The organism is Enterococcus sp. C53, from assembly GCF_040887425.1.
Classification (GTDB): domain Bacteria; phylum Bacillota; class Bacilli; order Lactobacillales; family Enterococcaceae; genus Enterococcus_B; species Enterococcus_B hirae.
This window is the reverse complement of the sequence record NZ_JBFOFT010000002.1, coordinates 344241-401911: the sequence shown is the minus strand read 5'-3', so window position 1 is coordinate 401911 and position 57671 is coordinate 344241. Positions and strand designations below refer to the sequence as shown.

The 57671-nt window shown below is 35.1% G+C and carries 49 protein-coding genes and 6 pseudogenes; 12 read left to right on the top strand and 43 right to left on the bottom strand.

Annotation, left to right across the window (positions count from 1 at the left end; genetic code table 11):
- Positions 1-306: 306 nt before the first annotated feature.
- From AB3I42_RS04710 to AB3I42_RS04645, 14 genes are all read right to left on the bottom strand, one after another.
- Positions 307-3939: an RNA-binding domain-containing protein gene (locus AB3I42_RS04710; RefSeq protein WP_368022341.1), complete on the bottom strand. Its 3633-nt coding sequence runs from the start codon at positions 3937-3939 to the stop codon at positions 307-309.
- Positions 3891-5354: a hypothetical protein gene (locus tag AB3I42_RS04705; protein ID WP_368022340.1), complete on the bottom strand. Its 1464-nt coding sequence runs from the start codon at positions 5352-5354 to the stop codon at positions 3891-3893. Before AB3I42_RS04705 ends, AB3I42_RS04710 begins: the two co-directional genes overlap by 49 nt.
- Before the next feature lie 254 nt (positions 5355-5608).
- Positions 5609-6664, bottom strand: a complete 1056-nt coding sequence (locus AB3I42_RS04700) for a DUF4238 domain-containing protein (RefSeq protein ID WP_154066614.1) — start codon at positions 6662-6664, stop codon at positions 5609-5611.
- Between the two features lie 285 nt (positions 6665-6949).
- Positions 6950-8866 carry a UvrD-helicase domain-containing protein gene (locus AB3I42_RS04695; protein WP_154066615.1) on the bottom strand — a complete coding sequence of 639 codons (1917 nt, stop codon included), beginning with the start codon at positions 8864-8866 and terminating at the stop codon, positions 6950-6952.
- Positions 8863-10794 carry an ATP-dependent endonuclease gene (locus AB3I42_RS04690; protein ID WP_368022339.1) on the bottom strand — a complete coding sequence of 644 codons (1932 nt, stop codon included), beginning with the start codon at positions 10792-10794 and terminating at the stop codon, positions 8863-8865. Before AB3I42_RS04690 ends, AB3I42_RS04695 begins: the two co-directional genes overlap by 4 nt.
- Before the next feature lie 747 nt (positions 10795-11541).
- On the bottom strand, positions 11542-12627 hold the full coding sequence (locus tag AB3I42_RS04685) for an IS30 family transposase (RefSeq protein WP_227326716.1): 1086 nt from the start codon (positions 12625-12627) through the stop codon (positions 11542-11544).
- Positions 12628-13193: 566 nt separating this feature from the next.
- Entirely contained in the window at positions 13194-13385 is a 192-nt protein-coding gene (locus AB3I42_RS04680) for a helix-turn-helix domain-containing protein (RefSeq protein WP_002390835.1), read from the bottom strand.
- A gap of 81 nt (positions 13386-13466) precedes the next feature.
- Entirely contained in the window at positions 13467-13874 is a 408-nt protein-coding gene (locus AB3I42_RS04675; RefSeq protein WP_154066637.1) for a sigma-70 family RNA polymerase sigma factor, read from the bottom strand.
- Between the two features lie 52 nt (positions 13875-13926).
- Complete coding sequence (locus tag AB3I42_RS04670; RefSeq protein WP_002390837.1) at positions 13927-14388, bottom strand: hypothetical protein; 462 nt, start codon at positions 14386-14388, stop codon at positions 13927-13929.
- A 54-nt stretch (positions 14389-14442) separates the two neighbouring features.
- Positions 14443-15207 (bottom strand): AP2 domain-containing protein, encoded by a 765-nt coding sequence (locus AB3I42_RS04665; RefSeq protein ID WP_154066618.1) that lies wholly within the window; start codon positions 15205-15207, stop codon positions 14443-14445.
- A gap of 69 nt (positions 15208-15276) precedes the next feature.
- Positions 15277-17403, bottom strand: coding sequence for a hypothetical protein (locus AB3I42_RS04660; protein ID WP_227326718.1), 2127 nt, complete (start codon positions 17401-17403; stop codon positions 15277-15279).
- On the bottom strand, positions 17390-17698 hold the full coding sequence (locus AB3I42_RS04655; RefSeq protein ID WP_227326719.1) for a hypothetical protein: 309 nt from the start codon (positions 17696-17698) through the stop codon (positions 17390-17392). The genes AB3I42_RS04660 and AB3I42_RS04655 overlap by 14 nt, the downstream gene beginning before the upstream one ends.
- Positions 17699-17706: 8 nt before the next feature.
- Positions 17707-18357 carry a hypothetical protein gene (locus AB3I42_RS04650; protein WP_002390843.1) on the bottom strand — a complete coding sequence of 217 codons (651 nt, stop codon included), beginning with the start codon at positions 18355-18357 and terminating at the stop codon, positions 17707-17709.
- A gap of 41 nt (positions 18358-18398) precedes the next feature.
- On the bottom strand, positions 18399-18917 hold the full coding sequence (locus tag AB3I42_RS04645) for a hypothetical protein (protein WP_159723529.1): 519 nt from the start codon (positions 18915-18917) through the stop codon (positions 18399-18401).
- A 161-nt stretch (positions 18918-19078) separates the two neighbouring features.
- Between AB3I42_RS04645 and AB3I42_RS04640 the strand changes: the two genes are divergently transcribed.
- Entirely contained in the window at positions 19079-20605 is a 1527-nt protein-coding gene (locus AB3I42_RS04640; protein ID WP_368022336.1) for a helix-turn-helix domain-containing protein, read from the top strand.
- A gap of 351 nt (positions 20606-20956) precedes the next feature.
- Here the strand turns inward: AB3I42_RS04640 and AB3I42_RS04635 are convergent, their stop codons facing one another.
- The 8 genes and pseudogenes from AB3I42_RS04635 to AB3I42_RS04600 all read right to left on the bottom strand — a co-directional run bounded on the left by AB3I42_RS04635 (position 20957) and on the right by AB3I42_RS04600 (position 28227).
- Complete coding sequence (locus tag AB3I42_RS04635) at positions 20957-21259, bottom strand: hypothetical protein (protein ID WP_368022334.1); 303 nt, start codon at positions 21257-21259, stop codon at positions 20957-20959.
- Between the two features lie 14 nt (positions 21260-21273).
- Positions 21274-21750 (bottom strand): hypothetical protein, encoded by a 477-nt coding sequence (locus AB3I42_RS04630; RefSeq protein ID WP_095803583.1) that lies wholly within the window; start codon positions 21748-21750, stop codon positions 21274-21276.
- A 589-nt stretch (positions 21751-22339) separates the two neighbouring features.
- A pseudogene (locus tag AB3I42_RS04625) lies at positions 22340-23248 on the bottom strand (conjugal transfer protein).
- An 18-nt stretch (positions 23249-23266) separates the two neighbouring features.
- Positions 23267-24271, bottom strand: coding sequence for a lysozyme family protein (locus AB3I42_RS04620; protein WP_368022333.1), 1005 nt, complete (start codon positions 24269-24271; stop codon positions 23267-23269).
- On the bottom strand, positions 24268-26391 hold the full coding sequence (locus AB3I42_RS04615) for a CD3337/EF1877 family mobilome membrane protein (RefSeq protein WP_368022332.1): 2124 nt from the start codon (positions 26389-26391) through the stop codon (positions 24268-24270). The genes AB3I42_RS04620 and AB3I42_RS04615 overlap by 4 nt, the downstream gene beginning before the upstream one ends.
- Before the next feature lie 4 nt (positions 26392-26395).
- Positions 26396-26596 (bottom strand): annotated as a pseudogene (locus AB3I42_RS04610) (ATP-binding protein); the annotation flags it as partial.
- The gene (locus tag AB3I42_RS04605) at positions 26563-26955 is read right to left on the bottom strand and encodes a hypothetical protein (RefSeq protein WP_368022331.1); all 393 of its coding nucleotides are present in this window, start codon (positions 26953-26955) and stop codon (positions 26563-26565) included. The pseudogene AB3I42_RS04610 and the gene AB3I42_RS04605, both read right to left, overlap by 34 nt.
- Entirely contained in the window at positions 26956-28227 is a 1272-nt protein-coding gene (locus AB3I42_RS04600; protein WP_368022329.1) for a murein hydrolase activator EnvC, read from the bottom strand.
- A gap of 250 nt (positions 28228-28477) precedes the next feature.
- On the opposite strand from AB3I42_RS04600, the gene AB3I42_RS04595 reads away from it, so the two are divergent.
- Positions 28478-28888: a NusG domain II-containing protein gene (locus AB3I42_RS04595; RefSeq protein ID WP_010776392.1), complete on the top strand. Its 411-nt coding sequence runs from the start codon at positions 28478-28480 to the stop codon at positions 28886-28888.
- 977 nt (positions 28889-29865) lie between these two features.
- Here AB3I42_RS04595 and AB3I42_RS04590 read toward each other — a convergent pair.
- From AB3I42_RS04590 to lgt, 4 genes and pseudogenes are all read right to left on the bottom strand, one after another.
- Positions 29866-31959, bottom strand: a complete 2094-nt coding sequence (locus tag AB3I42_RS04590) for a heavy metal translocating P-type ATPase (protein ID WP_368022327.1) — start codon at positions 31957-31959, stop codon at positions 29866-29868.
- 154 nt (positions 31960-32113) lie between these two features.
- Complete coding sequence (locus AB3I42_RS04585; protein WP_002363628.1) at positions 32114-32293, bottom strand: DUF2933 domain-containing protein; 180 nt, start codon at positions 32291-32293, stop codon at positions 32114-32116.
- Positions 32293-32520, bottom strand: coding sequence for a DUF2933 domain-containing protein (locus AB3I42_RS04580; protein ID WP_010776394.1), 228 nt, complete (start codon positions 32518-32520; stop codon positions 32293-32295). The genes AB3I42_RS04585 and AB3I42_RS04580 overlap by 1 nt, the downstream gene beginning before the upstream one ends.
- Positions 32504-33307: pseudogene (gene lgt, locus AB3I42_RS04575) on the bottom strand (prolipoprotein diacylglyceryl transferase). Before lgt ends, AB3I42_RS04580 begins: the two are co-directional and overlap by 17 nt.
- Before the next feature lie 45 nt (positions 33308-33352).
- Here lgt and AB3I42_RS04570 point away from each other — a divergent pair.
- The 8 genes and pseudogenes from AB3I42_RS04570 (at position 33353) to AB3I42_RS04535 (ending at position 41713) form a co-directional block, all read left to right on the top strand.
- Positions 33353-34078 (top strand): TIGR01906 family membrane protein, encoded by a 726-nt coding sequence (locus AB3I42_RS04570; protein ID WP_016171825.1) that lies wholly within the window; start codon positions 33353-33355, stop codon positions 34076-34078.
- Positions 34079-34123: 45 nt separating this feature from the next.
- Positions 34124-34483 (top strand): BlaI/MecI/CopY family transcriptional regulator, encoded by a 360-nt coding sequence (locus AB3I42_RS04565; RefSeq protein WP_075492184.1) that lies wholly within the window; start codon positions 34124-34126, stop codon positions 34481-34483.
- The gene (locus tag AB3I42_RS04560) at positions 34467-36926 is read left to right on the top strand and encodes a heavy metal translocating P-type ATPase (RefSeq protein ID WP_010776397.1); all 2460 of its coding nucleotides are present in this window, start codon (positions 34467-34469) and stop codon (positions 36924-36926) included. The genes AB3I42_RS04565 and AB3I42_RS04560 overlap by 17 nt, the downstream gene beginning before the upstream one ends.
- Positions 36923-37144 (top strand): heavy metal-associated domain-containing protein, encoded by a 222-nt coding sequence (locus AB3I42_RS04555; protein ID WP_016171823.1) that lies wholly within the window; start codon positions 36923-36925, stop codon positions 37142-37144. The genes AB3I42_RS04560 and AB3I42_RS04555 overlap by 4 nt, the downstream gene beginning before the upstream one ends.
- A 70-nt stretch (positions 37145-37214) precedes the next feature.
- Positions 37215-38755 (top strand): annotated as a pseudogene (locus AB3I42_RS04550) (multicopper oxidase family protein).
- 23 nt (positions 38756-38778) lie between these two features.
- Complete coding sequence (locus tag AB3I42_RS04545) at positions 38779-39456, top strand: response regulator (protein ID WP_368022324.1); 678 nt, start codon at positions 38779-38781, stop codon at positions 39454-39456.
- Positions 39457-39458: 2 nt separating this feature from the next.
- Positions 39459-40850: a cell wall metabolism sensor histidine kinase WalK gene (locus AB3I42_RS04540; RefSeq protein WP_016171820.1), complete on the top strand. Its 1392-nt coding sequence runs from the start codon at positions 39459-39461 to the stop codon at positions 40848-40850.
- A 275-nt stretch (positions 40851-41125) separates the two neighbouring features.
- A complete protein-coding gene (locus AB3I42_RS04535; RefSeq protein ID WP_368022322.1) occupies positions 41126-41713 on the top strand; it encodes a YdhK family protein in 588 nt (195 codons plus the stop codon).
- Between the two features lie 519 nt (positions 41714-42232).
- On the opposite strand, the gene AB3I42_RS04530 is transcribed toward AB3I42_RS04535, so the two are convergent.
- From AB3I42_RS04530 to AB3I42_RS04510, 5 genes and pseudogenes are all read right to left on the bottom strand, one after another.
- Complete coding sequence (locus tag AB3I42_RS04530) at positions 42233-43147, bottom strand: conjugal transfer protein (protein WP_075492190.1); 915 nt, start codon at positions 43145-43147, stop codon at positions 42233-42235.
- Positions 43148-43165: 18 nt separating this feature from the next.
- Complete coding sequence (locus AB3I42_RS04525) at positions 43166-44170, bottom strand: lysozyme family protein (protein ID WP_010776405.1); 1005 nt, start codon at positions 44168-44170, stop codon at positions 43166-43168.
- The gene (locus tag AB3I42_RS04520) at positions 44167-46290 is read right to left on the bottom strand and encodes a CD3337/EF1877 family mobilome membrane protein (protein WP_368022321.1); all 2124 of its coding nucleotides are present in this window, start codon (positions 46288-46290) and stop codon (positions 44167-44169) included. The genes AB3I42_RS04525 and AB3I42_RS04520 overlap by 4 nt, the downstream gene beginning before the upstream one ends.
- A 4-nt stretch (positions 46291-46294) precedes the next feature.
- A pseudogene (locus tag AB3I42_RS04515) lies at positions 46295-48742 on the bottom strand (ATP-binding protein).
- On the bottom strand, positions 48729-49118 hold the full coding sequence (locus AB3I42_RS04510) for a conjugal transfer protein (protein WP_010776408.1): 390 nt from the start codon (positions 49116-49118) through the stop codon (positions 48729-48731). The pseudogene AB3I42_RS04515 and the gene AB3I42_RS04510 overlap by 14 nt, the downstream one beginning before the upstream one ends.
- 76 nt (positions 49119-49194) lie before the next feature.
- On the opposite strand from AB3I42_RS04510, the gene AB3I42_RS04505 reads away from it, so the two are divergent.
- Together AB3I42_RS04505 and AB3I42_RS04500 are read left to right on the top strand one after the other, a co-directional pair.
- Entirely contained in the window at positions 49195-49809 is a 615-nt protein-coding gene (locus AB3I42_RS04505) for a hypothetical protein (protein ID WP_010776409.1), read from the top strand.
- Between the two features lie 15 nt (positions 49810-49824).
- On the top strand, positions 49825-50397 hold the full coding sequence (locus AB3I42_RS04500; protein WP_016171813.1) for a hypothetical protein: 573 nt from the start codon (positions 49825-49827) through the stop codon (positions 50395-50397).
- A 34-nt stretch (positions 50398-50431) separates the two neighbouring features.
- Here the strand turns inward: AB3I42_RS04500 and AB3I42_RS04495 are convergent, their stop codons facing one another.
- The 12 genes and pseudogenes from AB3I42_RS04495 to AB3I42_RS04440 all read right to left on the bottom strand — a co-directional run bounded on the left by AB3I42_RS04495 (position 50432) and on the right by AB3I42_RS04440 (position 57635).
- A complete protein-coding gene (locus AB3I42_RS04495) occupies positions 50432-50935 on the bottom strand; it encodes an antirestriction protein ArdA (RefSeq protein ID WP_368022320.1) in 504 nt (167 codons plus the stop codon).
- An 11-nt stretch (positions 50936-50946) separates the two neighbouring features.
- The gene (locus AB3I42_RS04490) at positions 50947-51168 is read right to left on the bottom strand and encodes a hypothetical protein (protein WP_002298822.1); all 222 of its coding nucleotides are present in this window, start codon (positions 51166-51168) and stop codon (positions 50947-50949) included.
- Positions 51169-51172: 4 nt separating this feature from the next.
- Complete coding sequence (locus AB3I42_RS04485) at positions 51173-51310, bottom strand: DUF3789 domain-containing protein (protein WP_368022319.1); 138 nt, start codon at positions 51308-51310, stop codon at positions 51173-51175.
- Entirely contained in the window at positions 51307-52491 is a 1185-nt protein-coding gene (mobT, locus tag AB3I42_RS04480) for a MobT family relaxase (protein WP_016171811.1), read from the bottom strand. Before mobT ends, AB3I42_RS04485 begins: the two co-directional genes overlap by 4 nt.
- A gap of 255 nt (positions 52492-52746) precedes the next feature.
- The gene (locus AB3I42_RS04475; RefSeq protein ID WP_002390861.1) at positions 52747-53037 is read right to left on the bottom strand and encodes a hypothetical protein; all 291 of its coding nucleotides are present in this window, start codon (positions 53035-53037) and stop codon (positions 52747-52749) included.
- Positions 53027-54169, bottom strand: coding sequence for a DNA (cytosine-5-)-methyltransferase (gene dcm, locus AB3I42_RS04470; protein ID WP_231452879.1), 1143 nt, complete (start codon positions 54167-54169; stop codon positions 53027-53029). Before dcm ends, AB3I42_RS04475 begins: the two co-directional genes overlap by 11 nt.
- An 81-nt stretch (positions 54170-54250) precedes the next feature.
- Complete coding sequence (locus tag AB3I42_RS04465; RefSeq protein WP_368022318.1) at positions 54251-54415, bottom strand: hypothetical protein; 165 nt, start codon at positions 54413-54415, stop codon at positions 54251-54253.
- Positions 54408-55082: pseudogene (locus AB3I42_RS04460) on the bottom strand (zeta toxin family protein). The gene AB3I42_RS04465 and the pseudogene AB3I42_RS04460 overlap by 8 nt, the downstream one beginning before the upstream one ends.
- Before the next feature lie 85 nt (positions 55083-55167).
- A complete protein-coding gene (locus AB3I42_RS04455; RefSeq protein WP_368022317.1) occupies positions 55168-56511 on the bottom strand; it encodes an FtsK/SpoIIIE domain-containing protein in 1344 nt (447 codons plus the stop codon).
- A gap of 68 nt (positions 56512-56579) precedes the next feature.
- Positions 56580-56924, bottom strand: coding sequence for a damage-inducible protein J (locus tag AB3I42_RS04450; RefSeq protein WP_368022316.1), 345 nt, complete (start codon positions 56922-56924; stop codon positions 56580-56582).
- 9 nt (positions 56925-56933) lie between these two features.
- Entirely contained in the window at positions 56934-57308 is a 375-nt protein-coding gene (locus AB3I42_RS04445) for a YdcP family protein (RefSeq protein ID WP_002335604.1), read from the bottom strand.
- 12 nt (positions 57309-57320) lie between these two features.
- A complete protein-coding gene (locus AB3I42_RS04440; protein ID WP_010708789.1) occupies positions 57321-57635 on the bottom strand; it encodes a YdcP family protein in 315 nt (104 codons plus the stop codon).
- Positions 57636-57671 lie beyond the last annotated feature (36 nt).

The following is a 57671-nucleotide window of genomic DNA, read 5'->3' as shown; positions in this document are numbered from 1 at the left end:
ACTAATAAAGACAATTGAGAATACAAAAAAGCAACTCTCTTTGAAAGAAAGTTGCTTTTTTGAAATGATCATTATAATTAAAGTACATCAACAGTGTAGGCTTTCCTTAATTGGTTTAATCCAATAATTCTGATTGCTCCAATAAAAGTCTAATGATTCGACGACTCATTTTTTCAGCAAGATAAACTTGAACAGCATTCCCAATTCTTTATAGTACTCATTCAATTTATAGTTTCTTGAAATAATCTTTGACATCATTTTATAAAGTCTGATACCAAGGTACCTACAAAATACTAGCAAGAAGAGTCACTCCAACTCTTTGATATCAATAGTTGAATTAGTGTCCTTTCGTTCAAAAGTCTCTTTATCAAAATTAGTAATGATATTTTCTCGTGTAGAGTCTAAAATTGTTTTAGGGTTCTGCCTTTTCCCCAGCTCTTTCCAAGTGTAATCTGGCACAGTATCAGAAAGAAAATGGAGGAGCATAGTATCAGTTAAATATTTTCCATCTCGTAGTATCTCCCTATGTTTACCACTCAATGCACCCACTAAATGATAGGTCCAAATTCCATGACCTAACAAATCACTTGCATAAGATGTTTCTCCAACCTGACACGATAAGAATACACCATAGTACGGGAATGAAGTTGTCAGTACTTTGAATTCATCATCTTGTAAATCAGAAATTACCGATCTTTCGATATCCGAATTTAGTTTTTGAGCACACGCATCTATAAATAGCAAAGCATTTTTACATTCAGATCTCTTCAATGGAGTTAACAACACTTGATCCAAAGAAACAGATGTTTCAAATATATTGGTGGGGTAAGTATCATACGTTGATAAATAATTTGTTAACCCATCATGGAATCCATGACCAGCATAATAAAAGATTAATCTATCCTTTTCTTTTAACATTTTGACGAACGAACTAATTTCATTCTCTAGTACATTTTGAAATGCTTCCTCATTTACGAACATCAGAATGTCCTCGTCTTTTACATCCATCGTATTCTGAAGCATATTTTTGAAAGAAAAAGCATCTGCTTTCGCATATCTTACATTGGGCATTCTATTTCTTGGACCTGGATAATATTCCTCAATTGCTATAATGATAGCCTTTGTTCGATCAAAATCAGCATGTAACAGCTTTTGCTGACGTATTATTGTACCACTTTCCAATAATGTTTGAGTTCCAACTCGAATATATTTTAAACCATTATATAGTATTTCATCATCAGATTTATCTACTTCAATTACTAATAATCTCTTTTCTTGAAGGCAAATCCAGTCATATTTGAACTCAGGGATAATATTAAAAGAAGATGCTACTTTCTCCATTATTCGTTGAATCTGATAATCAGAACTTAATCCGATAATATCATTTTTTTCAATATGATTTTCTTTAAGACCAAATACGATCTTACCGCCAGCTAAATTGGCAAAAGATGAAATTATTTGTGCAAGCTTTTGAGGTGCAAATGGCACTGGAGAACATTCAAATGTCTCTGAATTTTTTTGCCTAGCTAGTTCAACAACTTCTTCATCAGTAATTTCTATACTATGGATAGGTATCCGATTTACACCAGTTTTTTCAAGCAATTGGCCCATAGACATTTTTTTTGGTACATTTATTCCATCTTCATACCACAGTTCTGCCTCAACATACTTGAGTACATCAAACTCTGATGTATAAAATAAAATCACTTGATTATTGTCAGATGGTCGGGCCACAATCGCTAAATCATTACCATTCTTAGTAATACCTCCAATAATACTTGGAGCAATTTGAAACTGACCAGAACAGTCATATTCAGGCAATAATTCAAGATAGTCTAAAACATTTTTGACAGATCTATCTATCATCTTTTGTACGTATAATAGCTTTTTGTAATCCGGATCTGAGATGTGATAATTCTGAGGTGATGTAACCCCCTTTTTTACTCTTCCCTCAACTTCCGCAAAAGACTTTGGACTTGTCTCGGTTTTGGAATTTTTCATTTTACTTATTATTTGATCTGAAAGAGGAACACCCTCTTGATTAAAGTGTTCAACTATTTCTTCATAAGTAGAACGAAGGAGAAAATCAACTTTTTTATTTTGACCAAATAATCCAAAGTATCTTGCAAGCAAATCACTGAGGTAAAGTAACACGCTATTACTATACCAAGGCTTAGTTACATATAGTATTTTCCCATCAAAATGTGTATTCACATTCTTTATAAAATCAATACCCTCATAGGTTATTTCTAATTTATCGGCTTCAAAAATAGTTAGTTCTTCTATGGATCTGATCAATTCATTTGTATCTAAAATTTTAAAATTTTGACTTTCTTCAAAAGATATCCACTCAGTCAGAGCAGGTACCACTGTAATTAGTTTGTTCTCTAATCCACTACAATATTCTTCATTGACCGCCTCTACTATAAATTGACTTTGTTCTAAAATTCTAACATCAAAGTACCTAAGTAATGTTCTCAAGTATGGATGGTGCTTATTTTCAGAATTCAGTTCAAGAAATTGGAATTGCTCCTGAAAAATGGACTCATTTCCATCGATAAAGAATTTTATTTCCCCACATTCTTCAAAATTACCAGTTGTGGTTAGAAGCGAACTATTCAAACTCCATTCTTTAACTTCTAGAATCTCGTCACTACTTAAATTAGCTGTTAAATCAAGAATTTTTGAGTATACTATCTGTATTCTTTCAATATTTTCTTTTTTTACTTTTCCATCATCGGTGTCCTGAGAAATTTTTGTTAAAATCTCTAAATAATCCGATAAGGAAAAAGATGTCTTAAAGGAAAAAAATGATTTCCAATCTGGCGTTAAATCTTCACCTTCAAATATTGGCAAATAAGGACCAGAAATTTTTAGAATTTCTTCAGAGTTTAAAAATACACTATTTGCTGTCGAACACGTTTTCAGCGTAGTAGGAACACAAGAAATATTCTTTATGAACCACGGAAGATAGTTACTTACTTGGTTTCCTGATATTCGCCCAGGATACCCAGTTCTTCCCCAATATCCCGTTGCCGGCATAGTTAGCTTATCTATATCGATATTATGAACAACGTCCTCCCAGAACACTTTTGCAAAAGTAAAGTTGTTCTCTGTATCCTCTAAGAAGCTAAGACTGGTTAGCCCTTTATACTTATCTATTAGGAAACTTGAAAGAAATGGACTAAAGTACTTATCTTCTGCTTCCAGAAAATCTTTTCTAAGATCTATAAACAAAGGATCATGAACTATTTCAATTCCACATTTTACACCTAGCTTACTAAAAAAGACCTTCCAGTTATCCTTATCTCCCTTACTTCCTGTAAAGTAGGAATCGTTGACAAAAATATCTTTCTCTATAATGTTTTCGATAATCAATCTAGGACCATAATAATCTGAAAGGTAACAATCTCTAGCGGGAACAAGCGCCCCTGTGGTAGTTAATAATCTAATAGGGCTTAGTTTAGTGAATAATTCATCAGAAAGTTCCCCTTTTAGGTAGAGATTAAATATATCAGAGATAACCGATACCGCATTTTCAATGGTTACGTAAGTATCAATGAACGGAATCAAATTTTGAATAATGTACGTAATATCAGTTTTTTCAGTAACACCGAGCGATTCAAGCCAATGCCTAGTGGCAACATCAAATCGAAGTCGTTCCAACAAAACAGAATTAATGAAGGAAAGTTCACTCTGAATTTCATCCCATCTCTGATCTGATATTTCTGGGAAACAAACTTTTTCGGGTGGTAACATGTTATTTTTATGTGATAGTACAAAGGATAGCTTTCTTAGATATTGATTGGTAACTTCCTGAATTTTTGGATCATCAAAACACTTTTTAAAAAAAATGATCAATTGTATATTATCTTCAGGAGAATGAGTATTCATAAAGTCATTCGATGAGAAGAGAGAATCCAAATCGTTCCAAGACAAACTAGCTGCTCCCATTTTTTTAATTCACGATTGAATTGAGAAAATAAAGAGAACGACCTCTTTCCCGTAATCCTCGTATCAACATTTTGTTCAACATACCTTTTAATACAGGATCCATCAATAAAGGCTTCTTTGGAAATGTTAGTAAAGTCAACTATTGTTTCGTCAATTTTTTTCACAGTTCTTTCTTCGGTAAGAACAAAAGGTATATTCTTAAGCGCTTCATCATACCCTCTATTAAAACTGGAACCCAAGCTATTTCCATTAATATGTTTAGGTAATAAAAAGTATGCCTGTGCTCCGTATTCACCTTGAACTAGCTCGGATATCCACTCAAAAATAGCCTTCGCAACTTCACTGAATATCCATTGATTCCATTTTGAATCAACGTGTAAGCTTTCCCTGTTAGCAGATGTTAGAAAATTAGTATTTACGAGAACAGGAATATCATATTTTCTTTCTTCTGTTGGAAGATATGCAAAAATTCGTTGATCCGTATCTTTCAACTTTGAAAGTCCATCGTCACCAATCTTTGCTCCGAGAGAAATTGTAATCTCCGTAGTTTGTAGCAACTTGTCTGGTATATTTTTTTCATCAGTTAAGAGAGTCCGGACACTCTCCGGAACTGATCTTTGTCTTTCAGTTACTAGCCATTTATGAGGCTTGTGTGAGTTTTTTTGAATAGTAATGATATCTCTGTCACGACTTACTGAAATGACATCTTTTTTATCTAATTCGAATGTTATTTCACAAACATTTTTTAAAAAAAGAAAAATATTTGCATTATTTGCAATTAAGTCCAATGCTTCTGACGTCTCAACTACATTTGACAGTTCAATTATTGTAGCAACGTTAGCACGAATATTTTTAATATAAAGACTGATGTCTGATTCAACGCTATTATTCTCTGTCCATATTGGGATAATCTGCCATGGCATTACAAATTGTCGGTCATTAAACAACTCCCAGTTTTGTCGGTTGCTTTCCCATCTCCAAGGGTGATTGTATGCTGCATCAAAAGAAAAATACTCTCCATCGCTATAAATGATAACTTTCTGAGAATGTCCGAAAACAGCTTTGAATCCTATTCCTTTATAACCTGTCTTCGACATGTCACTCCTCTTTGTTCCGTTATTAATATTGCAGATTCCTCGTAAATCTTTATCTGAAAATACTGATCCACTATGAGCGACTACTAGTTTATTCTCGAATAGTTTTATCCATACCCTTATTGGTTCTCCATTTTTATAGGAATCATCCGCGTTTTGAAGAAGTTCATAAATAAACCGATTTGAATCAGTATATAAATCACTCGACAATGTTTCAAGAGAACTCGCTAGGTTCACCGCCTGACCCGGTTCGTTATAATTTGAATTTTGATCAAACAATTCCTGTATTTGTGGCTTTAATGTCATTAGAAATCTGACCTTTCTAGTTAGAAATTATGCATATTTCATTGTAATCATCTATACTTTATCATCGAATCTTTTAAAACAAATAACCAATCTTAATCCTTAATTTGTTAAGTATTTATGATAATAAGAAAAGTCACCGTTCTCCTCCATAATGTAATTGGATACAGGTACACTGGTGACTACTAATCTACATATTATTTTACAGCCAAGCAACCTCAATAAAATAGGAATATTCAAAAAAGTTCAACGTAAAATTAGGTTAAGTCTTTGCCAGTGCTATAATTTTCTAAATTCAACTCTAGGTAAGGAACTTCGTTCTCCATATAACCTCGATGAAAATTTTTTAGTGATTGTTCGACATCAGAATATTTTTCTTTATCTACAGTTCTTTTTCTAATTTTGGTAACTCTATGGTTTTTGTCTTGAGAATAGACTTTAGTAAATGCGTGCTCGACTATCAACTTTTGAAATAATTCAGCCACTTTGTATGTAGCTACTAAATATTCTTCCTCTGACTTATCTCCAATCTTGGTATAAAGTAATTTTTGTGGCGAAAGTGGAAAGATAATTTCTGTTCCCGGATTGCCGAAGCCACCATTAAAATCATAGTCATCTTTTCCATAGTAATTGAGAAAAATAACTGGATCATCAGATGTAGACCAGTAAAAATTTGATGGAGCTTCGTATATAGTCCAACTAGCTGAATTTAGAGTTTTATATGTTGAATTAAGTATATGCTTGATACCCATTATCCATGTGGATTTTCCTGCATAGGATTCTATTTTCAATAAAGACTTATCTCCAGCGGCTGGATTAATACCCATTTTTAGAGGAAGTAACATGTCGTATTTGTCTATTTTCCTTTCGGGAATCTCACCTTTGGTCGCTAATTCATGATTCATTTTGTGACTAAGTTCCTCAATAATTTTAGGATATTGTTTTATCACAATAGTTTGTGCCCATTGGTATCCTCTTAAAGTTCGAAGATACTGGCCAACGACTAATTTTGAAATATAATCATGATCAAGCTCTGAAATTAGCTTCTTACGGTTCACGTTGTCAACAAAACTTCCAAATTTCATTTCAAACTCATTTGAAAAGTAATCCTCCATCTCATCACTCAGTTCTCCTTCTTCTACATATAAATATAATGAATCAACAGTGGACGTATTTGTTATAGATACGCTATTCCATTTTGGAACTTGCTTATGAGACACCAGTAATTTGTACTCATATATTCTATTTACGGTTGCCCATTGCTTGAGGTAAATTTTTGGTACAAAATGATTTTTGGTTTTCAATTTTTTCATCTTAGAGTCCCTCAAAATACATATTTAACTAACCAATCTATATTGCCAGCGTCAATTTCTAAGAAAGTCCACTTAGCAGAACAAGAATAAGTTAGCATTTGTAAAGTATAAACTGATCTAGCTTTTTCTTCATACAGTTTTGGAAATTTTGGAACTATATTTCTATCTTGATAAATGAGGAAATCCATCTTATTTTCCTCACTAACTTGGCGTAAAACTCGATCACAAAGAGGAATAGTCATCAACGCTATTAAATAGAGTCAAACTTCTTTTTTGAAAATACTTCTACAAATATATAATATTCAATCCCTTACTTTCTAGCTTTTTTAGTTCACTTACAGTCAACTCTCCTTCTGGAATTGCTAAACACAGTAACCCTCTAGCCCTTGTCATAGCAACATAATGACATTTAAGATTTTTATTTTCGCTTTCACTTTTTGGCGTATGTTTTTTTCCATAAATATAGGGCAAAATTTGTTTTAATCGATGGCTTTTATGATATGTCTCTAATACAAGGGTGGACAGATGTGTTTTACCTTTAACACCATGTATACTATTCAATTTAATATTGACAGTTCTTCCATCCAATTCATAGCGATATTCATTCTGACTACTTTTGGTTTCATGACTACTACGAAACTCTGGTGTTGATACATTTGCAGTCGGAATCCACTTTAAAAAATTTTTATCAATAAGCTGAACCTCTAAAAGATTAAATATCTCATTCACTATTACCAAATATTTCTTCCATTCATTTTCTGAATCTAAATTACACTTCCTCAGGAGGATGAGTTTTTTTCTAAATCGTAAAATCTTTTCTCTCTCGACAAGATATTCAGAAAAAAACTTTATTAAATTCTTCGTATTCACTATTTTCTTTTCAGATGGGTCACTAAGTACAACTTGTTTAAAGCCTAATAAAATCAATTCAATTTGTTCATAAGTAGCATTCGTGTCTCTAAATCTTTGTTCACCAGCTCTAAAATAATCAATTAGGTACTTTTTCGTATATCCTTTAGTTATAGACTTTGATTCGTATTGAGGATAATAATCGAAAACCCCTCTTGGTATTTGTTTTTCTTTTGTTTCACCATTTTTATTATGAATTAATCCTACGGCATAACACCCATCATTTTTGTATTTAAGAATTTCTTCATCAGTAAAAGTATCTAAAATATACTTTCCATAAGCATCTAGTACTTTTCCAATTTCTTCTTTTTTGAAAATGAAAATTGCATGTTGCTTATTTTCAAATTCTTTATTCACACCCTCCATAGTAGATTTTGAAACGGCCAATGGATTGGCTAAGCTGGCAACACTGTTTGAAAACCTTTTACTTTGAGAGAGCACTAAAGGATTTGATCTTGGAAAATTTGAGTTACTAACTTCTCCAACATAGCCATAAATTGCTTGATTTTCGTCTCCAACCCCTTGCTGAACAGACTCTACAAAACACTTTTGAATCATTTCGTATTGAAAAGCATTGGTGTCTTGTGCTTCATCAATAAAAACTACAGGGAACCTTGTTGAACAAATTTCTGAGATAGATGTGTTATTTTCTAAAGCATCTTTTGCATAAAGTAATACTTCATCAAAAGTATAATATCCTTTTTGGTGGGATTCATTTATTACTGATTCAATAATACTATAAGGCTTGCTAGTTGATGTATATTTTCTTAATTTTAAATTCCCTAACTTTTCTACATAACAGCACGATGATTTTGAGATAAATTGGGGTTCAAAGATATTATCTTTATACCATTTAGGCACCCTATTCCATCTGTAGTCGATCGTAAAATCTGTTTCAATAACTTCAATTTTCTTTTTATTTGATCGCATCCAGGGGAGAGCTACGTACGTGGTAAAAAAAGAATGAACGGTACCAATAAAGTGCGGATAATTCAAAAGTTTCCCCCCTACACTAGTTCCTCCAATTCTTTTCTCTATTTCTTCCCTAGCTACATTAGTATGTGAAAGGACACATATTCCTGATGAAGTTGAAGTCCATTTATTCGCTAATATTGCAAGTTTAGCAACTAGTACAGTGGTTTTCCCGCTGCCTGGAAACGCTTGAATATCTATTGATCTCAAATCTTTAATGATATCTCTTCTCTCTTTATCGAAAGATATATCGCCTTCCATTATTGACTCTACCCAATCAATATCCTCATCAGTAATAACTATTTCATCCAATATATTCATGCAATCACTTCACTTTTCTCAGTGACATAATAAATTGCTTCTTTCAAATAGCTTGGCAGACTATCAGCTAATTCTGTGGATCCTACCTTATAATTACTTTCCAGCTCTACTGCTAATTGTTGAGCAAAATCTGCCTTTGATGTTTTACCCGATGTGAAATAACTATAAAAGTATGCGGCCTTCTCTTCATCACTTGAAGCTTCTCTTAACAACTCTTCTAATTCTTTTTTCTTCTTGTCATGATTTTTAGGCTTATAGGATGCCTTAATTACAGAATCAATCATGATATCCTTCAACTTTTCGCTACCTAAACTAGATAACAGTAAGTCATATTCTAAAGTCCAATTGTTCGAGACGAAAGTTTTAACTAGTTGACCATCGGCCTTTTGCTTTATTTTATCTAGATGCTTTTCTTCATATATTTTTGACTCAAAATCTCTCTCGGCAGTCCAATTTCTAGAACTTTTTATTGGCCAATTTGTCCCATCATCTAGAAAAGATTTATCAAGGACAATTCTTGGAGCACAATTTGGCATCACATCACGATCTGTTACGCAAGCAACCTTTATATTAAGTGGTTCCACATTTTCATTCTCTCTTTGGAATATTTTCGAATACCTTCTTAACCCAGTTCCACGAACATCCACTAGTGAAACACCATAATCCGTAAAATCTCTATCTAATAATGTAGCAAGTGTAGGCACCAATAATGCTTCTCCGGGTCCTTCTACAACAATTACAGAACGAGAAAAGAACAAATTGGCCTTTGTAGCATCAATATATTTTTCTAAAAAAGCATAATCTTCATCATCCAGTTTTGTATAACCTTTCGCTAGTGGATAAGAATTCCCACTTTTTATTATGATAATATTTTCAAGTTTCACAACAGATGCAAGTAAAGGAGAATGTGTTGTCAGGATAATTTGCTGATTTGCCAGCTCAGTTTCATTTTGTAATGATTTTATTAGTTTAAGTTGCCTTTGTGCGTGGATATGTGACTCAGGTTCCTCAATCAGTAAAAATTGACTAGACTCCTGAATATTTTCTTTTAACAAAAGTTCACAGGCCATACTCATAATGTTACTAGTACCTAAACCTGGCAATCCCTTTAGACTAGAAGTATCTTTATCTATTGTTAGGTCCAATTTTTCTAACAGAGAAACAATCTTTTTTGATTCTGCCTTTTCCATACCCGAAACATTTAAGCTTACTTTAATGTCATCGTTTTTTAGTAACATTTTTTTATCGAGTATATCAGACATTTTTTGACTTGCACTTTTCAATGGGGCATAATCTGATAGAAGTTGGTTGGAAAGATTGAAAATGCCAGTTAACGATAGTTCATCAAGCTCACTATCTTCTGTATATGTGTCTCTGCCTGCATTCAAATTAGGAATATTCTGCATAACTTGAGACAACCTCGAATTTCTACCCGACTGCATATCACTATATGCGTCTCGTAATGCTCTAAGATGTGTCACCCTTAGTAGTTCTTTTGCCTCTTGAGACAAAGTAGGGCGATCACTATTTATTCCTGTTGTAATACGAGTGATTGGTCTAAACGGGGTCAAATTAAGCAACATTTTACAATTCCAATTTACATAGAGCACTGGCATATCCTCACTATCCGAAGATTTTTCATAAGTTAAATATTCAAGGAAGGCAGCACATTCTACATTTGTTAAATCAGAGAACTTACACACTATTTCAATTTCTTTAGTGATATCTTCGTTATTAAAGTCAGAATCTTTTATTCTATACCAATTTAAATCAGTTGTGCCCAATACGATTTTTAATGCATCAATAACTGCTGATTTTCCTGAATCATTCTCCCCAACGAGGAGTGTTAGCCCTTTATTAAAATTTATTTTAGTTTTTTGATCGCCAAATATTCGGAAATTTTTTAAAGATATAGATGATATATACATAACCAACATCCTTCCACCGTACTTATATAAAATAATTATACTATATAATAGGTAGTAAGAATAAATAGTTCTAGAATGTTCTCAATAAAAGGTTCCAGTTGATTGTATTATTGCGAATTTGAAGAGCATCTGTAATTTTGTAATAAAATCCGCAATAACGAACGTAATATTGATTTACTTGCTTTTCAAAAATGAAATAAAATTTAATTGCAAAATAAGTCCAACATGCCTTTTGAGTGTTGAACTTTCTATAAATTTTTAATTTCAAAACTATTTATTATGGTGTCTCTAACTAGAAACATTTATAAATCGAAATCTATTCGTTTGAAAATAGCTGCTGTAACTTTATCTATACTCTGCACTCTGCCTTTTTCAATCACAGAAATTCCAACTTGTTCATCAATCAAATATTTTAATGAATTGTCTCTCTCCTCTAAATATTGATATACACTATAATTATACTCTTAAGATAATTTTCAGAAAAATTAACTGACCTACATAATCACTATTCGAGTTAATCTACATACCTTTCTTTATGATTGACCCGAATATTCTTTTTTGCAAATTTCAAGTAGAACTTAGCCACTTATTGAAATTCACTAGTTATTCTATTTTAATCGCCATCTAGCATGGGCTTGACAATGAGCTGGGGCATGGTACTGCGCATAGCAGGTTGGGCAGAAGTTCTGAGATTACAGTCAAAGAACTGCCCAAAGACCACCATGCCAAGGAGGCTCGTTGTCAAGCTCACGCGGCAGTCAGCGCAAGTTTCGACATTTCTTCAAGTAAGCACTCACGAGGAGTAGCGTACCCTAAAATTTTTCTTGGTAAAGTATTCATCCAGTCCTGAACACGACGTACAGTTGTTAGTGAGATATTCTCCATACGCGTTCGCTTAGGAATGAACCGTCGAATCATACCATTGTGATTTTCATTGGTTCCACGCTCCCAAGATGAGTACGGGTGGGTGAAGTACACGGAGGTCATGACGTCCTTCAAGAGCTCCGTAATGCCTGAAAACTCAGTGCCATTGTCGGAGGTAATCGTCTTAAAGAGCAATTCAAAGTTCGCCCCAGCGGCTTCTCGTAAAGTTGACAAGGCCTGATTCACTGAGTTAGAGGCTTTCCCATCAATTTTAATGATGACCTCGTATCGAGTCTTGCGTTCAGTCAAGGTTAATAGTGCCTGATCCTTATCTGACCGTAATCCAGCTACTGTGTCTATTTCCCAATGGCCGAACTCTTCACGACTGTCCACGACATCTGGCCGATTTTCAATCAATTCGCCAAGCTGTGTCTTGTTCTTGCGGTTTCTTGGTGTACTGGTTTTTCGACGAACTTTCAGATGCAAGTCAATATTCTTGGTTCCCATGAAGCCCAAATTGATGTAGTTGTACAGTGTTGTAGTGCAGGGAACCTCTTCATCAGAAAAGAGCCCGAGTTTTTTTACACGCCCGACAACCGCATCAGGAGAATACTTTTCATTCTTCATCTGATGGTCTGCGTATGTCATGAAATTGGGTGCCTTGACCCATTTAGGTTGCTTGATAGAGTTTATACGTGCTTTGTCATAGGCGGCTTGTCCAGCATCAGCTGAGTAGATGTGGAATTCGTACTCATAAATCTTTCCATTTTGCTTTTGTTTGCGAATCTGACGGATGGTCACATCTTTGATTTCCATATGAATTGTCTGACGAGCACATCCAAGGTACTCAGCAATTTTATTTCCAGACACTGGTGTGTCCAGTGATCGGAGTGCTTCAATTTTTACCTGTTCCTTATAAGTAAGGTGTTTTCCTTTGAGTAATTCTGTGGTATTTTCAGTTTGTGTCATCGTGGTTTCATCCTTATTGGTAGTGTCGGAACTTCAATAATACATGAAATTTTGCGATGGCGTTTTTTTATTTTAACAACTGACTAAGTTCATTGAACCAAAATTTATCTCTTTTTATTTAATTGACTTTTGAAAAACGATATAGCATACCGTTATGAATATCAAAACAGCTCCAACTATTACTACCACCATATTTACAACATCCTTAGAAAATGGTGTCAAAAGAGAATATACTACCAATAAGAATAATACACACAAAGTCAACACAATATATTTTCGTTTCATTTTTACTCCCACCTCTGCAAAATGCAGCTTCCATCCTTCCTTATGTCACTTTAAAATCTACTCTCTTCCGGAAGCTATGTCATCATGTTTTCCCACGGCTAAGTAACTCATTATAATCGCTCCCAGCATACATCCTACAAATAAACATAATTCATAACCAAATCTCCCCCCCAAATTTTTTTGATATCATTCAAAAATCAAAGAAAGGTAGGGCAATAGATTTATACCTACCTTTCGGGAATGCTAACAGAAACTGACTACACGATTATCTTTAAAAGTGATTATTCTGGAATATCAAATTTTTTTAGAGCTAAATATAATCTGATCATACACTCTTGGTAGCAATCTTCATCAAAGCTCCCATTACGACAAGATTCTTTAACCAGCAATGGTTTAAAGCTGTTCACAATTTGAGAAAACGCCTCTTCATCATTCTTTTGAACAAGAATAACGAGTTCTGCCAATGACTTCATTTCACGCATCCTCCGTTTTTTTGCACTCATTTTCCATAGTGACTGCTTTAGGAGGGGCACGAATCATATAGTTTTTTAAAATTAAGGAAGGAGATGTTTTCGAATCTTTCCTAGAATGCGTTGACGCTTTTTTGTTGCACCTTGTCGTGTCATTGATAGTTGAATAGAAATCTCATAGTCTGAATATCCAAAAATATATTTTTGAATTAGTAGGGATTGATCTTTTTCAGATAGTTTTTGAAATTCAGTGGCTAAGGCACAATTAGAGAAATCTAGCGGAAATTTTTCAGATACCACCGTAACAGTTTCTTGTGGATACATAGCTTGCTCCTCGATAAAATAATCTAGTGTCTTTTGTCCAGGAACAAATTCAATATCTTTTAGTCTACTATTTTTAGCAAAATAATTAATTGCCGTATTATGAACTGTTTTTTGAATATAACTAATAATTTGTGCATCATCATTTGCAAAATCAAAATTCTGATTCATCACTGTCACTTCTTCCTTTGAAAATTCGAAAGGAAAAAGATATACGGACAAATTAGGTTTTAAGTCTATATTGCCAATATCCTCTCATAGCACGTTCAACAGGGATTGATTCATCTCGATTTATTTTTGGAAGAATATTATTTACAAAATTGCGATAATCAGGAAAAATTTCATACGATTTTGTCCACTCATGATATATTTGCTTGGCGGATAATGGTTTTCCTGACTCTTTCAAGATTGATGCAATAATAAACCCGTAATCTTTGTAAGATCGATGATGGTTATCGATTGCTTTTCGCTGAGTAAAGTAATCTTGGAGCTCCTTTTCATTTTCTAAATTCATCGGCTCCACTTCACGACATATTGCTTTATCAGAATTTGTCGTGTCTTGATTATCTTCTAAATGAATTAAGTATTCTTTTAGATCAAAATACTGTTTTGAAAGCTCCCTTCTTTCCTCCATCAATAGTCTCAGTTGATCATACACTCGACATTTTTCATCACGAATATCCATATTCTTTGTTCCCCTTTCACTACTAAAAACAAAAAGGGAACACGAAAGTGGACATTAAATCGAAAATTGTTTTAATAATGGCAAAAAATATTTATCTTCAGCTCTTTTTCTCGCTAGCGCTGCTTCACTTAAATCATCATACGTCCCCAGATAGTGTCGTTTTCCACGAAAAGTAATATAGGCTACCCACATTCCCCTACAACGATAAACCCCTTTTACACCACTAGTATTATTTTTAGCCAATTTTGTTTTCAAACATTCGACAATTGTTCCGTTTACACAAGTTCTACTTTCAACTCTTTTCAAACAACCACAACTTTTTGTGTGACCAGATGATAAGTTGCCATAGCTTACTTCACATAATCGACCACAGCTACACCTACACTTCCATTTTGTCTTCCAATCTATTTTCTTATTTAATGGTTCAATGACAGTCAGGTTACCGTATACCTGTTTTTCGATATGAAACTGTTTTTCCTTAAGACATCCACAACTCCGGATTTCTCCTCGTTGCAATCGTTTTGCCGATGCCATTATTTCATTGCCACACGAACATAGGCATTTCCATACAACGGTTCCTTCGCTACGTCCTTCTGTTGGGGTAAGGGCAATTAGTTCACCAAATTTTTTATTAGATAAATCCTTATATCTATGCCGATTTTTAACATTTCCACACCCGCAGCTTTTTGTTCGACCCGAGACTAAATTGGAATGATAAACAATTGTTTCTTGTCCACAATCACAAAGGCAGTGATACTTTTTATAACCATTTTGAATTAATTCATCTAAAATAATCAGATGACCATATCTTTTTTGCATAACCCATCGCCTCATTACTCATGAAATCTATGTACTGAGATAACCAGGGGATCACCCTAGTTATCTCTACTAAATCACTTCAAATTTGAAGGTCATTTGGATGTTACATTTTGTATTTTGATATTTTCCGTAATATGCTCCTTTAATTTGAAATCCACCAACTGCTTGAGAATTTAAAATTCCCAATTCTTGATTTGCAACTGATGGATGTAACTCAATCATCGGAAACTGAAATTCTTCCAATGAACTCAAACTTAATTTCACTTTTTCATCTTTCCCACTAGGTTCGATATCATTAGCTCGAATGACATCAATCGTTGAACTAGAATCCACTTGCATTTTGGCTAAAGATACTTTGAGCTTAGCAGTTGAATTATTTTTCACTTCGTAACTTGGTGATGATACCTTACCGTTTTGAACATCTGTTGATCCAAAAATTACTTTTTGCGGGATAGTAACATCAATCAAATCTTTGGCATCTAAAACATTAATCGTGATATCTTTCGTAAGATTGCCAAGTTGGATCGTAGCAGTATAGGAGCCAAACTGAGGCTTGACATCATGCTTAATCACTTTAATTTGCTTAGATATTTCATTTCCACTTGAAAGTTCCCACGCTTTAGATTGGCTTTCTTGCAAAATCCATTCTTCAATTTTTGAAGCAGGAACGTGGTTAGAATAGGCAGTGAAATTTTGCGAACTCAATACATATTGATTATCAAAGATACTATGATGATCATGTACAAAAACAGGCACAGTCACTTCTGCCTTATTCCCATTTTGATCGGATAATTCAACTTTTGCATCCGTCAAACCAATTTTAGATGTATCAGGTATTTTTATATACTTTGCAGTTATTTTTGAAATATCATCGTTATCTTGCAAATTTGTTACCACATCAAAGGGGTTGGCTGATATACTGTCGTTGACTGGAATCATTTGTAAAATACCATCCCCAGTAGGTGCAATATTGTCAGGATTAACAGTTAACTTTGCTTGTACTTTGGTAATATTTCCAGATGGATCACTTACTTCTAGATAAACATCTTGAGCACCAACTTTTTTATTATCTGGAACTGGCTTCGAAAAATCAAAAAAGACAGTCATTTTCCCATTTTTATCATTATCAGTGATTGAGCTAACAAAATCTTTTGCATCCACTATTCCCCCGTAGTCAATAGCTTGATCTTTTGGAACAACTACCGGTGGTGTAGTATCTTTTACAGTAATTGTTGACTTTAATAAAGATATGTTTCCTGAACTATCTGTTAAACTCATTTCAAATGGATGATTCCCCAAACCTAGATTGTCTGGATCAGTAATAGAGTCAACTGTCACTGGCTTTGTATCATTATCCCAAGGTTCATACTCAAGAAAGTCTTTAATTTCAACTCGTGATCCTAGTTCAATAATAATAGGATCAATTAATTTACCATTTGGTGGGGTTGTATCGATAACCGTAAAGGGAATATCAACTGCTACAGTGTCTCGATTATCTGAGAAAATAAATTTTCCATTCGTATTACCTAACTTGCTATCATCAGGCTTGTTCTTCATATACCATCCAACTGGTCCATCATTGTTTAAAATATTTACATAACTGAAAATATTTTTATCATTAGGACTGAATAAATTTAGTTCAATCGTATTATTTTGATTGGGAATTACGGTTAATTTACTACGTGCTACATTTACTAGAAATGATTCAGTCTGATGAGTGCTACCACTACGATCATTAACTGTGTACCAAATTCCGCCCACTTTTTCTTCAACATGGAAATTCCATTCTAAATCATATTCAATATCAATTTGAACTATGTTGGCGTTTCGTTTTCCCCGTTTTAAAGTAATCGAATGATCATTATACGTTGGAATTACTGTGCTTGGATCTGAACTAATGACTTTTGTTATTACTCGTTTGGCAGGACCGGTAAAGTTATACTCATTCATTTCCCAATTCGTGCAATAAGTTTCAAAATTTTGAGGATAACTATAACTTACGGATAATCCTTCATCACTTGGAATTAAAGTCTTAGTCATAAAAGTATCGAGTTTATTCCACTCGGCCTCAGTAGCATGTTGTGCAACTCCTGCTGCGGTAGCTCCTGAATCACTTGCAAAGCTACATGTGGGAAATGACAAACTCCCAATAATGCAAACGAAAGCCATAATCAAAGAAATGCTACTTTTTCTCATAAGCGCCTCCCAATAGAAATCTCAGCTCTAAAGCGATAAGCATAAGAACCACTCCAATGAAGGAGAGAAAATTACTATTATCTCCTTCATTGCCTAATTGTGGTAATTTCTCTATCTTATCACTTTGGTTTTCATCAACTACATCAGAATGTTGGTCGTTTCCTTTGCCAATGATTCCCTCAATTGGAATATGATTAAACTGAATACTTGATGACTCAGCGAAAGTCTCGATTGGACAAATAAAAGTTAGAATGGTTACTAACGATAGCAATATAAAACCATAGTATTTTTTCATATCAATTCCTATTGAACTTCAAACTTAAGAACTAAATCATATTGTGGATTTAAAGCATTCTTTTCAAAATTAAACCCTGTTGCTACCCCACCACTTAATTTAAATTCAAGCTTGTCTCCAGTTGGATTCAAAGTGCCAATTTCCGCCGGGAATTGAGCTGGATTTTGCGGGTCTGTCGTGTGCAAGGCGATGTCTTTACTTGCAGTTTTATTGGTTAAATTCAAAGTCAACTTATCACTGATTTTTTCAGCATCCGTTTGACTTCCAGATCCTCCCGGTGTACCACTATCCTTAAAATCGTTAACAGAAATCTTAACTCCTTTTGAGGAAAGATTTTCAATTTCATATAGTGGAGAAATAATACCTGTACTTACATCCGTTTGACCAAATAAGATTTTTGTTGGAATTTTAACATCAACCCATGCAGGATCTGTTGGATCTGGATCTGGTTGAGTCGGGTCTGTTGGATCTGTTGGGTCAAATTCTTTAAATGTTCCTTCTGCCGGAATAGTAGCAGAATCTTGTTTTTTGACTTCCTGTGGTTGGGTATTCGGATCTGGTTGACCATCTTCATAGGCAAACGCAGCTGATGGCCCTAATAATGCTGCTCCTCCAAATGCGACTACACCGAAAAGTGCTACAAATTGCGTTTTTTTCATTTTTGTTCCTCCATTGTTTCTATTATTTATAACTAGATATTCTAGTTATTCACAGATAATTGCCCTACTACCAGGGTTTCTCCAACCTTTTTTTGTGCCTTATCGTTCTCATAATAGGTGACTAAATTTTGAGTTTTATAAACACCTTTTTTGATGGTAGTGCTTAATTTACCTTGGGATACATATTGTTTTGGCTTAATGAGACCTGAATCATAAACAACTTTATTCTCTCCATCAATTGTAGTCTGAACGCGTATGGCATATTGATTACTTGCCGGATTTAATATACTGACCTCGCCAACCTCTGATGAAGATTCAAAAACCATATCAGAATTCATTTTCAAACGTACTTCGCTTTTATCAGCCTTCGCTTGAAGAAGCTCTTCAAATTCTTTTTCGCTCATATCCTTAACAAACTCACCTGATTTCCCATCAGTTTCGCCGGCAACTACATTGGGAGCAGTTTGATGAGTTAAAAAATAGTAGTACACACTTCCCACTAACAGAGCTATCAACAAAATTAAAAGGATAACAATTCTTGATCGTTTTTTTCTTTCCATTCTCCTTACCTTCCATTGTTTTTCTTACTCTAATGTTGTTATAATAATTGTAGCTTGTCAGCTTACCTATGTTTCAAACAACAGTGATAACTGTAGAACAATACTTCTCATTGAGAAAGTTCATTTTTAATCTAACGTTCGTTAACTATTGGAGGCTCCATATGGAAACATTATTAGAAAAAAACTTACAACGACACTATCAAATCATTAAATTTCTCATTTATAGAGACTGGGAAAAAATAAGCACTATTTCGAAATTTACCCAAATCTCTGAAAGTACAGTTCGTAAAAGCATTGGAGATATCAACAGATACATCACTCCAGCGAAACTGGAAAGTAGTAAACAACTTGGTGTACGGCTAATTCTCATGCCTGATCAAAATCCTTTTTTTATTTTTTCTGCACTGTACAATCAGTCTGCAAGATTTTCCATACTTGAAGAAATCTTCTTAAGTAGACATACCAACTTGACCTCTCTAGCTGATCATCTTTTCCTCAGCATTTCTACATTAAAAAGAAAGATAGGAACAATCAATGAACTTTTAGCTCCTTTCGACTTTCACATTGACTGTACTTATATGGACATAATCGGTGATGAGAGAAAAATCTGCTGGTTCTATTTTTGCTACTTAATCGAAAAATATGGACTCATTGAAAAAGTAATTACTGAGAACGATGTTGAATTGATGGATGAGATCATGCAAGAGTTTATGGATTGTTACCCATTTTTACAAACACCTGCACGCCAAACCTATTCTTATGTAAACAAATTTAGAACTATGTTATTTATTAATTTTCTACGCATTCGCAGAGGTCATTTACTTCCAAGCCAATCACAAAATGATCAAAAACATGGGTTTACTTTTTCAGAAGAGTTAACTCAAAAACTTTTTCAACACTACCACACTGAGATAACCTCAAAGAGCATATATCGATTATTTTACATATTTTTCAATGATAAATATGTATGGTCAATGACAGATTTAAATCAAAAATGCTCCTTAAATCCAAAAATTAATCATCTTCGTGTCGCGATAGAAAATACACTAAATTCAATTATTGAAAAGGAAAATCTAATCCTTTCTAATAAAGAAGAACTTATGCTTTATCTATACAACGCAACCACTTATATTTGGGGACCTGCAAAAATCCTTTATAATCCTAATGAAGAATTTTTTATCAATCTCAATAATTATTACGAAGGATTTACACAAAGAGTCAAAGAAATCATAAATTGTTATTTTTTAAATAATGATTTACCAATTTACGTAGATGATTCCGTTATTAATCGACTACTATTTATGGTGGTCACTTCATGGGACTCATTATCTGATCAATTGGAACAAAAATCACCAACTATTAAGACTGGACTCTTTTTCAATACGAGCTACGAACACTGTAATTTTTTGAAAGAAGATATTATATATCATTTAAAAACGCGAGTGAATGTGGATTTGATTGATGCTACTAGCCTTACCTCAGTTAGAGAAAGAATGTGCAAGTACGATCTTTTGATAACTAATCTTCCCTCACTGTTCGTACCAGAATGTACCGTAGTATCTATTCATTCAAATCCTACTCCAAAAGATTTTGAGAACATACTCACTGTCTACAATGAAATCGTGAATAATAAACAAGGCTTTGATCTGTCCATAGTACAAAAGCAGAACAGTATTTATAAGTATTAAAAAAACGATACTTGAATTTTTATTCAAGTATCGTTTTTCGTTATATAATAGAATGATGATGTTCTATTTTTTGTACTTTTTTAGAATCGATCCTCCTCTTCGTGCCACATTAAAAAAATGGCAAAAAGCATCGATTTTATCCGATTTCTCAAATACGAACGTGAAAGCCACATTCTATACCATTTTGTCTTGATTTACCATTATTCAGTTGAATTTCCATATTCTTTCTTTGTTTATCCATTTCTTTATAACTTTAAGAAAAAATGTTCAATTCATCCTTCCTGATTTGAGATATAAAAAAAGCACTTAGCGTAATTGCCAAATGCCATAATAATTATTATTTAGTTTGCTTTATTTAAGTGCATCTTCTAATTCATCATCAGAATAACCAAATGTATAATCCTCATCTTTGCCATTTGATTGCCAAATAAGCGCTGCATCATAGACGCTTATCGATTCCTCATCTTCTAAATTCTTATCGTCTAGCCCATACCTACAATTATCACAGTACATTTCACTAAATACATATCGCTTTGTTAAGGGAGTCCCACATTTAGGACAGTTTGGTGTATCACCTTTATATGCATTTTCTTCTTCCCAAGAAAGTTCTTTATTCGTTTCAGTATCACTTTTAAAGAAATCAAATAGTCCCATAACTAGCCCTCCTATTATTCATCATAATGTGCATAGTTTTTTGTACCACAATTATTACAACTAATAAATGCTCTATCATTTTCTAGATGAAGTTCCGAATCGATTAATGGCTTCCCACAATCAGTACAAACTCCGATATTCTCTAATTCAACGGTCTCTTTTTTTTTCATTTTTTTCAACTTCTTATAGGTAATTACACTACCAATAGATACCACCGTAACCAAAATTCCACCGATGATAATAGCTTTATCTCTCCCAGATAGATCATTTATAGCAAATGATTTCTGAATATGGGATAACTCCTTCGCCCCTTTATCAGAATTTTTTTGAGCTGAAATACTATACTTGTTATTCGCATTTTCTTTTAAAACACTATTCACAGTAGACATAACGCATTCACTTCCCGACCCAACATAAGTATAAGTACCAGATTGATAGCCTCCATTAGTATATTGATTTCCAAAAAAAGGATGTCCACTAGGTGCTCCCATATTTCTACCTCCTATTCTTTTTTTATAATTCTTAGTAGCATTTGAGGTGAACAATATTAGTGCAGTAGGATATAAAGTTCCTAATTCCCTCCAATTATAGCACCGGTAATCCTACTAGCTGCAGTAGTTTTAACTGTTATTACTAACACGTCATTCTCATGAATATTATTCATTTCAATTTCTAATACCGAACTAATAGCAATATATTGGGTAAATTCATGTAAGTACGATTGTTTTCAAGATTACTAATTGTTTGGTTACACCAACTTTATTATCTGAAAATTACGTAGCCACCCCACACTCTAACTAATCGAACTTAAACTTGTGTGTAACTTACCTATCAACTTATATTCTTAATTCTTTATCCTTGAAAACACCACTTATTCTGATAATAATTATATCACTATTTTGTCTTTATCAAATAATTATCTAGACATACCAATTTTCTAACTCTAAATAGGAATCATCAGATATACCTTGGGGTTATTTTCTACTCTCCTTAGTATCGAATCCCTTATATTTTTTACTCATTGATTATTTTACATATTTTGGATAGATAATTCTATTACTGTTTTTTTGAGAATATTCATCATAAAGCAGTAATTCTCCAGTTTACGTCCTTTATTAATTTCAACTGATATTGGTAGGTAGTTGTTACATTTTCTATACTACTTAAATACTTTACTCCAACATTCACTTGGAACCCATTCTCATTTTTCTGATAAATAGGATTCACTAATTCCACAAATTTTAAGCTATAATCAATTGGTCGCATCGCACCATTTTCAACATAGTATTCAAGTTCTTTTTCTGAAGCTGTTGGATAAAGCTTAAAAAATGTCTCTAGAAATTCAGTGATTTCTTCTGTTGTTTTGGCATCAATTTCTGAATCATTTTCTACCTGTTTTACTTCATATTTTGCCTTATCAGGTTTTGCAATCATAGTAGGCAAACTCGTTACTACATGATTTCCGTTTTCATCTTCAAAGATCGTCACTCGGTATGCAGAAGAAATCGATTGTGCCTTTTTTCCCTCCATAATCTTTTGCTCCACTAAAAACGAAACGACAAATTCCTCCGAGCTCTTCTCAACGTCTAAGATTTTTACTGATTGAACTTCTGAACTAGTGGGAATATCTGCCCGGACCATATCTTGACTCAAAACGAGTCCTTCTTCTGTGAGGTATTGTCCAAGAGTACTCATTCGCTTTTCAATTACTTCCTTGTCATTCTTCCACGAAAAGTATTCTTTCACAAAATCCTTCGTAAAACTTTCAATGCCAGAAGTATTCACTACTTACTCTTTTACAATCTCTTTTTCATGGGTCGTGTGTTGATCAATGGCGGTGAAGTTTTTGTAGATGCCAAAAACAAGACTACAAGACAATAAAAGCCAAAGGGCAAACACCATTTTTCGATGCTTGCCCACGGATACGACTCGTTCTTTCTTCTTTTTTGGGGTCTTTTCCTTTTGATTCCGTTCAATTTTTATCCTCATTCTTTTTCCTCTTTTCTCTTATTTGTACCGTCCCGCTCCGATAAGATGCTGCTGCCAATAGTTTTCCGTTAGATTCGTCCATCCCACTGGATTTCCCGCGTGATACATGCGATTCTCTCCTGCATAAATACCGACATGGGTCACATAAGTACCGGCATCATAAGTCGAATGAAAGAAAACCAAATCGCCTGGTTTGGCATCTTTTAGGTCAATGTGGGTCATGGCATCATACTGATCTTGACCCACCCGAGGAAGTTTCAAACCAACTTTGGCATAACACCATTGGGTTAATCCACTACAATCAAAACCCGTTTCGGGACTTGATCCACCAAATACATAGGCCGTTCCTTCATACTTAAACGCCTCGTCAAAAATCCCTTGGACGGTTTTATCATCAAACTGTGTCGTAGTTAGGTATTGCTTCACTAATAAGCAATAAAACATATTGCCATAGTTATACCGCCACCCACCATTTTCCTTAATCGCTATTGGGTTGGGGTAGTCTACTTTTTGGCCACCCGATTTTTCCTTTGAAAAAGATTCAGCTAAAGCAAAACTATGCTTCTTCCCGTTTTTCGCGACATGATCCAAATACCCACCACCATAGTTATAAGCCTGAATGATACTATCTTGATTACACCCTAACTCTTTGGAACGCTTAACTAAAGACGCAAAATAGAGACACCCTTGTTTGATGGATGCCTCGGTACTTAATGAATTCGGTGGTAAGCCGGCCGACTCAGAACTTTGCATAACGTCTTCCATTGTGCCACCAGATTCCACTTGAATAATCGCCAAAAGAATTGGAATATACTCTGTTATATCCGTTTCTTTGGCATACTTTTCCACCATTGCACGGTGTTTCAAAACTTCTTCTGAGACACTGCTTCCTCCTGAAGATGTCCCAGAACTACTACTTCCTTCACTGTCTTCCCCAAACAACAAGCCCACACACATCAAGATTCCCATAAAGGAGATGGTCAGAAAAGCTAGCGAAATGGCACTTACTTTCTTTACATTCATTTTTTCTCACCCGACCTTGATTTCGGATGGGGATTCATTCTTTTTTGTACTTTTTGATTGGTTCGCTTTGAAAGAGTAGACCGCTGTTTCACTTGTTGGAAATAATTTTTCTTACTTGATGATTGGCTTTTCCCTTTTGAAATGATTTCTTGACTAGCGAGTTTTCGTTTGATTTCGGAATTCGAGTTTACTCTCTTAGTCCGCTTTGGTGCTTCTTTTTTCAGCGTCCTATTTTTTTGAGATTGAGCCGCTTTATCTATTGAAACATTTTCCCTTCTTTTCCCATGGCGATTCCCTGTTTCGTTTAATACTTTACGCTTTTCAGCCATTTTCTCGTCTCTACGTTGTCGTTGCTTTTCTCGTAACTCTCCTCGATCTGCTTTTTCTTGAACCAGTCCACGCTTGAACTCTTCTGGTGCTTTTTTCGTCTTTTCGATTCCTTTATAGAGGTTGTATTTCAAGTTAGTTGGTGTATTTCGTACCTGATCCTTTACTTGTTTGGTCTTATCTTTCACCAAAGCTTGGGTATCCAGAACTTTGCCTATTTTTCTCCCGGCCAAATCCATTCGAGATTGTTTTTTATTATTTGAAATTGGATTTTCCTTATTCAAGTCAGATGGTACCTCGTGATCGTTAGCTAATCGTGAATTCTTTCGTAGAGCAGAACCGGATGGCTTAAATTTGGATTTCGATTGTTCCTTTGACAACTTATTTCCAACTACTGCACCTCCACCAAAAGCTAAAGTTCGCCCTACATTTCGATTGAGTTGCTGAAGTTTACGATTCATCAACATTTGCGGTTTTCGCATAACCCGTCTGCCCATTGATTGGCTATCATTACTTTGGAGATTGAACATACTCATAATGTCACCCAATTTGAAATAGATACCGGCAAAGGTCACAATTTGTAGAAAAACTACCATAAAGAAGGGATAAGTAGCGGAAATGTTGAAAAACATCGTGGAAATACTAAATGCAGTCGTGATGACTAATGTCACTCCCGCTCGCATCATAATCGTATTAAACAAGCGAATAATCGCCTTCTTTCCCAAACTTTCATAAGTTGGCAACATGGACAATAAAAAACTGATAGGAAGAAACATCGCAAAGATAATGAAGAGAATTTGCGAGAACAACATCATCCCAGTTAGTAGAAAGACAAAGAAGGATATGCCAATATTGAACAACACCAAAAAGACCACGGTCCCTAAGCGGTTCATGGTTTTGGTAATACTTAAATTCGCATTGTCATTGTCTTCAATCTCCGCTTTGACCGCTTCTTCCCGATCTTTGCCTTTGTTTTCATCTGGACTTACAGATAGAATCTTGTTGACCCGGTCTTCGCCAATTTCTTCTATGTTGGAATCATCAAATTGTAATAGTAACCAGGGTTGTTGGACTTGAATGGAAAACAAGCTATCTCGAATCAAGTCCACACTATCTTTTCCTTGGCTTTCCGAATTCGGTACAACAATCTCGGTCCCAAGGGTAAGGGACGCTTCACTAACATCTGAGCTAAAGTCATTGATTTTTGTGATATAGGTGGGCGCATACGCAATGAACGAACCTGAAAGTAGAAAAATCATCACAAAATTTAATACGGCTCGAACTGCTTTGGTAGTTTCTCGTTTGAGTAGACTCGTATACGCCACATAAACTCCTAGAGCTAAAATCATTAATAATAGAAACCCAAAGTAAAAACCCGAGGTCTGAAGTCCATTTTCGGTAATGCCGGCTAAGGTTTGAATGTTTTTCCCAATACTTTCAGCTGTGTCTGAAATGAAATCCAACTTGTAAGCTTCTTGAACTACATAACCTGTGGCATTCGACAAATACAGACTCACAGTCCAAATAAAATTAGTAATGGCATAAAGACCATACATTACGCTCTTGCCTAAGCCATCACCCCAATTCCAAGGTAACCAATCCCATGAACTATCCACAAAGAAATCTAGTTGATAGTTGTTCAGTGAATATTGAGAATATAAATTTCCTGCTTCAACTGTATCATCAACCAGACCTGTCGCCTCTGCTACCGTACCGACTAAACTCAATAGAATTGTCAGGATGATGATGCTAATAAAAACGATTGCCACAATCCGAAAAAGTTTCTTTTTCATCCCCTCACTCCATTCTCTCTTGAACCGGTGGACGGGTATCAAAAGCATGGAAGAGTTCTTCAAAGACTGGATGAACTTGGACCACACCCACTCGACCATACAAATCTTGCATCAAGCATTGACCGTTTTCCAAATCTCGCAAGCGTTTTTGGTTGTTTTCATCTCCTTGATCTAAGCCAAAGAATTCCAAAGTCTTCTTGATTTCATAGTTCCTGCTCCCGTGAGAAGTGAGATGTTATCCAATCCTTTAAGTACTGGTAACGATATTTTCACTGATGGTATGTTAATTCCACCAATTACAGGAAGCTCTGTATTATCAAATTGGGTTTTTAATACTAGCTCATTTGATATTGATTCTACAGAGTCAAAATCAAAGTTTCCTGATTTCTTTAAAATTTTTTCGAGTTTCTCCTGAGTGAAATTTGTAAGATTGTATTGTTTCGTTCGTTGACTCAACATGTACGATCGAATTTGATTATTGAAAATCAATCCAAAACCAATAACCAACATTACTACCATTAACACATTAATAGTAATTCTTTTTAGTTTGCTTCTTTTATACATCTATATTCCAAGTAAAGGTGCAGGATCAACAAATCCAGTCCAATTTTGACTTGTTGCTACACTAAAATGGAGATGAACGCCTGTAGAATTTCCTGTTGTTCCCATCACACCGATAGTCTGTCCAGTACTAACTGTTTGTCCTGCAGATGCTACAAGGCTACTCATATGAAAATAGTATGAATAGTAGCCGTCACCATGATCGATAATAATGTAATTTCCTGCAGTTGCTTCAAAAGCTGCTTGCAAAACAGTTCCACTCCTAGTTGCTAGAATTGGAGTATTTGATGTACCACCCATGTCGATCCCATTATGAAAAGTTCCAGAGATACCAGTAGGGTCTGGTCTAGAACCAAATGGACTTGTCACAATAATGTTAGATACTGGTGCTCCCCACCCTGATGTACTTGGGGTTGGTGCTGGTTTCACATCAGTTATATTAGGATTGCTTATTGAAGGTTTAGAATCAACAACTTGATTAGTTGAATTTACATTAGACGTTTCTTTTTTTATTAATTCAGCTTCTTGGGCTTCTAATATCGCTTGTGCTTCGGCTTCTTTTCTCTTCTCTTCCTCTAAAACTCTTAGCTCTTCCTGCTTCTTTTTTTCAGCTTCAATTTTTTGAATTTCAAACTTTTCTTTTTCAGCTTTTTCAGTTGCCAAAGTTGCAGAGATTCCTTTTATCTTAATATCTTGGTCTAATTTGTCATTTGCAAGGGCCATTTCTTTCTCTTCTAATTCATTCGTCTTTTTTTCAGCCTCAATTAATTTATTTTCAATATCATTTTCTAATATTTCTAATTTTTCTTTGTCATCTTTTTGGGCACTCATTATCTCGTTATTTGCATTTACAAGTTTTGTCATGCCTATTGTTTTATTAACAACATCAGTTAAAGATTCTGAATTGATCAATAATGAAAGAACGGACCCGTTTAATTGATTCACTTGCGCATTTCTGGCTTGTTTATCTATCACTTCGTCTCTACGTTCAATCTTTTGTTCAAGCTCAGTAATTTCATTTCTCAAACTGTTAAGCTCTTCTTCAAGAGAGTTTTTCTCATTTAACGCATTTTGGTATTCATTTTGTAGAGTAGAAATTCGGTTATTCAATTCTGCCAAATAAGTTTCTGCTGACTGCTGATCTTTAACAATAGTTTCGATTTCTCTATCTTTTTCTTGTATTTTTTCATCAATTGTTTGTGCAGCAGCAAAAGTACTGTTACCAAAAACTGAGAGTAAGACTACTAAAGATACTAAAATAAGCGACTTCTTCAAACTAATCTTTCACTTCTTTCCTGTTTTACTTAAAACTGTCAGAGTTCATTAATTTTATTAATCCTCCTTTCAAACTTTATATTTTTGGGAAATATTACCCTTTAAAACGAAAAACTATATCTATTAAACTCTGAAGTTAGAATTAAGGTAACTAATAGTTATGGAGATTTTATGTAAAAATTTGAAAGCTCCATAAAAATCACATAATTGTAATGTATGATATAGAAAGTTAATATAGGAGATAATAAATATGCATAGTTTTAGAAAAATGTTAAAACCTTGGGATATTATCCTCATTATCCTGATATCAATCTCTTCATTTTCTCCCGTAGGCATTGCTGCTTGGAAAGCGTCTGTCAAAAGTGATTCAAATAAAATGACAGAAGTTATCGCAGTAGTTAAAATCGATGGGAAAATAGTAGATGAGTTTAACTTAACTACTACCAAAAAATCGTTTGAGAAAACTTATTACCCGGCCAAAGAGAAATATAACATTATTGAAGTTGCTCCTGGAAAAATTCGAGTTAAAGAAGATAACAGCCCAGACCAAGTTGCAGTTCGTACTAGTTGGATTAGTAGACCAGGTGATACGAGTATCTGTCTTCCCCATAAACTTATTATTGAAGTATTAGGTGTTGATGAAAATCCATTAATTTACTGAAATTTTTTCATGCCTACACTGCTCAACATCAATTTATCAATACAGAACTTGAATTATGGAGGATTGCTACAGATGAACAAGGATTTTGACAAACAGTCAAGTGACAAATTACAAACAAAAAAAGAGATAAAATTAGGACCATAGTTTTATCTCTTTTGATAACGATTTTTTTAAAGGATTGGCTGTAACAGCTAATAACCAACTTAGTAACGAGTCTTTAAAAAATATAAAAGTAGAAACCGTTAATAGTTGGAACCATATGAAGAATTACAACAACAAATCTTTCAAAGACTAGATCTCTCAATTAATTGATGAGCTAATGAGAGAAGTTTTAAGAAAAAATTGTATTTGTCAACCTTGCTCTTGCAGATGAAAGTAGTTCTCTTTTTATAAAAAATTTTACCGGGAAAGAATATTTAAAAAGAAATTTTACTATATTATCACTAGGAGAATTGTTATAACGCATGATTTCAACTCTCTATTAAGTAGTCACTAAATCTATTTTATAAACTTTAAATAGTGTGGAAATACCATTTTTTTACTTAAATCAACACACTTGCAGAAATTATTGCTGTTATCCATAAAATAAATCAAGGTTAATTCAACTTAAAAGAGGCTGACCCAAAAGTAACTTTTCATATTAATATCACGAAATTAACAAAACATAAATTCCCTAAAGTCAATGTTTTAACAAACTGATCTTATGGGTTTTTTTTATGATCTTAAGGCTTTTGGAAAAGCCTTAAGACCATAAAAAACGAAATCCATATTATAAAATAATTGTTTAGATTACTAGTTCACTCTTATGTTTTACTACAATGGCGTTTTCTAGAAAAAATGATCCTATCTTTAAACTTCATTGAAAAAAACGGAGTAGAAAAATACTACTCCGAAAAAGTTATGTTATTAATTACAATAGAAATAGAGTATTTAAAGCATTTTATACAATTCTCAGAGCACTAATTTGAAATGATATTTTAATCAATCTTTAGTAGCATAGCATTTATAGCAACTATAACCGTACTCAGTGACATGAAGATAGCTCCAATAGCCGGGCTAAGAATAATACCCCAGCTTGCCAATATCCCAGCAGCCAATGGTATTGCTAAAATATTATAGCCTGCTCCCCACCATAAGTTCTGTACCATCTTTCTTTGAGTATTCTTTGCTAATGATAGAAAATGTAATATATCAGAAGGGTTACTTTTCACCAAAATAACATCTGCTGAATCTATCGCAACATCGGTCCCGGCACCAATAGCCACTCCAATGCTCGCTCTTACTAAACTTGGGGCATCATTGACTCCATCACCAACCATCATAACTATTAAGTTCTTATCTTTATATTCTTTTACAATTTTTTCTTTATCCTCTGGCATAAGTTCTGCGTGAACATCGTCGATTCCTAATTGTTTTGCAACAACTGAAGCAACTTGCTTATTATCCCCTGTTATCATTACAGGTTTAATCCCTCTGGCCTTCATTTTTTCAACCATGAGTTTTGCTTCCGGTTTTATTTGATCTCCTTGTGCTACTAGGCCAATACTCTGATCATCCAAAAGTAGAAAGCTAATTGAATTTCCTTGATTAGATAGATCATTAAACATCTGTTTATCATACGAAATACTTTTCTTGTTTAAATAAGAAACACTAACAATTTTTATATCTTTTCCATTAACTCTACCTTCCAAACCAATACCAGGTAAATTTGTTACATCTTCTGCTTTTGGAATAGTCAACTGTAGTTCATCTATCTTTTTCAATACACCAACTGAAAGTGGATGACTGGAATTTTGCTCAAGTGCTGCCATGAATTCAAGTACTTGTTCTTCAGTGTACTGAGTGCTAAATGAAAGATACTCATTAACTGCAAAATTACCCTCAGTCAAAGTTCCTGTTTTATCCATCATAATAACATCAACTTTTTTGGCAACTTCCAGTGCTTGACGGTTCTTAATCAATAAACCATTCTTCGCTCCCAGTGAAGTGGATCTAGCTGTTACTAAAGGTATAGCAAGTCCTAATGCGTATGGACAAGCGATTATTAACACAGTAACCATTCTTTCTAGAGCTATATTCAAATCACCTGTAAGGACCATCCAAATTATGAACGCGCCAATACCGACAATCAATGCAACATAAAATAAAAGTTTTGCAACTTTATCTGATAAGGATTCCACTCTAGATTTCTCTTTCTGAGCGTTACTTACTAATTCCATAACTTGTGAAAGATAACCAGATTCTCCTGTTCCCGTTACTTCTACGGTTATTGTACCTGAACCATTTACCGATCCACCAATAACCTTATCATTCAATCCTTTTTGTACATCTTTTGACTCACCAGTTACCATAGATTCATTGACATTGGTATTTCCGGCTACAATAACTCCATCAGTTGGAATCTTTTCACCTGCTTTTACAAGTACTCTTTCTCCCACTTGAACGTCTTTCAGATCAACTTCTTTAGTATTGCCAGATTCATCTACTATTATTGCCGAGTTAGGTAGTAATTCTGCCATTTTTTGGAGCGCATTGCCAGCGTTGCTAATAGCATTCATTTCTATCCAGTGTCCTAATAGCATAATTAATATCAATGTAGCAAGCTCCCAGAAGAAATCCATTACGTGAGTATTACTCTTTGTTATATTATTAGCAATAAAAGCATATACACTGTATATGTAAGCAACAGATATACCTAATGAAATTAATGTCATCATTGCTGGATTCTTCATTTCTAATTCCATTTTAGCCCCTTTTAAAAAAGGCATGCCACCGTAAAAGAATAATATTGAAGCTAAGATTAGAACTATCCACTCAGATCCTTGAAAAGTTAATTGGAATGGCAGTTTTCCACCCATCATTGGAGATAATAGAATAATTGGGATGGAAAGAAAAAGAGATACAATGAATTTTACTTTAAGATTACCCATGTGCATTGAATGGTCCATTCCCCCATGTTCATGATTTGTATGATGCATTTTTTCATGATCATGTCCATTGTGATGATCTTCGTGATTCATGGTAGCATGATGATGTCCATTATGTTGAGAATGAGTTTCTTTATTAGACATGTTACGTTCCTCCTTAAATTCAACTTCAAAAACGACTACATTTGTAAACGATATGTTCACACTAATAATAACTGATTATTTTAGAATGTCAACTATTATACTTGCAGAAAGGATTTTGAGAAAATACAGCCCAAAAACTTTTTGGGCTGTTTTCCTATTTCAATTTAGATTTTAAATCACTTAACTCGCTACTTAAAATTTCATTTTGAGCTTTTAGATTTTCCAATTCCTTTTTCATCATTGGATCATCATTGTCACTTTTAGCAACTGAGTGCATTCCTTTCATCATAAAAATCATCATGATAGGACAAAGTAAAAGTAATAGCCACTGCATTAGATTCGCTCCTTAACTAAATTTTTTAAAATTGACACTTCTTCTTTTAATTGTTCTGTTTGTTTTCTCAAAAGTATCAATTCATGATTGGCTTCTGTATGCTTAGTATGGTCCTCTTCCTTATCATGATTATGCCCTCCATGTCCATGCCCTTTATGCATGAACATCATTGAAATGGGACAGATTAACAACAATAAAAATGGTAAATAATTAAGTATAGTTTCCATTATAGTGTTCCTCCTTATTTTTTTTTAAATAAAAATATACTAAAAGAGCGCTAAAGATCAAAGAAATAGATAGTACCTGTGCCATCCGTAAGTTTTGAGTCAACATCAAACTATCCGTTCTCAAGCCCTCTATCCAGAATCTTCCAATTGAGTACATGATAATATATACCAAGAAGAGTTGACCATTAAATGCCTTTCTCTTAATTAGTAATATCAATATGATGAGGACTCCTATATTCCATAAAGACTCATAAAGAAATGTCGGCTGTCTATAAGCTCCATCGATATACATTTAGTTTACAATAAAATTTGGCAACAAAAATCCTTTTAGAGCTTCTCTACTTATTTCACCACCATAAGCTTCTTGATTCATAAAGTTACCCCAGCGACCAATAATTTGACCGATCACAATGCTTGGAGCAACAATGTCAGCTACTTTCCAAAACGAAAGGTTTTTTTTTCTACAATAGATTACTCCTGTAGCAACCGCACCAATCAAGCCTCCATGAATAGCAAGTCCACCTTCCCATACTTTCAGAATGTCTACTGGATTTCTTATATAAGTATCTAATTCAAAAAAAACATAGTACAATCTAGCTGAAATTATAGAGACTGGCAATCCGTACAGCAATAAGTCAGAGATTACATCTTCTGATATCCCTTCTTTCTTTGCCCTTTTACTAGCAATAAAGTATCCTAACAAAATTCCGCTAACTATAAAAACAGCATACCAGTATACAGTAAACGGTCCAAAAGATATGAACACTCTATTGTATGGTTCTCTCAAAGTCATTCCTCCTTCTTGATCTTGCAATGACTATATCAGCCGATTATGGAAATTTTATGTAGAATCAAATTATTTTATATCTTTACGTCTATACATATTTTCTACATAATTCTCTATTATGATTCTCTCAAGGAGGGATGTACTATTCATATTAATCGATTGAAAATAGGATTTAGTTTTCTTACTATATTTGTCTTTGCTTTATCGCATGCCATTTCAGTTACAATTAATTTTCCTGGTTTGCTCAAAATAAATTTGCTATTTCAAGATGCTTCAAATTTTGACATTTGGAATAGAAGTCAGGTGAATATTGATTTTAGGAATTTGATGAGCTACTTAAACAATCCTTTTCAAAAATCACTAAAATTTGATTATTTATTTCTATCTAATAGAGGAATTAATCATTTTAAAGATGTTAAATTGCTTTTCCAACTAAATTATTCCATTCTTATCTTGTCTGGATTAGTAGTATTTTGGTTATTCTACAAAAAAATCTTACTACGCGAACAAGCAAAAATAGTATCTCACTATCTTAAGATTTTTTGGATATCATTTTGTCTGATAGCATTACTATTCTTTGAAAAATCTTTTGTTGTTTTTCATGAATTATTTTTCACTAACAACGATTGGATCTTTAACTATGAAACAGATCCAATTATACTTTTCTTACCAGAATCCTTTTTTCTAGCATGTTTTGTATTAATTTTCTTGATAAATTTCTTTACGTTATCCAAAATCCACTTGCTATTTAATAAGAAAGATTTGGTTTAATAATTTAATACACTTGATGTTCCCACTAGCGAAAGGAGGATAAAAATGTCAAGTAGACAAATTCAAGTGACTAATTCTGAATTAGAAGTCCTAAAATTTATTTGGAAATCGGAACCTGTTCCATCTGGTTCTATTACACATGAAATGAAGTTATGTAATAATTGGCACCCATCTACCTCAAAAACGCTCATTAAAAGATTATTAGACAAACAAACAATTTGTTACAGTACAGTAAACAGGCGGCGCTATTATTCAGCAATAATTTCTGAACAGGAATTTTTATTATTTGAAATCCAACGAATAATGTCAGGAATGAATAGTGAATGTATTGCTGAAATAAGCAGCTATTTAGCTGAGTTGGATAACTCAAATAAAATGGAGGTAATCCATGATAACAAAACTTAATATTTATGGAATGACCTGCGCATCTTGCGCAGCAACAATAGAGAAGAGTATTGGTGAATTGAACGGGGTAAAATCAGCCAATGTCAATTTGGCTACAGAAATATTGAAATTGGAGTACGATGAAACCAAAATAAATAATCATACTATTATCAAGACAATGAAGAGTATTGGATATGATGCCGAATTACGGAGTCAAACTGAATCCACTAATTTTGGAATTAGTGGAATGACTTGTGCATCCTGTGCAAGTAAAATTGAAAAAGCAGTGTCTTCTATTGAAAATGTAACATATGCCAGTGTGAATTTAGCAACAGAAAAACTTTCACTAACTACTTCAGATCCAAATGTACTTAGCAAAGTTGATGAAGTTGTTTCAAAACTTGGCTATACTCTATATTCACTTGAGGAAAACACCGATCAGGAAGAAAAAAAGAAAAATGAGCTAAAAAATATTTGGAGACGATTCATTGTATCCACTATTTTCACAATACCCGTTTTGTATATTGCTGGTGCGCACATGCTCAATTTACCTCTTCCTCAAATAATTGATCCTATGGTAAATCCAATTACTTTCGCTTTAATACAGCTATTTCTCACTATACCTGTTATCTTTGTGAGTCATTCTTACTACACGATAGGATTTTCTTCGCTTATCAAAGGACATCCAAACATGGATTCTTTGATTGCTCTGGGTACAAGTGCTGCTTTCTCATATGGCGTTTTTGCAACTTGGCAAATCATTCAAGGAAACGATTCATATACAAATGAATTGTACTTTGAAGCAGCAGCAGTAATTTTGTCTTTGATAACTTTAGGAAAGTACCTTGAATCTTTAACAAAAGGAAAAACTTCTGAAGCTATAAAAAAACTCATGGGACTTGCACCTAAAACTGCAACAATAATTAGAGATGGCATTGAATTATCGCTTCCAATTGAAGCAGTTGTAGTGGGAGATACGATTATCACAAAACCTGGTGAAAAATTACCAGTTGATGGCATAGTTATTGATGGGAGAACTTCAATAGATGAATCCATGCTTACTGGTGAAAGCATACCTGTTGAGAAAAAAATTGGGGATAAAGTTATTGGTTCTAGTATAAATAAAAATGGATTAATTAAGTATGAAGCAACTCGAGTTGGTGAAGATACGACATTATCACAAATTATAAAATTGGTGGAAGATGCACAAACTTCTAAAGCTCCTATTGCAAAATTAGCTGATATTATTTCAGGTTATTTTGTGCCAATTGTAATTCTTGTCTCATTAGTAGCTAGCGTACTCTGGTTTATATCAGGACAGAGTATTCTATTTTCTCTAACTATTCTAATTTCAGTGCTAGTAATCGCCTGCCCTTGTGCTTTAGGTCTTGCAACACCAACTGCAATTATGGTAGGAACTGGTAAAGGAGCAGAAAATGGAATTTTAATTAAAAGTGGAGAAGCATTAGAAACTACCCATCAGTTAAAAACAATAATTTTTGATAAAACTGGAACAATAACTGAGGGGAAACCAATTGTGACCGATATCGTAACAACAGAAAATATTGACAAAAATTTCCTTTTATTTTTAGCTGCTTCTGCTGAAAAAGGTTCTGAACATCCTTTAGGTGAGGCAATTGTATTAGAAGCAAAGAAAAACAGCATTGAATTAGTTGATCCGACTTCATTCGAAGCTTTGTCTGGTTTGGGAATCAAAGCAAACTTAGATGGGCTAGACATTAGTCTTGGAAATGAAAAATATTTTGAAACCCAAAATATTGATATTAGTAAATTGAAAGAAGATTCAAACAGGCTAGCCTCTGAAGGAAAAACCCCTATGTTTATTTCAAACAATCAAATACTTCTTGGAATTATCGCCGTTGCAGACACCGTCAAACCAACTAGCATGTTTGCAATTGAACAACTAAAAAAACTAGGAATTAAAGTAATTATGTTAACAGGTGACAATAAGCGCACGGCAAAAGCAATTGCAAAACAAGTAGGTATTGATTATGTTATTAGTGAAGTATTACCTCAGGATAAAGCTCAACATGTAAAGACTTATCAGGCAGAAGGGCAAAAAGTTGCTATGGTTGGAGATGGTATTAACGATGCTCCAGCACTTGCTCAAGCAGACATAGGTATAGCAATTGGTTCTGGAACAGATATCGCAATCGAATCAGCAGATATAATATTGATGAAAGATGACCTTCAATCTGTTCCTACAGCAATTGAATTGAGCAAAAAAACAATCCGAAACATTAAGGAGAACCTCTTCTGGGCTTTTGCATATAATATATTGGGAATACCTGTAGCAATGGGAGTTTTATACATTTTTGGTGGCCCTCTTCTAAGTCCGATCATAGCTGGCGCAGCAATGAGCTTCAGTTCAGTCTCAGTACTTTTAAATGCACTTCGACTAAAAAAATTTAAACCAAGAACAAGAAAGAAGGAAACATTATGACATCATATATGCAAACTGTATCTATAGATGGAATGAAATGCACTGGTTGTGCAACAACTGTTAGAAATACATTAGAAACTAACAAGCCACTGTCTGTAGAAAAAATTGATTTGAAAAAAGGAATTGTTACTTTTAAAACGGACTCTAGATTATCTCTTACTTTAATCAATCAATTATTAAAAGATACTAAATATACAGCTACTAAAGAATTCAATTAATAAATAAAAGATGTGGAGATAATTACACAAAATCTCCACATCTTTTATTTATTCTATTTGTGAAATCAATATAGGAGGATTTTTATGAATAAACTAAGTAGAAATTGGATATTGTTAATTGCTGCAATAGCATTAATACTTGGGGGATTAGGAATTTTTATTGTTCAGCAAAAAAATATTCGTACTTCCTTCTCAGATTCCCCATCAAAAGAAACAATGCAAGAAGAAAGACCTAATAGAAATACGATGGGAAATATGATGACAAACGAGCAAAATATTGAACTGAAAAATATTAGTCAGTCAGAGCAGCCCTTACTTATACCACCACTATTAGAACCTGGTTCAGAAGACGATGAAAATATATCTTATAATATAACTGCCAAAGAGGGCGAGTTTCAAATCAAAGAAGGAAAAAAAACAAAAACTTTAGGCTATAACGGTGATTTTCTAGGCCCTGTCATTAGAATGAAACAAGGCCAAAAAGTGACATTAACAACTACAAATCAATTGAAGTCTAAAACTTCATTTCATTGGCATGGCTTAAAAATCCCTTCAGAAGTTGATGGTGGACCTCATCAAGTCGTAGAACCCGGAGAGAAAAAAGTGATCTCTTTCACTGTCGACCAGGATGCCTCTACACTATGGTTCCACCCACATCCGGAAGGAGAAACTGCATCGCAAGTTTACAGAGGTTTAGCAGGATTAATGTATATAGATGATGAAAATTCGGATTCTTTAAATCTTCCGAACAATTATGGAAAGGATGATATTCCGCTAATAGTTCAAGATAAATCATTTGATTCCGATAACCAAATTGATTATGAAACCGATTTTTATTCGGATGGAACCCAAGGAGATACTTTGCTTGTAAACGGCACTATCAATCCTTATATTGAAGTAAATAGTAGATGGATGAGATATCGAATAATCAGTGGTTCCAACTCAAGAAATTTTATCTTTTCCTTAAAAGATAATCAACCATTTTACCAGATAGCATCAGATGGAGGTCTACTAAATTCTTCTACTAAATTGACTTCATTAACGCTATCACCCGGAGAACGTGCTGAAATTTTAGTAGATACTAATGATTACAAAAATGGTGATACTCTAAAATTATTGGCAAACAACACAGTTGCACTGACGATGAAAATAAATAAAAATAAATCGAATACCACCTTTGAGCCTTCAAAGAAGCTTAATTCTATAAAAGACATAGATACAGAAAATTTGGATAAACTAGATAGACAAAAAATAGATCTAAAAGGTATGTCGCATATGGTAAGTATTAATAATAAACAGTTTGATGCAGATAGAATTGATCTCTACAAAAGAGTGAACACTCAAGAAGTCTGGGAAGTAAACAACATTTCGGGCATGATGGGTGGCATGATCCATCCCTTTCATATTCACGGTGTTCAGTTTCAAATTATCTCATGAAACGGGCAGCTCCCACAAGCTAATGAACGTGGATGGAAAGATACTGTTTTAGTAAATCCAGAGGAAACAGTTGAACTACTCGTAGAATTCGACCATGAAGGTGTTTTCATGTATCATTGTCATATATTAGAACATGAGGAATATGGAATGATGGGACAAATGGAGATAAAATAAATGTGGTAAAGGAAAGATTTTATATGAAAATTTTAATTGTGGATGATGAAGCTAAAATATTGGAAATCATTGACGCATATCTAGTCGCTAACAAATTCTCAGTTTATAAAGCAACAAATGGATCTATGGCATTAAGTAAGTTTGAATCTATTAATCCCGATTTGGTTGTATTAGATTTAATGTTACCCGATACGGATGGATTAACTGTTTGTAGAAAAATCAGAGAAAGTTCAAACATCCCGATCATTATGCTAACTGCCAAATCTGATGAAGAGGATATACTTACAGGACTTCAATTGGGCGCAGATGATTACATGGTAAAACCTTTTAGCCCTAAAGAATTAGTTGCAAGAATTCAAACAGTTTTACGCAGATCTGAGACATTAACGAATCCCAATAAACTCTCCATCAATAAGGGGGAGTTACTGATTTACCCAGAGAGTCGTCAAGTATATCTTCATCAAATTGAACTTAATCTTACAACAACGGAATTTGATATTCTATATACTTTAGCTTCTACTCCCAATAAAGTTTTTTCTAGAGGTGATTTGATAGAGAAAATTAAAGGAACAGAATTTGATGGATTAGATCGGAGCATTGACTCTCATATAAAAAATCTAAGACACAAAATTGAGGCTGATCCTAAAACGCCTAACTATATATTAACAGTGCATGGAACTGGTTATAGATTTGGTTATTAAAAATGAAAAAACGAACGATCAGAACGCAACTAACTGTTTCCTTTTTAGTAATAGCTACTCTAATTATAGGTTCCTTAAGCTTGATTACACTTGGCCTAACTAATAATCATTTCAGTAAATATGTAAACGAGCGACAAGAGGACTTGCTAAATCAATATGTAAACACAATTGATTTGCTTTGGATAAATAACAATGATACTTGGAATCTTGATGAACTCTCTACTCTCTCTGATAAAGCAATTGAAAGTAATTTCTATTTTTCTATAGAAGATAAACAACAAAATACCATTTGGGAACTTCAAGGAAAAAAATTGGAAGCAGCTCAAATAAAGTTAAAAGAGAACGCGTTAAGAGTATCTGAAACAAAAAGTGTAGAACTAGATAAGACCATTACAGTAACAAAAGATTTGATTAGTAATGATAAAGTATTTGGTGTAATAACATTTTATTATTTGGGGCCATTTGCATATACTGAACATGATGCAATGTTCATTTCAAGTATGAAGCAAAGTCTAATGTATGTAGCTTTTACTGCCTTTCTTGTTTCATTTATCTTTGCATCATGGATATCAAAAAGATTGGGCCTGCCTCTAAAACATGTAAGTGATTTGACACATCAACTAACACGAGGAGAATATTCATTAAAAATCCCACAAGAGACTTCAATCATTGAAATTAATTCGCTAATTGATTCATTAAACGATTTGAGTAGCCAACTTGAAAAACAAGCGGGTCTCCGCAAAAGATTAACTACGGATATTTCTCATGAATTACGTACTCCATTAGCTACTTTAAAAGGAAATATTGAAGCTATGATTGATGGAGTTTGGGAGCTAACTCCTGATCGTTTGCAGTCTTGTTATGATGAAGTAGATCGCTTAACTCGCCTAATAAAAAATATTGAACTAGTCAACAAAATCGAGACAAATTATGATAATTTGGAAAAAACTAATTTTGATTTATATCAACTTTGTGAATCTGTTATAGATAATTTTGCAAGTAAAATTGAAGAAAAAGCTCTAACTGTGAATGTACATGGCGAAAAAGTTAATCTTTTTGCAGATAAAGATAAAATAAATCAAGTACTAACAAACCTGTTAAGTAATGCCATCAAATTCACTCAAAAAGAAGGGAAAATAACATTCACAGTGAAGAAAGAAAACAAAAATGCTCTTTTGATTATTGAAGATAATGGCATTGGCATTGAAATTGATCAATTGACTCATATATTTGATCGATTTTATATGGCCGATCCTTCTAGGAGCAGAAATTTGGGTGGACAAGGTATTGGGCTTGCAATTGTAAAAAGTGTTGTAGAAGCACATAATGGTACTATTGAAGCAAAAAGTAATTTAGGATTAGGAACAATCTTTACTATTAGCATTCCTTTGTAATAAACCAGATGGAAAGGTGGTGAATTTATTGTTTCAACAACATCTAAAAATTTACAATTTGATTTGCGAATGCTGGGCTAAAAAGATATTTTATCAATTAATTTTTCTTGAACAAGTTGATAAAATACTTTTGGACATACAAACACGCTCTGTAATCGTATTCTCAAAAACACGTTTATCGATTGAATCTTTTGAGGAGGCCCTTCAAACAAAACATTTTTTTGATTTTGAAATAGTCAGTGATTAACAAAAATTAATTATTATGGAGGTATTTCATGAAACGAAATATTAGTATTATATTCCTTAGCCTAGGTACAATTTTAACCCTGGCAGCTTGCTCCACTCCTAATACAACGAAATCATCTACAACTTCTTCTGAAAAAAATGAAACGACAATTAGTAGTACTATGGACAGTATGGCTGGAATGAATCATGATGGTGTTGTTCCTGATGGTATGAAAGACGACTCTAACCCAAAGTTTCCAATAGGAAGTTCTATTATATTATTGGACGATCATATGGATGGAATGAATGGTGCTGAGGGATATGTTGTAGGAGCTTACAAAACTACAATCTATGAAGTGAGTTATGATCCTACAAATGGTGGAGAAAAAGTAAGTAATCATAAATGGGTTGTACAAGAAGAACTCAAAGACCCAAGCAATATTGCAGCAAAGGGTGATACAGTCATATTGAACGCTGAACATATGGACGGAATGATGGGTGCAACTGCGACTGTTGATGATGCTATTAACGCTACAGTATACGTAGTTGACTACACACCAACCAATGGTGATGAGATGGTAAAAAATCACATGTGGGTAACTGAAGATGAAATGAAAATTAATGAGAAAGGAGAATAAAAAATGACAAAAAAAGCGAAAATATTGTTTATTAGTATGAGCATTCTATCATTAATTGGATTATTTAGCCTATTTAATCTTGGATATTCAGCACTAGCAAATTTATCCAGTTCTAAATATGAGAACCGAACAGTTCGAAACGGTAATATGATGTCACAACTCAATTCCAATAACTATTCGGATCGTTGTAACAATAGGAATAGTTTACAGTAACCCCTTACAATGGAGTAGAATAAAACTAACTAAATGAGCTTTATTCTACTCTTTTACAATCAATAAGTTTATTAAAATGAAGCCCGTTCTAAAAAAATCAATCCTCATTACCAAACACTTTAGACTAGCATGATGATTAAAATAAAATAATGATCCTTTCAGATAAGAATTCGTCAAGAAATCTTTTTTAGTCTTTGAAAATACCTTCTTCATTTCTAATTACTAAATTAAAACAATTGGACAACTCATTTTCTTTTGATGAGCAACTAGTTTATAGGAATCTTATCAAGAATTTATTGAATCTATCTAATAAGCAATACCAATTATTTTCCAATTCTCTACTTCTTGTAAAATGATATTGTATTCAAAATTATGCATTATTTTAGATGTATTATTGAGATATTTCACTACAACTATTGTCTGAATTACATCTCCTTTTCGTTGATAGATAGGACTAACTAATTCTACAAAATTTAAGTTACTATTGATTGGTTGCATTACATCATTCTCTACATAATACTCAAGTTCTTTTGCTGACGCTGTTGGATAAATCTTGAAAAATGTCTCTAAAAACTCGGTGATTTCTTCAGTCGTTTTAGCATCAATTTCTGAATCATTTTCTACTTGTTTTATTTCATATTTCGCTTTCTCTGGTTTTCCAATCATTGTGGGCAAGCTGGACACAATATGGTTGCCTTTCTTATCTTCATATATTGTCACTCGATATGCAGATGAAACTTGCTGTACTTTTTTCCCTTCTGTAATCTTTTGATCTACTAAAAATGAAACAACAAATTCTTCCAAGTGTTTTTCCACATTAATAATTTTGACTGACTGTACCTCAGAACTAGTGGGAATATCCGCTCGAACCATATCTTGACTTAAAGTCACCCCTTCCTCAGTCAGATATTGTTCAAGATTATCCATTCTCTTTTCAATGACTTCTTTATCATTCTTCCATGAAAAATACTCTTTCGCAAAATCCATCGTGAAATTTTCAACTCCAGAAGTATTCACTATTTTTTCTTTCACAACCACTTTCTCATGAGCCGTGTGCTGATCAATCGCCGTGAAATTTTTGTATATTCCAAAAGTGAGACTGCAAAACAATAAAAACCAAAGGGCAAGCACCATTTTTCGATGCTTGCCCACTGTAATTACTCGTTCTTTCTTCTTTTTTGGAATCTTCTCCTTCTGGCTTCGTTCAATTTTTATCTTCATGTTCATTCCTCTTTTCTCTTATTTATATCGCCCTGCTCCAATAAGATGCTGCTGCCAATAGGGTTCTGTAAGATTCATCCAGCCCACTGGATCTCCCGCATGAAACATCCGATTCTCTCCTGCATAAATTCCGACATGAGTCACGTAAGTACCTGCATCATAAGTTGAGTGAAAGAAAACCAAATCACCTGGTTTGGCATCTTTTAGGTCAATATGAGTCATGGCATCATACTGATCCTGTGCCACTCGTGGAAGTTTCAGGCCAACTTTGGCGTAACACCATTGAGTCAAGCCACTACAATCAAAACCAGTTTCCGGACTCGAACCGCCAAATACATAAGCGGTTCCTTCATATTTAAAAGCTTCATCAAAGATCTTTTGTACGGTTTCGTCATCAAATTTACTAGTGGTGAGATATTGTTTTACCAACAAACAATAAAACATATTCCCATAGTTATAACGCCACCCACCATTTTCCTTAATCGCGATTGGATTGGGGTAATCAACTTTTTGACCACCTGATTTTTCTTTTGAAAAGAATTCCGCCAAAGCAAAACTATGCTTCTTTCCATTTTTTGCGACGTGATCTATATAGCCGCCACCATAATTATAGGCTTGGATAATACTATCTTGATCACAACCTAACTCTTTGGCTCGTTTAACCAAGGAAGCAAAATAGAGACACCCCTGTTTAATGGATGCCTCAGTACTTAATGAATTAGGTGGTAAGCCAGCTGATTCAGAGCTTTGCATCACATCTTTTGCTGTACCACCCGACTCCACTTGAATAATTGCCAAAAGAATCGGTACATAATCTGAAATGTCCGATTCCTTGGCATACTTTTCTACCAGTGACCGATGCTTTAAAACTTCCTCAGAGACACTACTGCCACCGGGAGAGGTACCAGAACTGTTGCTTCCTTCACTATCCTCACCAAATAATAAGCCGACACACAACAAGATGCCCATAAAAGAAATCGTCAAAATTGATAACGAGATTGTACTCAATTTTCTTATGGTCATTTAGACTCACCCGACCTTGGTTTTGGACGAGTTTTTATTCTTCTTTGTACTTTTCGATTGCCTGCTTTTGCAAGAATGGATCGCTTCTTCGCCTGTTGGATAGGAGTCACTTTTCTTACTGGTTGATTGTTTTCTTTCGTACTCAATTTTTGATTTGAGAGTCTTCGTTTGATTTCAGGATTCGAATTTACTTTTACAATTCGATTAGCCGGTGCATTCTTTGGTATCTTACTTTTCTGAGATTTGGATTCCTCTTTTATCGGAACATTGGTCCTACCTTTTCTATGACGATTTGCTAGATCTCCCAATACTTTCCGCTTTTCAGCCATTTTTTCATCTCTACGTTGTCGTTGTTTTTCTCGCAACTCCGCTCGATTCGCTTTTTCTTGGACAAGTCCACGCTTGAATTCTTCTGGTGCTTTTTTCGTCTTTTCGATTTCTTTATGCAGATTGTATTTCAAATTAGTTGGCGTATTCCGCACTTGATCCTTTGCTCGTTGTGCTTTGTCTTTTACCATTGATTGGGTATCTAGTACCTTGCCGATTTTTCTTCCGGTCAAATTCATTCGAGATTGTTTCTTATTTATTGAAATTGGATTTTCCTTATTCGGGTCAGATATTACCTCTTTATTGTTAGATAATGATGGATTCTTTCGTGGAGAAAAACCAGGAGACTTCAATCTGGATATTGATTGATCTTTTGCTAGTTTTCCGCCAACTGCTGCACCACCACCAAAAGCCAATGTTCGTCCTACATTTCGATTAAGTTGCCGTAACTTTCGATTCATTAACATTTGAGGTTTTCGCATGACGCGCCTTCCCATTGACTGGCTATCATTGCTTTGAAGGTTGAACATGCTCATAATGTCCCCTAATTTGAAATAGATTCCAGCAAAAGTCACAATTTGCAGAAAGGCCACCATAAAGAAAGGATAGGTTGCCGAAATATTGAAAAACATGGTGGAAACACTAAATGCAGTCGTAATCACCAACGTAACTCCAGCTCGCATCATAATCGTATTGAACAAACGAATGATTGCTTTCTTCCCCAAACTTTCATAAGTCGGCAACATGGACAGTAAGAAACTAATGGGCAGAAACATCGTAAAGATAATGAAGAGAATTTGCGAGAATAACATAATCCCTGTCAGTAGAAAAACAAAGAAGGAGATACCAATGTTGAACAACACCAAAAAGACCACGGTCCCTAATCGGTTCATGGTCTTGGTGATACTTAGATTCGCATTGTCGTTTTCTTCAATTTCCGCTTTGACTGCCTCTTCTCGATCCTTACCTTTCTTTTCATCTGGACTGACAGATAAAATCTTGTTGACTCGCTCCTCCCCAATTTCTTCAATATTGGAATCACCAAATTGCAACAGTAGCCATGGTTGTTGTACTTGAATGGAAAACAAGCTATCCCGGATCAAATCCACACTATCTTTTCCTTGGCTTTCCGAATTGGGGACCACAATCTCGGTTCCAAGGCTAAGAGCAGCTTCACTAACATCCGAGCTAAAGTCATTGATTTTCGTAATATAGGTAGGCGCATAAGCAATAAACGATCCTGAGAGTAGAAAGATTATCACAAAATTAATCACAGCCCGGACTGCTTTCGTAGTTTCTCGTTTTAATAATCCGGTATACGTCACATAAGCTCCTAGAACCAAAATCATCAATAATAGAAACCCAAAGTAAAATCCCGAGGTCTGGAGCCCATTTTCGTTTATGTCAGCGAGTGTTTGAATATTCTTCCCAATACTTTCCGCCGTATCTGAAATGAAATCTAACTTATAGGCTTCTTGAACCACATAACCCGTGGCATTCGACAGATACAAACTAACCGTCCAAATAAAATTGGTAATGGCATAAAGGACATACATCACGCTCTTGCCTAAGCCATCCCCCCAATTCCAAGGCAGCCAATCCCAAGAACTATCAACAAAGAAATCTAATTGGTAGTTGTTTAGAGAATATTGGGAATAAAGATTTCCGGCTTTCACTGTATCATCAACAAGTCCCGTTGCCTCCGCCACCGTCCCAACTAAGCTCAAAAGAATGATAAGAGAAATTAGACTAACCAAAACAATTCCCACACTCCGAAAAAGTTTCTTTTTCATCCCCTCACTCCATTCTCTCTTGAACCGGCGGACGGGTATCAAAGGCATGGAAGAGTTCTTCAAAGACAGGATGGACTTGAACCACACCTACTCGCCCATACAAGTCTTGCATCAAGCATTGACCGTTTTCCAAATCTCGCAGGCGTTTTTGATTGCTTTCATCTTCCTGATCCAATCCAAAAAATTCCAAGGTTTTCTTGATTTCATGAATATCGGTGCTGCGAAAAGCAAACTTCAACCCGATATTATTTTTTAAACGTTCATCCAATAAATCGTCACTATTTTGCGTGACAAAATAAACACCGGCATTCATGGCCCGACCAGCACGCACGAGTTTATTCGATAACGTCTTTCCTTGCGCTACCTGAAGAAAACTTCACGCCTCATCTAAATCTACAATTTTGAAGATTTCTCGGTTGCTATGGATAAAATCCAAGGCAAAAGTTGAAATAATAATCAGCATCGAAACACTGAGTAATTCCATGGTGGTGTATTCTTCAAAAGTGGACTCTGCATCTGGTAAAACTAAATCCGCCACTTGAATGATATTCAACTGTTTATCCAAACTAATCGATTGCGTAATCGAACCATCTGAGAAAAGCAAGTGAGCAAAATCATAATCGGTAAAAGACTCGATATGATCGGCGATATTTTCCGCGACTGGTGAGCCATCGTTTCGAAGTTCGTTAATGACTTGTAATAGTCCTCGTTGATTACTCTGTGTAACGGTTCGAATGGCCTTGCGTAAAACGGGAAACTTCTCCCCATCACGGCTAGAAATCCCTGTTAAAAAGGTTAGGATATCAATCGCTAGACTTTCCGAGTCCTTCTTTTTCTTCATAATCACATAAGGATCAAGTAAGCCTTGATTTTCTGGTTTACTAGTTAAGTTGAGGATATTGATTTCATCCGCAATTTCTGGCAACGTTTCTTTCCAGCCACCTCGTTCTCCTTTTGGATCGACAATTACAGCTTGCCCACCGAAAAGGACGGCATAATAAACTAAGAGATTGTTACTAAAGGACTTTCCACCGCCAAGAGAACCGAGGAAAGCAGCAGCCAAAGCATTGGTTACTGAACCCTTGACTCCTTGTGAAGCCAATGCCGGTTTCAGGTAAACATTACGACCTGTATCCACATTGTAGCCAAAGTAAATGCCTTCTAATTCTCCTAACATTTGGGTAGCGCCAAAACCAAGACCGGCGAGAAAATCAGAGGTAACATACTGAATATAGTCATTCATGTATCGTTTACTAGAAGGCAAAAACTCTTCATGTAAGCCCGTCATATCGCCAAAGGGCCGAACTAGTTTCACATTGGTGTCATCATAAAAATCTAATACTTCATCACAACGGCGTTTTAGTTCATCTACTGATTCCGCACTCACCCGAACCACATAGCTTAATTTGTACATGGATTCCTTGGACTGATCCAAAGTGGTTTCCAATTCATCCACTGAATCTAAAGCATCTAAGACATTGGAATTCGTCTCATTGTCGGATTGATAAGCATGGTTGTCTAAATCTTTTAATTCCTTTTTCTTATTACGAACAGTAGCGAGTGCCTTTTTGTTAGTGACAATTTCTATATTCATACTCGTATCAATGGGAAATGTGAATTGTTGTTGCTGGTAATAAAAAAGTTCCGAAGAAGGAAAATCCATCTCTCCCACAATCGTGTTGATTGTCAGGTACGCTACATACGACTCATGATTCTCATGTTCCATGCGTAAGTACCTTGGTTTTTCTTCAATCAAACAACGACTTGGACGTAATAGGTCATAACGTTTCACTAGGGTTTCTAATTTCAGCTTTTTCTTTGGTAACTGAAATTCATATTCTTCAAATGGTGTACCTTTTTCACCATAAATATGTTCAATCAAATACGTCAGATCACTCGGTGTCACCCGTCTGACTTTAAATCTCCGAGCTAATTTACTTTCCATTAGTTTTTCAAGCTTAGTATACCGACGAATTTCTTCATTGGATAAGGAAACAAAATCGCCCATCAAATGATGATTCACCCCATAGATAAATTCTTGAAACCCAGAAAAGAAAGATTTCTTGAGACTTTTTAGATTGACTTCTTCATCTGTCGCAATTAGTTTAAAGCCAATAAAAAAGCGATAATCAATCTGACTATCGCCAATCATAGATACCAATGCATCTGTCTGTAGGTCAATCCGTTGTTTCGCGACTTCTTTGAGTCTACCGGTAATTTCCTTCTTCGATCGCTCTTGTGTGGCACGAATACTACTTTCTGTAGCAATTTGTAAGGCATGGATCTTGCCTTCACGATTTTGCGCAATCAATTGGCGAAAGTTATCATGTACTTGATATTTTTGTTCCGGTGACAAAAAGGAGTAGTTATAAGGCACTAACTCATAGTAAGCAAAACACTCACCTTCTTGGTTAAACACAAGATTGTTTTCGATATACTTAATTGGGTACATAGTTCACACTCCTCACTAAAGTGACAGGCTCGACCCATCGTTTCTTCTGTTCTTTGACTTTCTTTCCTGCAAACGTAACCTTAAACCGCAAGTGATAACTGATAAAAGACCGTAAAAATCCCAATGGTTTCTTGCCATCAAAAGTCTTTTGGGACATAAACCAAGTAACCGCAACCGGAATGCCTAAGTATTTTAAAAATGCCCCCTCTATCATAGATAGCGGAGGCACATGGGCAAATACGATGACAAACAGCAAGGACAAAACAAACCAAGCCATCTGGTTAAAGGTCACAGGAAAAGGCAACTGAAAGTCATTGATTGCGTAAATGACTTTTTCAACTGCCCAAATACTGGTGTAGCTTTTTATTTTTTTCATTGACTCATCTCCAAATATATTATTATCCATGTTGAAAATTCTGTTATAATTAAAGGCAGTTAGGAGGTAGATCGGTTTGAAACAAGAAGAACTTAATCTTAAATTGTATGAGCTATTATTGAAAATCCAAAATGAAGCAGATATACTCACAAATGCTGATATCTCAGAATCAGACGCAGAGCTTTATAAGTATATTATTTCTAAAGGATTAGTTCATAATTTAAAAATCGAACATTATTACAGCGGTCCAAATATAGATGCTAGTCAGGCAATAATCACAGATAAAGGATATGCCTTTATTGAGCAAATTAGTGAATCGAATAAACCTATTAAAATGAATCGTGAGAATCGATATAAGCAACTCCAGATATTTCTCAAACGATTAGATGATCAAGACGATGATTTAAGAACTCCAAACAAACGTGTTCGAGAAATTGACTACTACGACTTAATTAAATATGCTATTGATTCAAATTTAGTTAAAGGAATTGCTATTAAATATGCTAGTAACAAACCTCATCTCTTTTTATCACAATTTGCAAGGGTTACTACAGAAGGATACGACGTATTAGATACCCCCTATCCAAAAAAAGACGCATCCGATACAAGCATTAGTAACATCTACAATATCTATGGCGGTGATCAAAAGGGTGCAAGTTTCGGTAGTAATAACACAACTAATAATACTTAACAAGAGGAGTTTAGTATGGACTATCTAACCAAAGAAAAGAAGTTAAATCAACTTTTAAAATTCGTTTATGACGGAACTACTGTTACATCAAACTTATTGGAGCTGTCCCAACAAGAATTCGCATCATTATTAGAAAGTGCAACAAATTCTGGCTATATCCGAGGTGCGTCTATAACAAAAACCAAAATGACACCCATAATTTGGACTGACAACGTCGAACTAACAGAAGCTGGAGCTGAGAAAATTCATCCTTCAGAAAAAAATAATCAGTCGATTCAGACAACAAATACCTTTAACTTTAACTCTTCCGGTGACTATAGAGGAGCAGCGTTTGGAAACAACAATACTGTCACAAACAGCTGGAATACTTCTCTTGAGGAATTAAAAGAATATATTGATGCTTTACCGCCTGAAGACCAACGAGTAGGAAAAGAACTTATCGAAATTGTTGAAACAAAAGATTTTAAGCCTAACGTTTTAGAACGATTTTCTGAGTTTCTCGAAAAACATCCAAAAGTTGTTACTTTAGCTGGTAACGCAATTGTTTGGGCACTTTCTAACACTGATAAACTCCCATTAATAAATTGAGATATACGCCATTCAAATTGAATGGCGTATATCTTTATATTGCATACTCAAAAACTCCACGACTCGTAACCAAATAGTTGCCTCCAATCTCCAAGTCTCTACCACACGCATCAAAATCAATATACGTCTTCAAATGTTCCGGTACTTCTCCAAAATCACCAGCTTCCACAATCAAGTAATACGTTACATCACTCATATCATTACAATCGGGATAACAAATAATATCATCCACATGCTCCACCATCTCCTCAAAAGAATTGAAAAAAGCGTGTTGAATCTCTAAAGCAACCTCACCAATCGGCGTTCCTTCTAATTCCTCTGCTAAACCACACAACCGATTAATTTCCTCAATTGGTGTATACTCATCAATCTCAAAAGGCAGTTCATAATCATGAATCGCATATTCTTCATATTCGTCATTTAATCCAATCCGTTCTTTTACTTCATCAAAATCGACAGGTGGGGTAAACCACGCCCCCACCAACTCCCCTTCATTGTATTTTCCAAGGTTCGCAATATATACTCGCATCTGTTCCATAGTGATTCCCCCTAAGCTCCGACAATTCGGTTAAACAAATTGAGTAAGACATCTTTCACACCAGAAGCATTAAAGACTAGACCGACCGCAATCAAGGCAATCACCAAAAAGCCAATCAATTTGGAAAACTCACGCTTAAATCCTAAAAATAAACCAATGACCACAATTGCCAGTAAGACTAACGATTGCGCGTTAGTTAAAAACCATTGATATAAATTTTGTCCGAAATTCATCTCGTCACTTTCCTTTCTTTTCCATTGCTCGGTCTGCCGCTGCACTTGCGTTCATCAAGCACATCACAGTAACACCTAGCATACTGCCACCAAATACCAATAAAATATCTTTTACAATTCCAATCAAAATTCCTCTTTTCATATAATCAAATTTTCAATTGCCATACTTTGTTGCTCCAAAATCTTTTTGTGCCGGTCTGATAAGCGGGCATTCTGTACCATATCCTGTATATAGGTTGTCTGATTCAAACGATCCAACTCCTTAGCCATTTTCCACGTAGGGGCAACTTGTCTACCTAGCCAATTCAAGGTTCGTTCAATGGTATACGGTTTCGGTTCAGAAGTTAATTGAATCTCTTTCCGATTCCGTCCAATAAAACGACCCCATTGTTCATTTAAGGGCCAATTGGTTCTCCGTTTTCCATCTACTTTATCCGCAAATCGCAAATACCGATTGATAATGGAAAATGTGGTACTTTCAATACTACGACCTTTTAACAAATCTTGAATCGCATGATAGGCTCGGTCATTTTTCAGTCGAATCTCAAAGCGATTTTTCGTTTCGGTCTTGTCTAATGGAATCCCTAACTTGATATATTGTTCATAATCTTTTTCGTACAAACAGAAATAAACCTCACTCTTGAGGCTACCGATATATAAAGTATTGCCCATGCCATCCTTTTCGTCGGCTTTCAACAGTTCCCCGGAACGGTAACTTTTAAAGGTACGAAACAAGGAGATACATTCTTCCTTCTGACATTTTTTCGTTAATTCAGGAATATCTAACAAGCCCACTCGATCATTGATTGCTAAATCCAAGCGTTTCAACACGCCACCAGCTTTTAGACAATCTTCGAAAAAGTCGTACCAGCTACGCTTTTGTGCGAGTAAAAAAGTTTCAAACTGCCGACAACCTCGCCCTTTTAATTCCAAAAGCACACCTTTATCTTCTTCATGAGACAACATCACCACAATATCGCCCATGACGTATTGTTCTTGATAGGAGTAAAAGGCGTAATCTTCATGAAGCATATACTCAAATTTCAAATGGAGAATTTCTTGAATAATTTTCCGTACATCCGTTGTGGGGAAACGAATCCTTACATAGTCAAACAGTAACGTCAAAGGCAAATCGGGATTGAAACTTTCCAGTTGGTCAAAAATTTTCTTCATGGTCTTTGCAGATGGTGTTACGCCACCGTTTTCTATCTGATTTAAATAGGGACGACTAAGCCCGCAAGCCGTAGCCAATTTATTTTGCGAAACACCATATTCGTTGCGTCGGTCTTTTAATAACCGGTAATCTAAATTCCGTTGTGCCAAGTTCTCACCTCCAAATTCAAGGTGTTAACTTTTTCAAATGAGTTAACACCTATACAAATTACTTACTATTCTTGCTACACCAGTAATTCTTAATGGTTACTTGCTTATTTTTTGTGTTTTTGTACCCCCCTGTTAGATACGGGGGGTGAGACATCATGGCCGGCTAACGCCGTCCATGAACAGGCACAGCACCACGGAGGATTTCTGCTTCGCAAATCCCCCGCGGTCAGCGCCTATCAGTGGTTTATTTGGTTGTTACTCCGCAGTAATACCCTCAATTTCTAGTTCTGCTTTTATCTCAAACAAGTATTGGCGGATATCAGGTTCTTTGGCAAGGTCCGCAATCCGTTCGAATTCACTGATAACCTGATTCAACTCAATTCGAGCATCGGTTTCCTCATCCATTACATATGAATCACCAGGGACCTTCACCCCATTTTTTCGAATATCAAAATTGAGCCGGTACAGTTCTTCTTCCAGTTCCGGATCTGACTGAATCTTGCCAATCACCCAGTAGATTTCTCCGATCAACTCATCATAAATCATCTAGTTTTACCTCCTTTAATCTTCTGGCAATATCAAAAATGACCGGAACTGTTACTGAGTTTCCGGCCTGCTTATATAACTGACTATCTGAATTGACTTGAGAAGCTCGGTCAAAAGCCCAGTCGGGAAAGCCTTGAAGTCGCCAACACTCCCTGGGCGTTAGCTTCCGAATCTGATACTGATCTGTGACGACCGCTTGTTGGTCTCCTGTTAGTAAGGTATGCACACTTTGTTTTCCCAGACGACCTCGACGACTTATGGAATTAGGAAAAGCCAAGTTCACACTGTCCCCTGGCTTCACCTCTTGATATTCTGTTTCATTTTTGCGAATCATGATTTTTGTTCCACCTTGTTTCGTTGACAAGGTGGGGGCAGTTCCAGTTACCTCATAAACACGATTGCCTTGTTCAAAATTTCCTGATAACATACCGGCTACAGAAATTCCATCCTTTACCGGCAATGCGATTTTGATTCCTTCATCACCGGTTAAGGTTGGGGCAACCCCATCTGAACCATAGACTTGGCCACCCATTCCTCGATTGGAAGGATTGATATTTAACAAGTTTCGGATGTTTTGATCAGATGTTGGAGACGATCCAATGATAGGAAATACTTGTTTGGTACGTGCGTCTCGAGAATGTCCGATAAGGAAGACCCGCTCGCGGCTTTGGGGAACGTAGGCCTTTGAGTTAAGCACCTGCCATTCCACATCATACCCCAATCCATCCAGCGTTCGGAGGATCGTCTCGAACGTAGCCCCTCCTTCGTGATTGAGCAATCCCCGGACGTTCTCAAGGAATAGAAACTTAGGTTGGAGAAGAGTGGCGAACCGAGCGATTTCAAAGAATAAAGTACCTCGAGTATCGGAAAATCCTTGCCGCTTTCCCGCAATTGAAAAAGCTTGGCACGGAAATCCGCCGCAAAGGATGTCCACTGGTCCGAGGGATTGAACAAACTCGTCTGATACACTTGTGATGTCATGCATTTCCACCTCCTTCCTTGTATCATGGATTGCTTTATAACTCCGCCGAGCAAATTCATCAATTTCACAAAAACCGATACACTGGTGACCCGCTTGTTCCATGCCTAAGCGAAAGCCACCAATCCCAGCGAATAAATCTAAAAATGTCATAAATCACCTCATTCATCGCAAAGAAAAAAGCCAAGAACATTTTTGCTCTTGGCTCTTAAAAATATTTCAAATTCAAATTTATTATTCTTTATCCAAACCAATCAATTCTCGTTGTTTTCGATTGGATTCATCTGCTACAAATTTAAAGACTGTCTTCAGCTCTTTCGCAGAGGCATTCTTTTGTAGTGTAGAAAAGTTACGGTTATACTTCTCCATAATTTCTTCAACTTTTTCTTTCTCAGTCATGTAGTTCTTCCTCCAATCTTTCTTTCGTATAACTGATTGGTAATGCTAGTCCAACATTATCAATGTCCATTAGAAAATCAGAAATCGTATTTTGAAAGTCCTTCACTAAGATATTGATGGTTACTTTCTCTTGAAATTGCTTTTTCACCTGCATCAAATTTTTTCTCGATTGAAAAAAAGCATTGATAAAACGTTCTTTAGGAACAAAACGGCCTTAAACTTCTTCTCGTTTTTTAGTAAAGTCCCAAGCAATAAATGGATCTTGATATACATAATAAACAAGCACATTATAATTCTTTTTGAGTGCCCGTTCAATATTTTGATTTACATTAGAAGTCGCAAACGTGCCATCAAGAATAAAACTATAACCCTTTTTAAGAACTAAATCGAGAGCAGCATCTACCAAAATTGCTGATCCTCGTTGAAATTCATCTGAATTATTCCCAACATAGCCTGGGAATAATTCACGAAATTTATCAGCATCGATTACACAAAGATTACTATTCAATGCCGTCAAAGTTTGTGCAGCCTCAGTCTTTCCAGCCCCAGGACTTCCAGCCATAAAAATGGCAGTCTTTTCTTCCTCTTTTTCTTTCCCATCAGTAATAGAAGAAATTAATACTTTTTTGTTCTCTTTAGCATACTGTAAAGAATAATCCTCTGTCATTTTTATTGCACCTCCTGACGCTTTCATCATTAGTTTATCATACTTTTAGTCCGATACCCTAGAAGACTAAATCTCTCTGTAGCTGTCATTTTTCTTTTGATTGCGCTACTTGTTTGATGGATTCCAAGAAATCATACCCTTTTGGTACAAGTGGCGTATAAAACTCACTAATCACACTGCCCCCTGTATCTACATAACCTCGACCTTTAATTCGTTTCATGAAAAAATTTTTATCAACCTCCCCAAACATCATGGAATATCCGAGCTCACTCATGCGACCCAAAGCCACGCGAAAGTTGAATTGATCGCGAATTCCGTCTCCTAAATATTTCGCATCTGGTCTTTGACAAGCCAGAATCAGAAAGAAGCCAGATTGACGGCCTAACATCACGATTTGTTTGAGCTTATTCAAAATTACCGCACTCTCCTTAGTCGTTAACATTTCCATATAAGCCACGTATTCATCAAAGATTAAAAAGTTTGGCGGAAGTCCGAGATACGCATAATTCTCTCCTGTTTTGTAGTTAGTCATTTCTTTCATTGCCTTGCTACGAGCCATCATGCGCTCATAAAAATCTTCCACACAAACAGAAATTTCTTCCTTTTGAGAATAAACATGGGGCATTACCGTACCTAAATCGGCCAGATCTGCATTTTTGGGATCGAGGATAAACAATTCGGCATCTGACTTCAATAGCGCTTGAATAATAGTGAGTAAAAAATAGGTCTTCCCTCCTCCGGTTCCGCCAGCAATTAACATATGAGGTAAGGAATCATACGCCCATACTTGATTTTTCATCAATCGCAACGCCCCATTTTCTGCCACTACTTCTTCAATTCCAATTCGATTGACAATCATATCGTATAACAAGGTGTATTCCACATAAGAGTCTTTGAGTTCTTTTTCTACTAACTCACAATACACCCCACTTTCTAACTTCTTTTCCAATTTCAAGAGTTGATCTTGATATTTTCCCAGTGAAATTTGAACGCGAATAGACAGTAAGCCATCCTTCATTCGATAATAAATTTTGGGGAAGTAACTGATATTCTCTTTGGTCCGACTACTACTCAAATCTTTGAAAAAACCTTCACTTTGAGTTTGTTTCACTTCATACCAATGGTTTTCTAGAATCATCCGGGCTAGCTTTTGTCGATGCCACAAACTTCGCCAATGGTTCTGAAAAAAATACATATAAAGCAACAGCATACTTCCTGACAAAACGAGACTTCCAAGCAGACATACTAAATCTTTCATGGACCAAACGATTTCAATAGTGGAAAGTGATAGCTTAGAAGTCTCAAGTTGTCTAAGCTCTTGAAAATAAAAGACGCCCATCCAACCGATGAATAAAGTGATTAGCCACCCAAGAACAAAGTGATAAACCAAGTGCTGATCTCCTGCACGTATGCGATGCCCTTTATACATTTTGATGGTTTCCACCTCCAATCAAAAAAGCCCAATAGGATTTCATTGGGCAATTTCAAACCGTTATACTAGTCATTTAATGCTATAGGAAGTTGCTTTGTTTCAACTAATTGTTTTAAAAAGCTTTCAATGGCATCAAGCATCTCCACACCGATTTCTTCTAAGACAGATTCTGCTTCTCGACATAAGTTTTCTTTTGCTTCCACAACCATAAAGAAGGACTCTTCCTCCCCTAACCAATTCAGTACATCAAAGTCTTCTTCGGCATCATTACCTACTTCCAGTAATCCTTGATGCTTAATCAGAAACATTTTTTCATCATAGGTTAATGCTTTAGTGAGTTGTTCCTCGGTCAGCTCGCCTTTGCCATATTGATCGAGACAATCTAAAATATGTTCCACATTAATTTCCATATTCTTCACCTATTTCTTTCCTTCATTTTGGTTCGTAGGATTTCCTTGATTCGGTTGTCGTTTTAAGACTAAATCATCCGCCTTAATGAACCAATTGACGGTAGTTCCTTCCCGAAAAACATAATTGGCAACGGTATCCACGATTGGATTGACTAGCTCTACCTCTGCATCATAAGCAAACTCGCGTAAGGGTACATTTGCTGGAATACTAACTTGGATCATTCGACCTTGTGCAGAGGATTTCAAATTATAGGTCCGTTCTTTTACCTCATTACTAACCGTTCCGTCCTCATTTTGCTTGCGTACTTCCCGACGTAATGCGGAAAAACGTAATTTACCAAACGTTAGTCCTGAATCTACGACAATACCTTCTGTTAATCTCATCTTCTTTTCCTCCTATGCTTTCACTAAATCATCAACATACAACACGTAGTCGGTAAACCCACGATTCTCAATCTCATAGCCTTTGGCAACCAAATGGGGATTCACGGCTTTTAGTGGTTGGTCTTGATCAAAATCCTTTTCACCGGCTTCCGCAGCTACCACCACCTCAATATCATCGGCTCGCTGTTTACTGGAATACAAATGGTAACTACGACCAATTACTGTAGTATTCCGTCCATATCCTTCTGTTAAAACTTCGCCTTCGCCGGCATAGCTTATCTTTCCAAAGGTTTCGGTCATATCTGGCACAACAAATTTCAATTCCATCTTCTTTTCCTCTTTTCATTGTTAGTTTTGGATACA

Bases quoted from the DNA above. Each gene is read 5' to 3' on its own strand.
- AB3I42_RS04705 (WP_368022340.1), bottom strand. From the start codon at position 5,354: ATGACATTAAAGCCACAAATACAGGAATTGTTTGATCAAAATTCAAAT.
- AB3I42_RS04700 (WP_154066614.1), bottom strand. From the start codon at position 6,664: ATGAAAAAATTGAAAACCAAAAATCATTTTGTACCAAAAATTTACCTC.
- AB3I42_RS04695 (WP_154066615.1), bottom strand. From the start codon at position 8,866: ATGAATATATTGGATGAAATAGTTATTACTGATGAGGATATTGATTGG.
- AB3I42_RS04690 (WP_368022339.1), bottom strand. From the start codon at position 10,794: ATGTATATATCATCTATATCTTTAAAAAATTTCCGAATATTTGGCGAT.
- AB3I42_RS04685 (WP_227326716.1), bottom strand. From the start codon at position 12,627: ATGACACAAACTGAAAATACCACAGAATTACTCAAAGGAAAACACCTT.
- AB3I42_RS04680 (WP_002390835.1), bottom strand. From the start codon at position 13,385: ATGAAGTCATTGGCAGAACTCGTTATTCTTGTTCAAAAGAATGATGAA.
- AB3I42_RS04675 (WP_154066637.1), bottom strand. From the start codon at position 13,874: ATGAATCAGAATTTTGATTTTGCAAATGATGATGCACAAATTATTAGT.
- AB3I42_RS04670 (WP_002390837.1), bottom strand. From the start codon at position 14,388: ATGGATATTCGTGATGAAAAATGTCGAGTGTATGATCAACTGAGACTA.
- AB3I42_RS04665 (WP_154066618.1), bottom strand. From the start codon at position 15,207: ATGCAAAAAAGATATGGTCATCTGATTATTTTAGATGAATTAATTCAA.
- AB3I42_RS04660 (WP_227326718.1), bottom strand. From the start codon at position 17,403: ATGAGAAAAAGTAGCATTTCTTTGATTATGGCTTTCGTTTGCATTATT.
- AB3I42_RS04655 (WP_227326719.1), bottom strand. From the start codon at position 17,698: ATGAAAAAATACTATGGTTTTATATTGCTATCGTTAGTAACCATTCTA.
- AB3I42_RS04650 (WP_002390843.1), bottom strand. From the start codon at position 18,357: ATGAAAAAAACGCAATTTGTAGCACTTTTCGGTGTAGTCGCATTTGGA.
- AB3I42_RS04645 (WP_159723529.1), bottom strand. From the start codon at position 18,917: ATGGAAAGAAAAAAACGATCAAGAATTGTTATCCTTTTAATTTTGTTG.
- AB3I42_RS04640 (WP_368022336.1), top strand. From the start codon at position 19,079: ATGGAAACATTATTAGAAAAAAACTTACAACGACACTATCAAATCATT.
- AB3I42_RS04635 (WP_368022334.1), bottom strand. From the start codon at position 21,259: ATGGGACTATTTGATTTCTTTAAAAGTGATACTGAAACGAATAAAGAA.
- AB3I42_RS04630 (WP_095803583.1), bottom strand. From the start codon at position 21,750: ATGGGAGCACCTAGTGGACATCCTTTTTTTGGAAATCAATATACTAAT.
- AB3I42_RS04620 (WP_368022333.1), bottom strand. From the start codon at position 24,271: ATGAATGTAAAGAAAGTAAGTGCCATTTCGCTAGCTTTTCTGACCATC.
- AB3I42_RS04615 (WP_368022332.1), bottom strand. From the start codon at position 26,391: ATGAAAAAGAAACTTTTTCGGATTGTGGCAATCGTTTTTATTAGCATC.
- AB3I42_RS04605 (WP_368022331.1), bottom strand. From the start codon at position 26,955: ATGTATAAAAGAAGCAAACTAAAAAGAATTACTATTAATGTGTTAATG.
- AB3I42_RS04595 (WP_010776392.1), top strand. From the start codon at position 28,478: ATGCATAGTTTTAGAAAAATGTTAAAACCTTGGGATATTATCCTCATT.
- AB3I42_RS04590 (WP_368022327.1), bottom strand. From the start codon at position 31,959: ATGTCTAATAAAGAAACTCATTCTCAACATAATGGACATCATCATGCT.
- AB3I42_RS04585 (WP_002363628.1), bottom strand. From the start codon at position 32,293: ATGCAGTGGCTATTACTTTTACTTTGTCCTATCATGATGATTTTTATG.
- AB3I42_RS04580 (WP_010776394.1), bottom strand. From the start codon at position 32,520: ATGGAAACTATACTTAATTATTTACCATTTTTATTGTTGTTAATCTGT.
- AB3I42_RS04570 (WP_016171825.1), top strand. From the start codon at position 33,353: ATGGAAATTTTATGTAGAATCAAATTATTTTATATCTTTACGTCTATA.
- AB3I42_RS04565 (WP_075492184.1), top strand. From the start codon at position 34,124: ATGTCAAGTAGACAAATTCAAGTGACTAATTCTGAATTAGAAGTCCTA.
- AB3I42_RS04560 (WP_010776397.1), top strand. From the start codon at position 34,467: ATGATAACAAAACTTAATATTTATGGAATGACCTGCGCATCTTGCGCA.
- AB3I42_RS04555 (WP_016171823.1), top strand. From the start codon at position 36,923: ATGACATCATATATGCAAACTGTATCTATAGATGGAATGAAATGCACT.
- AB3I42_RS04545 (WP_368022324.1), top strand. From the start codon at position 38,779: ATGAAAATTTTAATTGTGGATGATGAAGCTAAAATATTGGAAATCATT.
- AB3I42_RS04540 (WP_016171820.1), top strand. From the start codon at position 39,459: ATGAAAAAACGAACGATCAGAACGCAACTAACTGTTTCCTTTTTAGTA.
- AB3I42_RS04535 (WP_368022322.1), top strand. From the start codon at position 41,126: ATGAAACGAAATATTAGTATTATATTCCTTAGCCTAGGTACAATTTTA.
- AB3I42_RS04530 (WP_075492190.1), bottom strand. From the start codon at position 43,147: ATGAAGATAAAAATTGAACGAAGCCAGAAGGAGAAGATTCCAAAAAAG.
- AB3I42_RS04525 (WP_010776405.1), bottom strand. From the start codon at position 44,170: ATGACCATAAGAAAATTGAGTACAATCTCGTTATCAATTTTGACGATT.
- AB3I42_RS04520 (WP_368022321.1), bottom strand. From the start codon at position 46,290: ATGAAAAAGAAACTTTTTCGGAGTGTGGGAATTGTTTTGGTTAGTCTA.
- AB3I42_RS04510 (WP_010776408.1), bottom strand. From the start codon at position 49,118: ATGAAAAAAATAAAAAGCTACACCAGTATTTGGGCAGTTGAAAAAGTC.
- AB3I42_RS04500 (WP_016171813.1), top strand. From the start codon at position 49,825: ATGGACTATCTAACCAAAGAAAAGAAGTTAAATCAACTTTTAAAATTC.
- AB3I42_RS04495 (WP_368022320.1), bottom strand. From the start codon at position 50,935: ATGGAACAGATGCGAGTATATATTGCGAACCTTGGAAAATACAATGAA.
- AB3I42_RS04490 (WP_002298822.1), bottom strand. From the start codon at position 51,168: ATGAATTTCGGACAAAATTTATATCAATGGTTTTTAACTAACGCGCAA.
- AB3I42_RS04485 (WP_368022319.1), bottom strand. From the start codon at position 51,310: ATGAAAAGAGGAATTTTGATTGGAATTGTAAAAGATATTTTATTGGTA.
- AB3I42_RS04475 (WP_002390861.1), bottom strand. From the start codon at position 53,037: ATGATTTATGATGAGTTGATCGGAGAAATCTACTGGGTGATTGGCAAG.
- dcm (WP_231452879.1), bottom strand. From the start codon at position 54,169: ATGACATTTTTAGATTTATTCGCTGGGATTGGTGGCTTTCGCTTAGGC.
- AB3I42_RS04465 (WP_368022318.1), bottom strand. From the start codon at position 54,415: ATGACTGAGAAAGAAAAAGTTGAAGAAATTATGGAGAAGTATAACCGT.
- AB3I42_RS04455 (WP_368022317.1), bottom strand. From the start codon at position 56,511: ATGTATAAAGGGCATCGCATACGTGCAGGAGATCAGCACTTGGTTTAT.
- AB3I42_RS04450 (WP_368022316.1), bottom strand. From the start codon at position 56,924: ATGGAAATTAATGTGGAACATATTTTAGATTGTCTCGATCAATATGGC.
- AB3I42_RS04445 (WP_002335604.1), bottom strand. From the start codon at position 57,308: ATGAGATTAACAGAAGGTATTGTCGTAGATTCAGGACTAACGTTTGGT.
- AB3I42_RS04440 (WP_010708789.1), bottom strand. From the start codon at position 57,635: ATGGAATTGAAATTTGTTGTGCCAGATATGACCGAAACCTTTGGAAAG.